The organism is Pseudoalteromonas sp. SWYJZ98 (assembly GCF_015864495.1).
GTDB classification, from domain to species: Bacteria; Pseudomonadota; Gammaproteobacteria; order Enterobacterales; family Alteromonadaceae; genus Pseudoalteromonas; species Pseudoalteromonas distincta.
Map to the genome: position 1 here is coordinate 1 of NZ_JADYXA010000014.1, position 57,671 is coordinate 57,671.

Sequence of the window (57,671 nt, forward strand, 5' to 3'; positions counted from 1 at the left end):
GGTCTTATTTAAGCTTCCAGCTAGACGAGAGGATAGAAGATATCCCCGATGGGTTAAGCCAAAACCATCTAAGTATCCCCATAAAAAGAAAGATGCCAGTCAGCTTAACTGACTGGCATTACCCAATCGGGGCTTTTTTAATTCTGAAATTAAATGCTAAACACTGTCACTTATTAAAGCAAAGCATCTGATCTAACGCTGGAATTTAATAGTGCATTCGCACTCTTTCAAATTTAAGAAAGCTTAGCTTAATCTATGGATTAACTTTATTTAAATTATATTTATTATTAGGGGTAAATAAAGAATAATAAATTACACGATATTAAGTTCATGTAGCTTTAAATAATTTGAGTAGGTATTTTTTGGAAAGTTTGTAAAAGTGGTGGCCCCTCCCAGACTCGAACTGGGGACCTAACGATTATGAGTCGTGTGCTCTAACCAACTGAGCTAAGGGGCCAACTTTATATAACTGCTAGGCAGTTAATTTTTGAAGCGTTCAGTCACAGAGCGACTAAAGCGGGTTGCAGTATAAAAACTTTTTAGGTGCTTGTCACTACCAAAAACCTTTATTTTAACAATCAACAAGCTAACTGCTTAAATAGTAATCTTTTAAGTGGGTATAAGCATAAAATACAAGATATTTCCCATGATATTCTCTGCATTAAATTATAAAAAACCTCCTCCCACATGTAGTCTTTTATATTTAACGCTCTACTTTTTAAGCAAAGCTGACATATATGTGTAGGCATACAAGGCTGTAAAAAATATGCTTGGGGCTACTGTCAGTGCCAAATTAGGTGTCTGATTAATTACATTCACCATAATTACTAAGCTCGATTGGACAGTAATCGGAATAATAGGCGCAAAAAGTACGCCTGCTATTTTTTTATTAATTAAATACGAGGCGCTAGAGTTAATTGCATTATTAAAACTTTGTCGTATTGCTACGTTTTGTGGTGTTTTAGAATGAAACATACAAATAATTGGAGTTACGAACGCAAGCGTTACATAACTAAACTTATACTTGTTGACGACCATTTCTAAAATAAAGGTAAAAAAAAGCGTTACAAATCCACTATACAAACCTTGCACTAATGCAGCTTGAAGAGTGACCGATTTAGCAATGTCTGCCGCGCTATTTGCCCAGTAGGCCCAACTAAAATAAAAAACGAATGACACAACGCCTGACATTATAAGTCGAATATTCAATTAACTACCTCAATATGCGTAAAAGCTTGGTTTAATGATAACACTAGAAGTGATGGTAATATTGTCACTAAATAATAGAGTAATTAATCGCGTATTGTAGATATATAAACAAACTAATGTTAAAGATTTCCTAACTGGCATCAATACAGAATCAGAACACTGCAGTTAGTTAGAAAGCTTAATTGAAGTAAGCAATGGTTTGGCTGAGGGAATTTTGGGAGTGAGTTACAAGAAATAATCACTTAGTTTGAGTAAATTAAAAATTAGATTTTGATAAAAAATATTTAATTTAAAAACTAATATTGTGAGCCGAACAGTACTGTGGCAATTGTATCATTAGGCCTCAGTAGTCGGCTTACACAATATATAATCTGTCATTATTTTTTCGCAATAATGTAGATTGCATGTATTAAACCTGGGAAATAACCTAGCAGTGTTAATAAAATATTTAACCAAAAATGCATACCTAAGCCAACTTGCAAAAACACACCTAATGGCGGTAATAAAACCGAAAGTATTATACGAATAATATCCATGATCAAACTCCATTTAAATTAAGCATTAGAAAGGCGTAAAGCCCAGTGTTAGTGGGCCTTAACTATACTGTATTATTCAGCAACAATAGCTAGTTTATCAACTACGTCACGAACATCTTCAGCATTTTTAGCAATTTTAACTGCTAGTTGTTTTTCAGCTTCAGACTCTACTGAACCGTTCAGAGTTACAATACCATTGTCGGTATCAACATCGATGTCTGTACCACCAACTTCTGAATCAAACAGGAAGCGAGTTGTGATTACAGTGGTGATTTTAGCGTCCGTTAGGTCGTTATCATCATCGTCCATCATGTCTTTGCTTCTATCCTTTGTGTCCATGCTTTTAACAACGGTAAGGCTGTTTTCAACATCAGATACGCCATCTAGGCTAAGTACAAGTTCTTCTGCTAGCTCTTTATCAAGCTCGCTATTAACTTTACCTGTAAGTACTACCTTGCCATTTTTTACATCAGTGTTAATGTCAAAGTTGTTTAGATTAGTGTTCATAAGTAGAACTGTTTCTGCCTTACCATCAATCCAAGCATCTTTACTTTCGTTTTCCCAGCTGTTTGCTTGGGCACCCATAGCCGTAGTACCAAGAACTAGAGCTGCGATAATAGATTTGTTAAATGTTTTCATAATCTTTCTCCTTTTGATTAAAGACACTTTAACTAATGCGAGCTTTAGGCCAACTTTATTTATATATATATTTCAATAACTTGATGTAACCCTGGGATAAGGCACTATCTATAGCTGTGTAACTATTTACAGGCTACTCGGTAAAACTTTCTCAAATAGTGAAAATAACTAGATAATTGCATTTTTGGTTAATCTATCGTTAATATAACAAAACATAAAACACCATTAAAAATTAAACCATTGATAATTAAGATTATTATATTTGGTGCGTGCTTTGCATATAAACATCAGAAGCAGTATTAATAGCAAACATAATAAGGAATGCCCCATGTCTGTAAAAGTCGAAGACCGCCCAATAGAGCAAGTACGCGAACAAGTAATTGATCAATTAATTTATAATTACAGTCATGGGGTGATTTCTGTTGATGCATTTGAGAGACGCTTAGATAACGCGATGGATGCACTTAATAACGAAGCTCTTTTAGCCTTAGTAGAAGATTTAACACTTAATACTGATCAGCAATATAAAGCAGAAAAACAATCGCAATTTACACCACATTATAGTGCACAACAAAACAGTGATGATGATTTTACATTACGCAGCATTTTAGGCTCTAACGAGCGAAGCGGTCAGTGGGTCGTGCCAAAGAATATATATTTGAGTAACTTTATGGGATCGGTGGTGCTAGATTTTACCGATGCCATTTTTGCGCATCAAAATGTAACTATTCACGTTAACTGTATTTTTGGTAGTGATGAGATTTACGTACCAGAGCATGTAAATGTAGTGTCTAAAATGTTTTGTATTTTAAGTAGCCTTGAAAATAAATCTGTGTCGCTTAACAAACGCCAAGGTCCTACTATTCACATTGAAGGAAAGGCAGTAATGGGCTCAGTCGAAGTAAAAATAAAGCGCACAATTAAAGAAAAATTTATGAGCTTTGCTAATGAGCTAAAAACACAACTTGGCGCTGGAAATAATCGTTCATAAAGCCTCGTTAAGCACCGCACTTTGCGGTGGTTAACCTATTATAAATCGTTATTTCGCTCACTCGGGATATCACTTAAATATTCTACAAATTCTACTTCAAACCCTGCGGGGTCAATAAAATAAACATTCTTTCTAAAAGGGTTCTCACTACCTTGCTTACTTAGAGTAAAACCCGCTTTATTTAAGCGCATTACTACTGCGCTTAAATTATTAGTTACATAAGCAAAGTGTGCAAAACCAACTTGATGGCCCGATAAGCTTCTGTTTTCAGCCTCACCATGATCGCTTATCGCAATATAATGCGTGTCATCCCCAAAGTGTACCCAGCGTCTTGGTTTTCCATGCCAATCGCCTCTGCCCTCACTTCTAATCGACCAATGTGGAAATACAGCGCGATAAAATGTAAGCATACTATCTATATCACTCGCGACTAAGTTTACGTGCTCTAAATACATAATGTTATCCTATCAGTTAAGTTAGGAGTACGATAAAACCTCAAGTTAACTTTAGGTAAAGTGTTATTTAAATTTAATTTATTTAAATGCAGATAATTATTTTTTAAAAATATATAAACTTTTCAATCTTGTATAAAAAACAAACACAAGTATTTGGGGTTTATTGTTTACTTTATGGCAAAAGTCGCTAAAATACGCCGGCTGAAATATATAAACGTTCTTTTACAACCCAAAGGTAATACCATGCATCCAATGTTAAACATTGCGGTTCGCGCTGCGCGCAACGCAGGCAAAATTTTACTTCGCGCAAGTGAAGATTTATCAAAAGTTGAAGTGCAACAAAAAGGCGCTAACGACTTAGTAACTAACATTGATAAAGAAGCCGAAGCCGTAATTCGTGACACTATTTTACAGTCTTACCCTACTCACTCAATTGTTGGTGAAGAACTAGGTGAGCATAAAGGCAAGGATGATGATTACCAATGGATTGTAGATCCTATCGATGGAACAACTAACTTCATCAAAGGTATCCCTCATTACGCGGTTTCTATCGCACTTAAAGTTAAAGGTCGTTTAGACCAAGCTGTTATTTATGATCCAATTCGTGGTGAGCTTTTCACTGCATCTCGCGGTCAAGGCACTCAGTTAAACAGTAAACGTCTACGCGTTAGCAAAACTACGGTTCTTGCAGGCACTGTACTTGCTACTGGTTTCCCTTTCAAAAACAAGAACCACATGGATGCATACACTGAAGCGTTTAAAGCATTATTTGTACACACTGCTGATATTCGCCGTGCAGGTTGTTCTGCTTTAGATATGGCATACGTTGCAGCTGGCCGTGTTGATGGATTTTTTGAAATTGGTTTAAAACCTTGGAACTCTGCTGCGGGCGAACTAATGGTTAAAGAAGCGGGCGGTATGGTTGTAGATTTCGCCGGTGGTAATAACTATAACCACAGCGGCAATATTATCTGTGGTTCACCAAAACTGACTCAAGCAATTATCCGCGAAATTCGTCCAGTATTAACTGAGTCGTTACTTCGCTAATTAAATGCTATTAATAGCATACTAAAAAGGAGCCTAGGCTCCTTTTTTTGTGCCTAAAAATAAGGGTTATCGAGCTTAATCTCTATTGTTTTACCTTTTTCGTAAGGTAACGAGTTTAAATCTTTTGCGAAATATTCATCAAATAAAGCATCAAACTCGCCATTTTCTTGCATTATCTCAAGCCCTTTTTTAATTGCCACTGCAAGCTCTGGCTTACTATTTGATACAAAATAATAAAACCCTGTTGGATAACTCATATATAAATTAGGTACTATCACTAGGTTACTTTGTTTATTTGCCGCTAGCTCTGAATTAACCTCGATAAATGAACGTGGGAAGTAATCAATACGCCCTGCACTTGTTAAGGCAAACATAGCCTGATAATTTGCAAACGGCCTTATATGCAGGCCATTAAACGCCATTATTTTTGTATCAGGCCAATCATGACCTTGTACCGCAGAAAGCCTACCTAACTGCTCTAAGCTAGTAACACCTTTAAATCTAGCAATGCTGTTCTTACTTGTTAATAGCGCCCTTTTACCTATGTAGCCTTTAAATAATGGGATTTTAATCGCAATAGCTAAAGACTCTCTTTCGGGGCTGCTCATACTCCAGTATAAATCTAAATTTTTTGTATCTAGTGCTATTAAAGTACGTTGTTGATGGGGATGAATTAAAACGGGGTTAATCTCTGCAGGGTATTGTGCGCTCACCAATGCTTTTTCTAATAGCTCGTTAAGGTAGTCGTCACGAGCATATTGCACACGCTGCTCCTGCGCTACATTTACGATATTTACCTCACTCGCTAAAGCGCTGCATACAAACAAACTTACTACGTTAATCAAATACTTTAATGGCAACATAATTATCACCCTAGTTATTATCGGTAGTTTTAACAGTTATTATTAATAGTTTAAATTATCGCGTTATTTAAGCTAAACAGCTTCCAGCGCCTAAATATAAGATGACGATATTATGATTAATAACCGCGCTATTAATACTTATTTTAAATACATAGTACGACGTTACACTCATGGCGTGCTCTACAAAGTTAGCACTGTTTATTCATACTTGCACAGTAAAGCTAAAACAATCGTGAGCACAAATATATTACAGGCAATAAAAAACCGCCCAATGAGCGGTTTTTTAAAGTAGTTACAAAACCATTACGGCATAGCGTCTTGGTCTGCGCCTTCTTTTTCTATCACTTCAGGTATTAAATCTTCTTTGCTTACGCCCATTGCTATAGCAACAGAGCTTGCAACATAAATCGAAGAATAAGTACCAATAAACACACCAAACAGTAATGCAGTTGCAAAACCATGAATGGTTTGTCCGCCCCATGCAAACAAGGCAATCAATACTAAAATAGTCGTGATTGATGTTACAAGTGTACGGTTAAGTGTTTGCGTAAGTGAAATATCAATAATTTCTATCGTATCGTCAATGCGTACCTTACGGAAGTTTTCACGTATACGGTCTGATACAACAATCGTATCATTGAGTGAATAACCAATTACCGCAAGAATTGCCGCTAATATAGTTAAATCAAACTCTAAACCTAATACCGAAAATAAACCCACAGTAATGATAACATCGTGTAGTAGTGCACCTACCGCACCTACTGCAAAGCGCCATTCAAAACGAAACGCAACGTAGATTAAGATACAAATAAGCGCAGTTAACATGGCAAGGCCACCCTGCTCTTTTAAGTCTTCACCTACACTTGGGCCTACAAATTCAATACGGCGCATTACTACGCTGTCGTCTGCTTTTTTAAGTGCATCGATTACTTGGTTACCAATTACTTCAGCTTTTACATCGCTACCGCGTGGTGCTAAGCGAACTAAAATTTCTTGGCTTGAACCAAATAGCTGCACTGATGCATCAGCAAAACCATTATCAGCTAGTGCATCACGTACTTTTTTAAGGTCAGCCGGTTGTGAAAAACCCACTTCTACCGCAGTACCGCCGGTAAAATCTAAACCAAAGTTTAGGCCTTTGATAAAAATTGATGCAAACGACGCTAAAATTAGTAGCGTCGAGAAACCCATAGCCACTTTTCGAAGAGACATGAAACGAAGGGTTCTACTACCCAAACTTAAAATTTGCATGTCTGCTCCTTAAATCGAAAGTTTATCAATGCGTTTACCACCAACAAATAAGTTGATTACCGCACGGGTACCAACGATGGCTGTAAACATTGAAGTTAAAATACCAATCGCAAGTGTCACTGCAAAGCCCGCAATCGGACCAGTGCCCACTGCAAACAGTATAATGGCAGCAATTAGTGTCGTGATGTTGGCATCAAATATAGTGCTAAATGCGCTATCGTAACCAAAATGAATCGCTTGTTGAGGGCTACGGCCATCGGCCAGCTCTTCACGAATACGTTCAAAAATAAGTACGTTAGCATCAACCGCCATACCTACCGTTAATACAATACCGGCAATACCTGGTAGCGTAAGTGTAGCGCCCGGAATTAAAGACATAACACCTACAATTAGTACTAAGTTAGCCGCAAGCGCAAGGTTTGCAACCATACCAAAACCTTTGTAGTACACAAGCATAAACACAAGTACAAACGCAAAGCCAAGTGCAACCGCAGTCATACCCGCTTCAATATTTTCTTGTCCTAAGCTTGGACCTACTGTGCGCTCTTCAACAATTTGAATTGGCGCTACAAGTGCACCAGCACGAAGTAGTAAACTTAAGTTATGTGCTTCTGCTGGGTTATCAATGCCAGTAATACGGAACGAGCGATCAAGACGGGCTTGAATCGTTGCTACGTTAATAACTTCTTCAACCTTAATAGGCGGAAGCGCTTTACCGTCTGCATCTTTTTTACCTGATGGCTTGTACTCAATGAATACCGTTGCCATACGCTTACCAATAGCACGCTTGGTAAAGGCATTCATTTTTGCCCCACCTTTGCTATCTAGCGTAATACTTACTTGCGGACGTTGGTATTCATCAGCGCCAGATTGCGCGCCCGTAATATGGCTACCCTCTAAAATAATACGCTTTTTAAGTACAACAGGGTAACCGTCGCGGCTCATGATCATTTCAGTACCCGCTGGGATACGACCTTGGGCTGCAGCGCTAATATCTGCGTTTTCGTCTACTTCACGAAATTCAAGTGTTGCTGTCGCGCCTAAAATTTCTTTAGCACGTGCAGTATCTTGAATACCTGGTAGTTGAACAATAATACGCTCAGCACCTTGGCGTTGTACGTTAGGCTCTGCAACACCAATTTGGTTGATACGGTTACGAATAATCGTTTCATTTTGCTTGATAGCGTAGTCACGAATTTCTTTGAGTTTTTGCTCACTCATTGTCGCAAAAAATGCTTTATCGTTACTGCTGTCATCAATGTAGACATTTAGCGGGTAGCGAGTTTCTAAGAAACTCTCTGCAGCATTTTTGTCTTCTTCGGTACGCATTTCTACACGCATACGATCGGAGCCTGCTACACGGCGAACACTACGATAACGTAGTTTTTCTTCGCGCAGGTCACTGCGAAAATCTTGTTCCATTTGCTCAAGCTGGTTATCAACCGCTGTTGCCATGTCGATTTCCATGGTGAAATGTACGCCACCACTTAAATCAAGACCTAGCTTCATAGGGTTACCACCAACCGCTTTTAACCAAGCTGGTTGAGCAGGTGCCATATTAATAGCAGAAATGTAATCATCGCTCAGCGAATCACGCAGTAAGTCATGCGCTTTAAGCTGCTCTTCAACATTTTTTAAACGAACTAAAATTTGTCCATCTTCAAGTATTGTCGATTTAGCGGTTACATTATTTGTTTTAAGGATTGCGTTTACTTTGTCTACAACACTGAGATCTACATCAGCGCCTTTAGCACCTGAAACTTGTATGGCCGGATCGCGACCATACAAGTTTGGAGAGGCATATAAAAGGCCAATGGCTACCACAGCTAAAACAAGTAAATACTTCCAAACTGGAAACTTGTTTAACACGGGGTCGTCCTTATTATTTTTATAGCGACTTCATTGTGCCTTTTGGCAATACTGCAGATACTGCAGATTTTTGTACTGTAACTTCTGCTTGCTCGTTTAAAGAGATAACGATGAAATCTTTCTCTTCAGAAATTTTCACAATTTTACCCACTAAACCGCCTTGGGTAAGTACTTCATCACCTTTAGCCATCATACTCATTAAGCTTTTGTGCTCTTTAACGCGCTTAGCTTGTGGGCGGTAGATTAAAAAGTAAAAAACCAAACCGAAAATAGCTAACATTATTAGCATTTCCCAACCACCGCCTGCCGCAGGTTGACCAGCTGCTGCGTGTGCATTTGAAATAAATAAACTCATGATACTTCCTCTTTAATTTTAAAGTTTAATTTTTTATATCTGCTAACTCTGGCACATCTTGGCCTCGGCGAGCATAAAAATCTTGTACAAATTCTTCTAATTTACCTTCGCTAATTGCATTACGTAAACCTTCCATAACACGTTGATAGTAACGTAAGTTATGAATTGTGTTTAGTCGCGCACCTAAAATTTCGTTACATTTATCAAGGTGATGCAAATAAGCTCGTGAATAGTTTTTACACGTATGGCAATCACACTCAGGGTCAAGTGGCCCTGTATCTGTTTTATGCACTGCGTTACGTATTTTTACTACACCCGTGGTAATAAATAAATGGCCGTTACGCGCATTACGTGTTGGCATAACACAGTCAAACATATCAATACCACGGCGAACCGACTCAACTAAGTCTTCTGGCTTGCCTACACCCATAAGGTAACGAGGCTTGTCTTCTGGCATTTTAAACGCACAATGATCAAGGATATTCATCATTTCGTTTTTAGGCTCACCTACTGATAGGCCGCCTAATGCATAACCGTCAAAACCAATTTCTTCAAGACCAGCTTGTGATTGTGCACGTAATTCTGGGTACATACCACCTTGGATAATACCAAATAAAGCAGATGGATTATCGCCATGCCCTTCTTTTGAGCGCTTAGCCCAACGAAGAGATAACTCCATAGAATCTTTAGCTTCTTTTTCAGTTGCTGGGTATGGCGTACACTCGTCAAAAATCATAACGATGTCTGAGCCTAAGTCGCGCTGTACTTCCATCGACTTTTCAGGCGACATCATAATTTCATCACCATTTACTGGAGATTGAAATAAAACGCCTTCTTCAGTGATTTTGCGCATTGCGCCTAAGCTAAATACTTGAAAACCGCCTGAGTCAGTTAAAATTGGGAAGTCCCAATTCATAAAGTCGTGTAAATCACCATGTTGTTTAATGATCTCAGTACCTGGGCGAAGCATTAAATGAAAGGTATTACCTAAACATATTTGCGCACCAGTGGCTTTAACTTCATCTGGCGTCATACCTTTTACAGTACCGTAAGTACCAACAGGCATAAAAGCAGGTGTTTCTATTACACCACGGTCAAAAATTAAGCGGCCGCGGCGCGCTTTTCCGTCAGTACAATCTAATTCAAATTTCATATCATCCTCAATGTCGGAAAAACAGTCCAACAAGCTATAATTTAACCGCCTGATTCTACCCTTTTTGCCTCACTAATACTATTAGCTGCGATAAATTCAGTTTTGCCAATTGCCGCAAACAAAAACCCCAGCAACTAAGCTGGGGGTTTTAATATATTCGACTGAGTATTAAACAATATTTTGTTACTTACGTGTTAAAAACATCGCGTCGCCATAACTAAAAAAGCGGTACTGCTGCTCTATTGCAGTATTGTAAGCGCCCATAATATTGTCTTGGCCGCTAAATGCGCTGACTAACATTATAAGCGTTGATTCTGGTAGGTGAAAATTTGTGACCATGGCATCAACAACATTAAATTGATAACCCGGAAAAATAAATATATCGGTATCACCAAAATACGTGTCTAACTTGCCGCCGTGAACTTTAGCAGCCGACTCTAATGAGCGAACTGAAGTTGTGCCTATCGCAATTACACGCCCACCATTTGCTTTAGTTTGCGCAACAGCTGCAACTACGTCATCAGGTACTTCTATGTATTCTGAGTGCATTACATGCTCATCAACACTATCAACTCGTACCGGCTGAAAAGTACCAGCGCCAACGTGTAGCGTAACAAAAGCCATATTTACGCCTTTATCTTTGAGTGCTGTCATTAACTTATCGTCAAAATGTAGACCTGCAGTTGGTGCTGCAACTGCACCTGGTTTTTCACCATAAACAGTTTGATAACGCTCACGGTCAGCATCGGTATCAGGTCGGTCAATATAAGGAGGCAGTGGCATATGGCCAATATCATTAAGTATATCTAACACGTTTTGGCTATGATCGAACTCAAGCTCAAATAAAGTATCGTGGCGTGCAACCATTATTGCCTTGGCTTTGCCTTCTAAAATAACTTCGTTACCGAACTTAAGCGACTTGCTTGCCCGTACATGCGCAAGTACGCGATGCTCATCTAATACCCGCTCTACAAGTACTTCAACTTTTCCGCCTGAAGCTTTTTGACCAAACATACGTGCTGGAATAACGCGTGTATTGTTAAAGACCAATAAATCGCCTTCGTTTACTAGATCAAGTATATCGCTAAACACTTTATGTTCTAAAGTTCCGCTTGGGCCATCTAAAGTGAGTAGACGGCTGCTGGTTCTGTCCGCTTTAGGAAAACGAGCTATTAATTCATCAGGTAAGTCAAAGCTAAAGTCAGCCACGCGCATAATTAGTAATCCACATCATTTAAAATCGCGCCAAGTGTATATGTATCGGATATTAAGCTCAAGAAATCAGCCAAACTTATAATGTCTGTTTGCGTGTTTGCCATTAAATTCTCTTGTTCTTATGGTTAAATGTCACTATTCTTATTCGGCTAAATTATTATAAGTTATATTAGGGGTGTTCAACTCGTGCCAAACCAGCTTAAATTGCTAATATTAAACGCAAGTAGTGCTGAACGTCGCGCGATTAAGGGCACTTTAGAGAGCTTAAATGTATTTACCTTTATTGATGCCCAAGACAGCCAACAAGCTTTAAAGCTTTTGAAACAACACCCTGTTGATATTATAATAACGGGCATTAATGTTGGTAAAATTGATGGCTGGCGCTTTTCTAGGATGATCCGCTCAGGATTATTAAAAACACCAAAAAACACACCAATCTTACTTATTCCGCCAATTTACTGTGAGCGGATTGCCGAAACAACAGCCCGAAGCTATGGGATAGATGCTGTGCTACCGTTTGAGCACAAAGATATGCTCCCTCAAGTACTTGCGAATGTTTTATCTACTCACTTAGAAAAAAGTAGCCGGCTAAACTTATTATTATTAGAGCCACTTCAAAATACGGCCGACAAAATTAGTGAACAGTTAAAGTTAAACTTTGCTATTACTCACGTTACCTCAGCTAAAGCAGCACTCAACGCTTACAACCAACAGCAGTTTTCAATTGTGCTACTCGATGCCACTACATTAAGTGCAGGGAGCTCGAGTGTACTCGTTGAAGAAATACTACAGCACAATTCTAAACAAGCTATTGTTACGATTATAGAAAGTGATGATGCTGATTACGCTGAGCAGCTTTTGCTCTCTGGTGTTACCGATTTTATTAGAGCCCCATACGACCCTTCATTTTTAAATAAAGTGTGTGACCACGCCGCACGACGTGAAGATTTTATGGTGAGTTATGCTGAGTTTGCTTACAAAGTAGAGCAGCTTAGCGTGAGCGAAGTGCGTTACAAAGAGTTATTTTCGGCTCATCAGCGTATTTTATTGCATTTGAATACGGTTGTTTTAGAGCTTGATCAGCAAGGGCATATTCGTTTTATTAACCCTGCATGGGAGACATTAAGCGGTTTTGGTGTTAAATCATCACTACAAACCCCATTAAGCGTTTATTGTAATAACGAAGATAAAGGAAGACTAAATTATACGATTAATGACATTTTACATGGTGGCGAGCAACAGCAACAAATAGAAGTAAAGCTCACCCATAAAAATGGCAATTTAATTTGGGTCGAATGCAGATTACAGCTAATCAAAAATAGTCGTAATAACGCGACCATAACCGCCACTATCGACAACATACACGAACGTAAACAAGCAGAGATCCAACTACGTCATTTAGCACACCATGACCCATTAACTGGTTTACATAACCGTTATTACTTTGATCAACAGCTTAATAAAATATGCCAAGATAAATACACGTATGATGGTATAGAGCATGCTGTTATTTATATTGACCTCGATCACTTTAAAATAATAAACGACAGCAAAGGTCACCACCAAGGTGACATAGTATTAAAAGAAGTGGCGCAATTATTTAAAGCAAATATTGGCGAAGACCATTTGGTGTGCCGAATAGGCGGCGATGAGTTTGCAGTCATACTTACCAATATGAATTTACTGGATGCACACCTTATTGCTGAAGGTGTGTGCAGCGCAATAGAAAAACATGCTTTTAAATCAGAAGATCAGATATACACAATTAGCTGCTCTATCGGTTTAACTCAAATTACGACACAAAACAATGACCCTAATGAATGTTTAAAACAAGCCGATATTGCTTTGTATATTGCCAAAAATTTAGGGCGTAACTTAGTACATTGCTATTCAAAAGAGGACGCCCAAAACAATACACTTCAAACTGGGCTTGAATGGGGTCACGAAATTCGCCAAGCACTGCAGCAAGATAATATTGAACTGCATTACCAACCTATTTGGGATTTTAAAGAGTGTAAAGTTGCTTATTTTGAAGCGCTCTTACGCTTAAAACTCAAAGGTGAACTTGTATACCCAAATCAATTTATTCCCTCTTTAGAGATGCTTAACGACACATTTTTGATGGATCAATGCGTTATACGTAATGCCGTTGCTTGTGTGTCTAAGCACCCAGAGTTAAACCAAGTTGCTATCAATTTGTCAGCACAATCATTTTTAGATGAACGCTTACTGCCATTAATTGAATCAAATCTTGAAAAGTATAACGTGCCCGCTTCGCGGATAATTTTTGAAATAACTGAATCTGCGAGTATTAATAACTTAAAAGCCACTCGTAAAATGATCGAGAAGCTTAATAGCTTAGGCTGTCATTTTTCTATCGATGATTTTGGAACTGGCTTTAGTACATTTAATTATTTAAAGCAGCTTCCGGCACAGCATGTAAAAATTGATGGCTCATTTGTAAGTGGCATGCTTAATGACCCTATAGACTTAGCGTTAGTAAAAGCAATAAATGATATTAGTCGGTCTCTCGGTAAGCTTTCTGTAGCTGAGTACGTTGAAAACGAAGAGATATTTTTTGCACTAAAAGAGATAGGTGTTGATTATGGACAAGGCTACTTTATTGCACGCCCAATACCTGTTGAAAAAGTAAAAGATGAACTTGAAAAAATTTCAAAAAATAAAACGTTTTACCAACAACAAGCTAGCCTAAAATAAACAAAATTAAACAATTTGTTACTACCAATATTACTTTTCTTGCCTATACTTTCAGTATCAAATGAAAAATGTCGTATCTTTTAATGCATTTCACTTTAAAAACATGACATTACCTTTTGGCGACGTAGTACTGATATTTGTATTAGGTTTCAAAGCTATTTGGGCTTTTAAGGAGAAAGGTATGACACAGCTAGTTATGTTATTACTGATTATACATTTTGCAATCGCGTATCAGTGTTATCGTTACGCAAATATTAAAGGCTACCCAGTTAAGGTTTTTACTGTATTAGGCTGCGTGCCTTACTTTAACTTAGTGGTATGGATTTATTTACTATTTTTACCCGAACTTGAACCTTTTGAAAGCCATCTTCAAAATCAAAAGCAGCCTTTATAGGCTGCTTTCATTCATTTCCTATTCTAATTTAGAAAAATCTAAACTACATTGACGCTTTAAAAATACCTCAAGCTGTTGACTAAATAACTTAAAGTCGCGGATCCGCCCCGTAGTTTTACGCCACAATATGCCAATATCTCTATATGCATCACTTTGTGATGGTGTAGCCACCATATTTTTATTATCTAAAATTCCGGCGTTAATCGCCATTTGTGGTAAAAAAGTCACCCCGAGCTGATGCTCAACCATACTCAATAATGTATGCAAGCTTGCTGCTTCGAATGGGTTAATACAACTAGCACGATTTAAATGACATGCACTAAGCGCATGGCCTGTCATACAGTGCTCACGCTCGAGTAAGAATACGCTAGCCTCTGGTAATAGATTAAAGTCGACTACGCCCTTTGCAGCGCTGTAATCCTTATGGTGCACTAAACTAAACTGATCTTTTGCCAATACTTGTGTATGAAATTTATCGGTTTCGTATGGCAGTGCAAGTAGCGCTAAATCAATATGCCCATGCTCAAGTTTATCCAATAGCTTATCACTTGTATCTTCTATTAAAACCAGCTCTAAATCACAAAAGGTTTCTTTACAAAAGTGATACAGAGGAGCCGCTATAAAGCTAGCAATTGTAGGTATAACACCCACTGTTAATTTACCACTCAGTGGTGTTAAAAAGCTTTTAGTGAGCTCTTTTAAACTAATTGTATCGTTAATTATTTTACGAGAGCGCTCAACAACTTCTTCACCAATACTGGTAAACATAAGGCTGCGATTTTCGCGTTCAATAAGCTGGCAACCCAAAGTTTCTTCAAGATTTTGAATAGCACTGCTTAAAGTAGATTGTCCAATAAAACAGGCACTGGCAGCTCTGCCAAAGTGCTGATGTTGATGAACAGCTAATAAATACTGTAGCTGTTTGATACTTGGAAGGTTAGTCATTTTTTCTTTCCACAAATAAAAAGACCCCAACACCTAGGGCATTGAGATCTTTTCAAGCTAAAAGTCTTTGAGTACTTTTTTGTTAAACCCCAAATGCGGTTCTTAGTACGTAGAAAATAACAATAGCAAGGGCAGCGCCAACTGGCAATGTAATTACCCAAGAAACTACGATGTTTCTGATAACACCCATGTTAAGTGCACCAATTCCACGTGCCATACCTACACCTAGTACCGCACCTACTAAGGTTTGAGTAGTAGAGATTGGCATACCAGTACCTGATGCAATAACAACGGTAGAAGCAGCGGCTAGTTCAGCAGCAAAACCACGGCTAGGTGTTAAATGCGTAATACCTTCACCAATCGTTTTGATTACTTTTTTGCCTAAAATAGCAAGACCCGCAACAATACCAAAACCACCTAAAGGTAGAATCCACCAAGCAATAGCGGCTTTCTTAGCAATTTCACCATTGTTTTCAACTATATTTACAACAGCAGCTAATGGACCAATTGCATTAGCGACGTCGTTAGAACCATGTGCAAAGGCCATACAACATGCTGTTAATACCATTAGAACAGCAAACACTTTTTCAACATTGTTGAACTGCATTTGTTTATCTGCTTTTGGATCGATATTTAAACGAGAAATAGCAATTTTACCAATAATAGCAACAACTACTGCAACTGCGATTGCAAGGGCATACCCTTCGGCTGCACCTAAATCAACACCAACATGCTTTAAGCCTTTTTTAATTGTAACCAAGGCCATTATAAAACCTGCTAAACCCATATAAAGTGGTACATAGCGTTTAGCATTTTTTAGTGGTGCATCTGTATTGAAAATAAGTTTTTGTGCACTCATAAATATTAAGTATGCAATAAAGCCTGATATGGCGGGCGTTATAATCCAACTACCAACAATACCACCTACTTTATCCCATTGAATCGCCTCAGTACCTACTGCAACTAACGCAAAACCAATGATTGCACCAATGATTGAGTGAGTCGTTGATACTGGCCAACCTAAGAACGAGGCCATTAATAACCAAGCACCCGCTGCAAATAAAGACGAAATCATACCCAGAACCATAAGCTCCGGAATATCTGCAAACGGTGCCGCATCAATAATTCCTTTACGAATTGTTGATGTAACCTCACCACCCGCTAAGTAAGCGCCTGCAAATTCAAAAATCATCGCAATAAAAATTGCTTGTTTGATTGTAAGTGCTTTTGAACCTACAGATGTACCCATGGCGTTAGCTACGTCGTTCGCGCCAATACCATAAGCCATAAAAAAGCCGACTGCTGCGGCAATTAAAATTAATACCGTGCCGTAAGATGCAATGATATCCATTGTAAAACCTTAATCTTTCGTGTTTGAACTGATTTTAAATTAACGAGCTAACATCAGCTCAAGACGTGATCCTACGCGCTCTGCAATATCTGCAAGCTCGCCAACCCATTCAATGATTTTGTATAAAAACATCACATCAATTGGATTTAACTCACCCTCTACATCACGTAGCTGGCGGCGTACTTTTATCTGCATTTCGTCCGTGTCTTGTTCTATGGCATCCAATTCAACTAACATTTTTTCTACTAAGGTGACTTCTCGACCTTTAAAACCCGTTTCTAACAATTCTTCTAACTCGTTAATTGCCTTTGATGCTTGTTTAGTCGCATCTACACAACGAGTTAAGTAAGCTAAAAAGTCAGTTTGCATAACTTTTGGTATGGTCATTTCACGACCAATTACTCGCCCAGCTATGTCTTTCGCTTTATTGGCAATTTTATCTTGTTGAGTTACTAATTCGAGAAGATCTGTACGCTCTACCGGCATGAATAAACCACGCGGTAACTGTAAACGTATATCTCTTTTCATATCATCAGCTTCACGTTCTAAATTGCGAATAGTGATGCGAAGCTCTTCTGCCTGTACCCACTCTTCTTTAAATACGTGATTAAAAAAAGGTATCAAAGCTTTACTTGCTTGATGAACCTTCTTGATGTGTTCTTCCATTGGTTTGATAGGAGATTTTGCAAATACTCCTAAAAACGCGTTTGTAGGCATAACTGACCCTTTAATCAAATTGATATGCTTTGCAGCATGAATTTTACAGTATTAACCAAGATTGTGAACGCTTTTTATTACTTCACTAAAGCTTGCAATACACAAAGCGGCACTAAGCCGCTTTAATAGAAATACGTGATGGATGAAAAATCATAGTGATTTTTCTATATCTTCTTGAGATGTATGGCGAATATCTTTGCCATTAACAAAATAAATAATGTATTCAGCAATGTTCTGACAGCGATCACCAATACGCTCTAATGAGCGAACAGACCAAACTAAGTCCATGATTTTAGGGATTGAGCGTGGATCTTCCATCATGTAAGTCATTATTTGACGTGTGATAGCTTCATATTCGCGGTCAACTTTTGCATCTTCTTTATGTACTTGAAATGCGCGTTGCACATCCATACGCGCAAATGCATCTAGTACGTCGTGTAGCATTTTTAAAACTTGACGGCCCATATTTTCAATATTTACTAATAAATCTTGCTGATCTTTAGTAAATGAGTCTAGTGCAACTTTAGCAATTCGCTCAGCTTCATCGCCAATACGTTCTAAATCAGCAATTGTTTTTGCAATTGCAATCACTAAACGTAAGTCGCTTGCTGCAGGCTGGCGACGCGCAATAATACGCGTACATTCTTCATCAATGCTTACTTCCATAGCATTCACTTTATAATCGTTCTGACGTACTTTTTGAGCAAGCTCAGCATCGTTACGACTCACCGCATCAAGCGCACTATTTAACTGCTGCTCAACTAATCCACCCATGCTTAATACATGATTACGTACATTTTCTAGCTCTTGGTTAAAACGCCCAGAAATATGTTTATTAATATTATGTTCCATAGTTACCTTCTCTCTTTATCTTGCACAACACGCTATAACGGACTAATTAACCGTAACGACCGGTAATGTAATCTTCGGTCTTTTTCTTCGTTGGTGTAGTAAATAAGGTATTTGTGTCTGAGTACTCAATCAATTCGCCCATATACATAAAGGCTGTTTGATCAGATACGCGTGCCGCTTGTTGCATGTTATGAGTAACAATAACAACGGTAAATTGGTTTTTTAAATCGTTTATTAGCTCTTCGATTACCAAAGTAGAAATTGGGTCGAGTGCTGATGTTGGTTCATCAAGTAAAAGTACCTCAGGCTCAATTGCAATTGAGCGAGCAATAACTAAACGCTGTTGCTGACCACCCGATAAGCCAAACGCGCTATCGTGTAATCTATCTTTTACTTCATCCCATAAAGCAGCACCACGAAGTGATTGCTCTACCACTTCGTCTAACTTACGCTTCTCTTTAATGCCTTGTAAGCGTAGGCCATAAACCACATTTTCATAAATTGATTTAGGAAATGGGTTAGGACGCTGAAACACCATACCTACATTACGACGAAGTGCTGCTACATCTACGCTCTTATCGTAAATGTTTTGACCGTGAAGTAATATTTCACCTTCAATACGACAAATATCAACCAAATCGTTCATGCGGTTAATACAACGTAATAGAGTTGATTTACCACAACCTGATGGTCCTATAAACGCAGTTACTTGGCCTTTTGGAATGTTCATATTTACTTTATTAAGCGCTTGCTTATCACCGTAGTAAAGATCGAGATCTTTAATCTCTAGCGCTTTTTGGTCATCCGTTAAATTTTCTAGGTCTAACTTCTGGCCTATATTAGCTTGGTTTACTTTTGGAGCGACTGTAATCATTTTTGTTACCTATAAAATCTTTACTAATTAGTGTTCAAGCGATCTGAATTTTTCACGTAAATGGTTACGTATACCAATGGCCGTTATGTTTAGGGTAATAATCACCGACACCAATAAAAAGGCCGTTGCGTATACCAGCGGGCGTGCCGCTTCAACATTAGGGCTTTGGAAGCCAACATCGTATATATGAAAGCCTAAGTGCATGAACTTTCTATCTAAGTGAAAATACGGGAAGTTGCCATCAAGTGGTAATGTAGGGGCCATTTTTACGACGCCTACTAGCATTAACGGTGCAACTTCACCTGCAGCACGCGCAACTGCCAGTATTAAACCGGTCATAATTGCAGGGCTTGCCATTGGAATAATTATGCGCCATAACGTTTCTACTTTTGTTGCGCCAAGCGCTAGTGAACCATCACGTACGGTACTTGGAATACGAGATAAACCTTCTTCAGTCGATACAATAACAACTGGCAGCGTTAGTATAGCGAGCGTTAATGCCGACCACATTACACCTGGCGTACCAAATACTGGCGTTGGCGACGATTCTGGATAAAATAGTTGGTCTAAGCTACCACCTAACATGTATACAAAAAAGCCAAGGCCAAATACACCATATACAATTGAAGGAACACCAGCCAAGTTAATCACCGCGATACGAATCATTTTAGTGATTGCATTTTTAGCGGCGTACTCGTGTAAGTAAATTGCAGCAACAACGCCAAACGGTGTCACTATTACAGCCATCAACATAACCATAAACACAGTACCAAATATAGCAGGGAAAACACCGCCCTCTGTATTTGCTTCACGTGGATCATCAGATACAAACTTACCTAGCTGTACAAAATAGTGACCTAGCTTTGCAAAAAAGCCCATGTCGTTTGGAAACCAAACATCAAGTACTTGGTACATCGGAATCGTTACAACCTCACCGCGCATATCTTTTACAGTTACGTGGTCACGCTTAGCTTGCTTGCGTAGTGCAAATAAATCTTTTTCAAGTACACCATACTGTGCACGTAATTCAGCACGCTCTTGAGCAAGCTCAGCAACACGCTCATCAGTAAGTGCATTATCGAGTAAGTAGCCCTTTTCTTTTAAACGAAGGCGTTCAAGTGCGTAGTTAATATGCCCAATGTCACCATTTTGTAAATCAAGTGCTTCGTCGTTTAAATCCACGGCACGCTCTACAAGTTCATGTAGAGCTTCAATTTTATCGCCTTCGACTGGTTTACCATCTTTAATTACACTTTCAACATAACCATAAAAATTACCGTTTTTACTACGCTCAAATACAGCAAGCGTTGCAGGCGTTGTTTTATTTTTAATGTCGGTTTCTAATATCCAACGAAAGTCTAAATCTACATACTCACGATTACCTGTTTTAATAAGTAAGCGCTCTATTTCTTCTTTTTCAAATCCGCTAACGTCAATACCTGTCGCGGCTAAACGCGTTTTTGGTACTAATTCACGGTCATAAACTTCGCCAATAACGGTTTGTTTTGAAATTGACCCTTCAAGTTCAAACTGCACAACTTCTGAAGGCCAGAAAAAACTTAATCCTTTCCAGGCTATCATTGCTAATAAGCCTAGAACTGAAATTAAACTGATGCTCACTGCACCACCGGTCATCCAAATCCAAGGAGAACCAGACTTAAACCACTGCTTTACCATGTCATGTCTCTCCGCTTACATTGAGCTATATTTTTCACGCAGTTGCTGGCGAACAAACTCAGCGACTGTGTTAAAAATGAATGTGAATATGAATAGTACAAAGGCCGCTAAGAACAATATTCTGTAATGCGAACTACCTACTTCTGATTCAGGCATTTCAACTGCAATATTTGCTGCAAGCGTACGCATACCTTGGAAGATGCTCCAATCCATAATAGGTGTATTACCCGTTGCCATAAGTACAATCATGGTTTCGCCAACGGCTCGGCCAAGTCCCATCATTACCGCAGAGAAAATACCAGGGCTTGCTGTAAGTAATACAACACGTATTAGTGTTTGCCACTGCGTTGCACCTAATGCTAATGAGCCATTTGATAAATGCTTTGGAACACTAAATACGGCGTCTTCTGCAATTGAGAATATAGTTGGAATAACTGCAAACCCCATCGCAATACCTACAACAAGCGAGTTACGTTGATCGAATGTCATACCCAGCTCATTTGTTAAGTACTGACGTACATTGCCGTCAAACATCCAAAGCTCAACAAATTCACTCATCGCAAACGAAAACCAGCCAATAAGTAAAACGACCGGAATAAGGATAATTGAATGAGATCCTTCAGGAATTCGATGACGAATTTTGGTTGGTAATTTAGTCCAAGCTAAACCTGTCGCTAACATACCTAAAGGTAATAATATGAGTAACCCAACAATTGCAGGTAAGTGCTCTTCTATCAATGGAGCTAACCAAAGACCGGCTAAAAAACCTAAAATAACGGTTGGTAATGCTTCCATTATTTCAACAGTGGGCTTAACTACCTTACGTAATTTACTCGACATAAAGTATGCCGTGTAAATTGCCGCCGAAAGCGCAATAGGCACTGCAAATAACATCGCGTAAAGGGCTGCTTTTAATGTACCAAACGAAATTGGCACTAATGAAAACTTAGATTCAAAGTCATCACTGGCTGATGTTGACTGCCATATATAACCTGGCTCTGGGTAACCTTCGTACCACACTTCTTGCCAAAGCGCTGACCAAGTGACTTCTGGATGCTCGTTATGTATTTCTAATACTGTTAGTTTGTTATCCGCCAAAATTAATGCAGCATTTGAACGTGGTGCAATTGCAAAGTTTTGTATTGCGCCTTCACTTACTTTACCTTGCCATAATTTTGCTTCGCTTGTTGTGTAGTACACCCCAAGCTCACCGTTACTGCTGGTCGTAAAAAAAGTACGACGATAGAACTCTGTAAATACATTTAATTTACTTTGCTTAGTCGTTTCAAATGAACGTATTTTTTGATATTCGCGGCCAGTGTCAGTGTTAACTTCAAACCACTGCGAAACTTCGCCGTTATCATTGGCAAGCATTAATGAGTTTGCACCTGCTAGTAATTGTGCAGATACAATATTGGCATTTTCTTCGTTAGCTGAAAGTAACTGAATTTGTTCTACATCACTTGGGTCACGTGTATCGTATACGTAAACTTGATTAGCAGAACGTACAAAAGTACGGGTTGTATCTGGAGACATTAATAGCTCATCTACACGCCCTTCAACATCTAGCTCTGTGCGCTCAACAACCCACTCAACTTCGCCAGTAAACATATTCTCTTCAGCAACAAAACTGCTAAACAGCACCCGTTTGTCTTCTGTAAGTGCGACAACGGCTGTTCTGTCTTCATAGTGGCTAAATGCAAAGCGTTTAATAGCTGAGCCTTGTTCATCTACTTCCAAAGCCATTTCCCCAAGAGGAAAGTCTAAACGAGGCGTTAATTTACGCTCGTTATTAGGAAAGGTGACCAAAAATTTAGGTGCTACGACCATTACAGTGCCATCTTTTAAACCAAACGCATAATGCCCTTGAAAAGGCGCGCTAGTTGCAAAGCTTGTTGCATCACTTGGTAGCTCGGCGTTTAATGTTTTAAGCTTTTTACCAAAGCTGCCATCTTGCACACTGTAAAAATCAACCTGCCCTTGCTGACTGAGTAAATAAGCAACTTCAGTTTGCTCTTCTACACCTAGGCCTGCTATTTGCTGCGAATTAGCGACCTGAAAGCTATCGCGTTTTTCTACTTTTGCTGATTCAAAAATTGGCTGTACTACATAAAGAAGGTAAAAAAATATTAATAGCAGTGCTACCAATACCATTATCCCACCTGCGGTTATACCAAATTTGGCAAACCGATCTTTAAATAGACGGCTTCGATCCGTATTAAAAGTCGGTTTATTCGGATTTGAAGTCATCAAAACACCCTTAAATCTTAACGTTGAATAAATTATATTTCATCAAGATGACAGTAATGTTACAGCAGTAATAATAAGCACGTTAAAACGGTTTTAAATAAAACTAGCGAAGAAAATCGCTAAATAAGTCTCATATAGATGATTTTTAAGTGAACTAAATTATAAAATAATTGGACAAAGCATTTATCGAGGTCAATACTAAAAGAGTACTTACTAAATAAGAATGACTATTAATACCGCGTATAGTCAACACAACCATATTCATTTTTATTGCTTTAAAATTAACGATTTATAGAAAGTACAACAACACACAATTTAGATTAGACAATACACTTAATGCCTATGCATTTACTTTCTTTGGGCTTAAAAAGAGAATTATTTATGAAGCAGTTGGTTATAACTATTTTAGGGAAAGATCGCCCTGGTTTAGTAGAGAGCATCTCATCAGTCGTATTACAAAATCATGGCAACTGGCTTAGTAGTAACTTAAGCCATTTATTAGGTCATTTTGCAGGTATTATTCAACTTGAAGTTGCTGAGGAGCATTTTCAATCATTACAAAGTGCTTTAAATAAGTTACCTAAGTTAGACGTTCGTATTGAAACCGGAAACACAGAGATTGAACCATCAACACTAGAGCAAATTAATCTAGTTATAACAGGTAACGACCGTCCTGGGATTGTTCAAGAACTGGCAAGTGTAATACGTCATAAAGGCGCTAATATTACTCACTTAAATTCAAGACAACAAAGTGCACCTAATTGGGGAGTGCCTATTTTTAGCGCTGTTGCTACTGTTACTTTGCCAAATGGTATGGATAAAGACGAAGTTATTGAAGCATTGGAATCAATTACAAGTGATTTAATTGTAGATACAGAAGAAGTTTAACCTCCATTTATGCGTGCCATACAACTGACACGCATACCATTTTAGTCCATCAAAATGCTCTGCAGATTATTTAACGCAGACATAAAATAAGCCGATGCAAGCATCAGCTATTTTAAATAATCACCTTAAAGCTAATAAGAGCGAGATAAACTCAGTAATCCCGCTCTTTTATAAAGCTACATATCCATATGACGATTAGTACTTTGCATCATTTGCTTTATACCTTGCTTTTCAAGCTCTAGTATTTGTTGAAGCTTTTCTTGCCCACTTTGAGTTTCAGCGCGTTCAAGTAAGTATTCATATAACTCAATCACTTTTTGATGTCGCTCTGATAAGTAAGCTTGAATAACTTTCTCATCAAATTGCTGGTCTTTACTAATGTCTTCGAAAGTAATTAGCTCAGGATTTTTAGCAAAGTATTCATAACTGTACGTATCGAGCGTATTTATTTCAGTTATCGCTTTAAACCCGACTAAATCTTCGGCGAGTTTTTTTTCGTAATTTAGGTAGTAGTCCACCAGCATTGCATTATGTTCATCGAGTAAATCCTTTACGCTATAAAAATTAGCCGCCATTTGCGTATGAAACAAAACGGTCCAATCGTATACCTCTTTAATTGTTTTAACTTGCATGTGCATTCCTTACTTAGTTGACTGTATAGGTAATACACTGCGTAAAGCGTGCCAATTAAAAAGCCATTTAAAAACAGTTGGTTAATTTAAATATGAGTAATAACTAGCTCTTTAATAGAACAACTTACAAATTATAGGTAATTTTTATAGAGCAATGCGTGGGTAGTAACCGCACTGCTCTATCGTCTTGTTGCTTTACATTATTTAAGTCCTTGTTTGCGCCACAGTAGGTAAACCGCAGGAATAACAAGTAAGGTGAGTACAATTGCACTGCCCATACCGCCAACCATAGGTGCAGCTATTCGACTCATTACTTTGCTTCCGGTGCCTGTGCCATACAGCACAGGTAGCAAGCCAATAATAATTGTCGCGACAGTCATCATAACCGGGCGTACTCGAAGCCCTGCACCTTCAATAATAGCTTGCTGTAATTGCACTAAACTAAGTGGCTTATCTGCCTGCTCTGCTTCGATGCATTTTTCTTGATAGGCTTGGTTTAAATACACCAACATAATGACCCCAATTTCTACCGCTACCCCAGCTAAGGCAATAAAACCTACACCCACTGCAACTGAAAAGTTAAAGCCCTCTAAATACATTAGCCATACGCCACCAATCATTGCCAGTGGCAACGTAGCCATAATAATAGTGACCTCAGCAAAGCTTCTAAAATTAAGATAAAGCAACACAATAATAATCGCTAATGTAAGTGGTAATACATAAGTCAGTTTGTCTTTAGCGCGCTGCATGTATTCATACTGCCCAGCCCACGTAATTGAGTAGCCAGCAGGTAGTATTAGGTCCTTATCGAGCACTTGCTGAGCGTGCTCAACGTAAGTACCAATATCAACGCCATCTATATCAATAAAACTCCAACCGTTTAAACGTGCATTTTCGCTTTTTATACCAGGCGGTCCATCTTCAATAAATACATTGGCTACATCACCAAGTGCTATACGCTGCCCTGTAGGCGTTACAATGGGTAACAACATTAGCTCTTCTGGCGAGTCTCTGTATGCTTGCGGGTAACGCAAATTAACTGGGTAGCGCTCTTGCCCTTCTACGGTTTGAGTTACGTTTGTACCACCAATTGCAGTAGATACAACTTGCTGTATGTCGCTAATATTTAAGCTATAGCGCGCGGCTTTTTCACGATTTATATCTACTTTTATATAACGTCCACCGGCTACTCGCTCTGAGTAAACCGATGCAGTGCCTTGTAGATCTTTTAAAAGCACTTCTATTTGTTGACCAATTTTTTGAATTTCACTCAACTTTGGTCCCGCAACTTTAATGCCCACGGGAGTTTTAATACCGGTTGCGAGCATATCAATACGTGTTTTAATTGGCATTACCCACGCATTCGTCAACCCCGGAAACTTAACCAAACCGTCGAGTTCTTTTTTAAGTTTTTCAAGGGTCATACCATCGCGCCATTCATCTTTTGGTTTTAACTGAATAAACGTCTCTATCATTGTAAGCGGCGCAGGATCTGTTGCAGTTTCTGCTCGCCCAACTTTACCAAATACTGTTTTAACCTCGGGTACTGTGGCAATTAGCTTGTCGGTTTGCTGTAGTATTTCGCGCGCTTTACCTACCGATAAACCAGGATACGTTGTGGGCATATACATTAAGTCGCCCTCATCAAGTGGCGGAATAAATTCACTGCCTATTTTGTTTACCGGGTAAAAGCCAATAACAGAAACAACCACCGCGAGTACCAATGTCATTTTTGGAAATTTAAGCACCCAGTTAAGTAGTGGGCGATACGCTGCGACGAGTAATCGGTTAACTGGATTTTTTTGCTCCGAAATAACTTTACCTCTAATAAAGTAACCCATTAATACCGGCACCAAGGTAATCGCAAGCCCAGCAGACGCTGCCATAGCATAGGTTTTAGTGTAAGCCAGTGGCGCAAACATACGTCCTTCTTGCGCTTCTAAAATAAATACCGGCATAAAGCTGACGGTAATAATTAATAAACTAAAAAATAATGCAGGACCCACTTCACTCGCCGATTTAGCCACAACTTCCCAGCGGTTTTCGTTGGTAAGGGGCGTTTTTTCCATATGTTTGTGCATATTTTCAATCATGACGATAGCGCCGTCGGTCATTGCACCTATCGCTATTGCAATTCCTCCTAAAGACATAATGTTGGCGTTAATCCCCTGCCAATACATAATTATAAATGCCGTTAAAATCCCAAGCGGTAACGTAATAATCGCCACCAATGATGAGCGCACATGAAACAAAAACACCACACACACCAAAGCAACTACAATCAGCTCTTCAATTAGCTTACTTGTTAGATTATCTACCGCGTTATTAATTAAGTTGGAGCGATCGTACACAGGGATTATTTCAACGCCCTCTGGTAATCCCTTTTTAAGTGATTCTAATTTTGCTTTTACCAGCTCAATAGTTTTTTGTGCATTTTCGCCATAGCGCATAATAACAATGCCGCCGGTTACTTCGCCTTCGCCATTAAGCTCTGCAATACCACGGCGCATTTGCGGCCCGACTCTAATATCGGCTACATCACGCAATTGCAGCGCAGTACCATTAGCGTTTACACCAAGCGGAATAGCTTCTAGGTCGGCAACACTTTTAATGTAGCCTGTGCTTGTTACCATGTATTCAGCTTCAGCCATTTCAACTACCGAGGCGCCCATCTCTTGGTTGCCTTGTTGAATCGCCGTTTGAATAAGGCTAAGCGGGATACCATATGCACGTAATTTATCAGGCTCTACATTGACTTGGTATTGCTTAACCATGCCACCAACAGCAGCCACTTCAGATACACCGGGCACAGTTTGTAGCTCAAACTTTAAAAACCAATCTTGTAAGCTTCGTAGCTGACTAATATCGTGTTTATTTGTTTTATCAATTAGTGCGTATAAGTAAATCCAACCTACGCCTGTTGCATCAGGGCCAAGCTCTGGCGTAGCGCTATCGGGCAATCGGTTTGCTGCTTGGCTTAGGTATTCTTGTACTCGGCTACGCGCCCAATACAAATCAGTTTTTTCGTCAAAAATAACGTAAACGTACGAGTCACCAAAAAACGAAAAACCCCTTACAGTTTGTGCACCCGGCACAGAAAGCATTGCAGTGGTGAGCGGAAATGTAACTTGGTCTTGCACTACTTGCGGCGCTTGCCCCGGGTAAGTAGTTTTTATAATGACCTGAACATCAGATAAGTCAGGTAAGGCATCCACGGGCGTATTTTTTAGTGCAAACAATCCTCCACCCAGTAAAATTAATGTAAGCAACAACACAAAAAAGCGATTGCCAACAGACCAGCGAATAATGGCAGTTATCATAATGGCTCCTAGTGAGAACTATGTTGCATAGGTTGCATAGTAGAATGATCAATCAGCTCTGCGTTTTGCGCTTTAGTAATTACAAATTCATCATTAATAATGCTAAAAGTAAAATTAATATGCTGGGCATTTTCAAACTGAGTAATATCAATATCTGGCGCTAATACAAAGTCCATTGTGGCGGGTTCTCGATTCCATTTTTCAATGGCTTCTCGACTAATATTTATAATGCGATTTTGTGTATCTATGGCATTAATAGTGCCGTTAACCGTGGCGCTTTGTGGCTGCATATCCATGTTCATATTAGAGTCTGAACCAGAATCCGAGCTCATACCTGAGCTAATACCAGAACTAGGCATTTCCATTCGCTTAAAGTCAGAGCTTTTACTCGATTCAGAGTCTATTAAAAATTGCGCTGAAGTCACTACCGTGTCACCTGTCATTACACCTGACAAAATCACCGCTTCATTACTATTAATTTGCCCAACGTCGACTTCTACCGATTTAAAACGACCCTCACCTAATGCAATAACTACACGGTTTTGATGCTGCGTGCGAATTACCGCTTCTTTAGAGACTGTAAATTGCGCCTTACTCGCTTTAGCGTGAATGCTCACTTGTGCAAACATATTTGGTTTTAACCGATGATCTGCATTTTCAAACCTAAGCCTTACACGCAGAGTCCGGTTTTTAGCATCAAGCGCGGGGTAAATGTAATCAACCTTACCTTCCCACTTTTGACCTTTTAAGTAATCAAGTGTCATTGTAACGGGCAACCCAACACTCACTTGTTCTGATTGGCGCTCGAACACTTCCGCCTCTACCCAAATTTCATCAAGCTGGGCAATACTCATCATTGATGTGCCTGGTTTAACGTAAAAGCCTTCTCGTACTGTTAGCTCATCTACCACACCACTTTGCTTTGCGTAAAAAGTAATATTTTGCATTATCTTTTTATTTTTTTGTAAGCGCTCGATAAATCCATCAGACACATTTAACGACTCTAAACGCGCCTTTGCAGCCCGAATTAACACGGTATTATTACGATTAACCGCCAATAAAAGCTCTTCCTGTGCGTTCACCAATTGTGGTGAATACAATGTATATAAAGGCTCACCGGCTTTAACTTCTGCGCCTTGTGCTTTAACATATAAACTTTCAATCCAGCCTTCTACACGCGGATGAATGTGAATAAGTTGGTCTTGGTTATATTGCACATAACCCACAGTATTTATATCGCTGTGAAGTGTTTTAAGCTCTACTTTGGCAGTTCTTACACCAAAGTTATTAACTACTGCAGGCGAAATAGTTACAGCACCAGGTCCATCCTGAGCGTTGCTAGCGTTTTCATACACAGGTACTAAATCCATTCCCATTGGCGAAAGCCCTGGCGTGTCACGCCTGTAATTACTATCCATAGGGGCTACCCAATATAAGGGCTGTTTGTCTGCGCTTTGTTGTTCATTCATTGCCGAGTTGCTAGGTAAAAACTGCATTACTAAGCCGCCTATTAACCCAAAGGCGCCTGCGCCAACTAAGGCGGCAACAAGTAACTTTAAATTAGTATTCATTGTGTAATTCTCCAGTTTGCTCGCTCATTACTTGGGGGTCTAAGCTACTTGCATAATAATTAAGGCGGGCGGTAATAATATGTTGATCTACTTGAATATTCAGTGCATCAATTTTGGCGTTAAGTTCACTAATGCGCGCGCGCATCACGTCAGAAAAATCCCCGTCGTCGCGTGTATAAGCATTTAGTGTTGCCTGAGATTGCTCTGACATTTGCGGTAATAACGTATTTTGATAAAGCGCATCGCGTTTTTGCAAACGAGCGAGTTGGCTAAACTCCTTAAAGTACATGCCTTTGAGTTTTTGAAGCGCCACCAGCTTTTGTGTTTTAGTAGCTTCTGCACTCGCAATAGCCGATTTAACCTGTTGATCTTGTCTGTTATCAGTAAACAATGGCAAATCAATACTAAACCCTACAGAGAGTAAATCAGCTCGCGACTCACCCATCGGGGTATCATCCCGGTAACCATAACCCACATTAACGCCCATCTGAGGTTTGTAGCTTTGCTTAGCGAGTGCAACTTCGGTTTGCTTTGCCGTTACGGTTTTATCTATCGCAATAATTGCGGGATGCGTCATAAGCAACTGTATTAGCTCATCAAATTCAAGGCTCGCAAAATCAACCAGCCCTGCGGTTTTAGTAAACTCAGTATTTAAAGGCTGCATAAGCATATTCATAGGTAACCACTGTGCTAAACGGTTTTTAGCACTTTCAAATTGCTGCTCAAGCATAACCAGCTTATCTTCAAGACGGGTGAGTTCTAATTGCGCACGAATAATATCTTGCTGACGTGTTTTACCTAAGGTGCTTGCGTAGCTTGCTTCGGTAATGTCAATAAGTTGAGTAAATAGCCCTTTATCTAGCTCAATTAAAGCAATACTTCGCTGAGCACGATACGCGTTTAACCACGACTCAATCACAATTGCTTTTACTTGTGCTAAGCGATCGGCGCGCTGCGAAGGGTATTGTTGAGCAGACTGTGCTAATGCTTTTTGTCTAAGCGCTAAACTATTCCCTCGGCTAAACTTTTGGCTCAAATCAACTTTAAGCTGCGTCATCCCTTCTTGATCAAACGCATAACCGTTAGTAGGTAAGTTGAGTAAGCCAACCGTTAAAACAGGATCGGGTAAGGTGCCAGCGGCAATGCTTTGCGCTATTGCTGCATCTTCTTGGTAGCCACTCGCTTTTAGCCATGGCTCATGCGTTAGCGCATAATTAAGCGCTTGCGTTAAGCTAAGCGTTTGCTCATTACTAGTTTGCTTTAGTGTTTCGGTATTTAGGTTATTTTGATTGTTTTGCGCATTAACGGCTGTGCTAAATAACACAACACTACATAATACGACTTTAATACTTACAGCGTGGTTCATCACCTGCTCCATCTAAAAATAAAAGAAAATCTTAAATTAGGAAGCAAAAAAGGTGTTTAGGAGTTACCAATAAACGGGGTTACCGCAATTTTTACATACACCTATCCTGCTATTAAGCAGACATAGGAGGGCGGTAGAGTGAACGAGGTATATTAATTTGTGTAGTAAATACACGTACATTTACTTTTTCAGATTCAAGTAAAGTAACGCTAAATAAAGTATCAACATTAAGCATTGAGTTAGCAGCGCAGCCACTCATAGGGCATTTACAGTCATTTTGTGGCGTACTTTCGTCGTCGCAACAATCCATCTGCATCATATTTTCAGACATGCTAACGACAGCTGTTGCATCACTACTTTGTGTCATTGGCATTTGGGCATGCGTTGCTGTCTTAGTTGGCATATGTGGCATTTCGCATACCATAGCTACAGACGCAACTGCCTGACCCACAAAAGTGAGCAGTAAAGTTATCATGAGTAAACTAGAGTAAAAACGTTGCAACATTATGCCTTTTAATAAACTTTAAAATGATTGTAAGGTAACCTAACGGCAACCACAAATACTTTAATTATGTAGACTGCGGTTTAGCAGGTGTTTTAATTAAGTTACTCGCGATAATTGCAAATATACAATATGCGCTAAAATACCAAAACCCTTCACCAAATTGTGCATTCATAACAAGTAGCTCGCCACTTTTACCATGGGCGTTACCTGCTAAGTAAGTCACTATTAATGCAATAACAAATACATCAACCATGCTCCACTTACTTAATGCACAAATAACCAGACCGAGCTTTTGCTTAAACCCATTCAAAGGTAGGCAACAATAAAGCAACTGTAATAATAGCTTTAAGCTTGGAATAACAATAGAAAACAACCCCACTAAAGCGGCTACAAATAAATTATTATTGCTAGCAAGCTCTTTAACTGTGCCTAAAATACTTTGTGTTTTGTTATAGGCGCTAATCTCACCTTCTAACTTATCAAGCCCTAGCATGTTCGAGAACATCATTAGCATACTGCGAGTTCGACCATCGCCCTCTTCAGCCAGCATTTCAATACCCGCTTGCGCTAGTTTTGATTTATCTATGTTGCCCTCTATTGTTAATACTGGTTTTGTAATACCAGGAAACAATAAACAAAGAGCAACCACTACACTTATAACCGACAACCAATTACGCATATTTATTCTGCTATTGCCTCAATAATGTCGTCACTGTATAAAACAGCATCCAGTAAAAAATTAAATATATGCCCAACATGTTGTTCGGGATTTATTTTAGCTAGTTGAACCATCGCCTTATCAATATTATCTACTTCAAACTCTTTTATTAGCGATAAACACTCACCTAAAGTGCCTTTTTCAAGTAGTAACGCATCAGATATTGCAGCATCTAAAGTAAACTCTTTAACTATGTCTTTTAAATCGCCATCTAAAATGGCATCAAGCACAGAAAACAAACCCACTAGATAGCCTTGCTCAGTCAGTTCTTTATTATTTTGCTCTAAAATAAGCGACATAAATTGTGCCCGAGTTAAAGCAAGCTTAGTTAACTCAGTTGGTTTTTCGACCCCCAACTCACTAATTGCTAATACACGAACAAATTGCCTTATTGTATCTTCACCTAAATAAATAACCGCTTGTGAAATAGAAGTAATAACTAAATTTGCTTTGCCTGAACGCGCGTTAGCCAGCTTTAAAACCCTGGCTGTTATGGCTACATCTCTGGCCACTCGTTGATGAACTTCTTTAAAGCAAAGTGTTTGTTTTGCTGTAAAACGCAATAGATCAAAAACAGTTAACTTTGAAGGCTCTACACCTTTATACGTAATCATTTCTGGGCGAGAAAAAAAGAACCCCTGAAATAAATCACAGCCTGCCAATTTTAATATATTAAATTGTTCATGCGTCTCTATTCGTTCAACAATTATTTTTGCATGTGGATTTGCGCGTTTTATTTTTTTAATGCGCATATTGGTTTTAATAACCGGATCATCTATCTCAATTTTTATGTAATCAACATGTGCTAATAGTGGCTCCCATTTTGGATCGCCATCGTAATCATCAAGTGCAAAAACATACCCTTCTTTTTTAAGTTCTTGCACACGCTCAGCAACCGCAGGAATATTACCCGTGCGCTCTACTATTTCAATAACACTATTTTCTGGCAATAAAAGTTTGGGAAAGTTATCGAGAATAGTTTCTGATGACAAGTTTATAAAAGCTAAATGATGCGCGGTAAGTCTATCTAAACCTACCAACATTAATGCATTAAAAAACAGGCGGCTTGTCGCATGCACATCAGAAGTGCCCACAGGAAACGCATTATTGGCTGAATCTCGATAGAGTAGTTCGTATGAGAAAACATTCTGATCTATATCAAAAATAGGTTGCCGGGCGACAAACTGAGTTATTTTTTGTACCTCATCAGGTATGTTATTTAATTTCACTTGGCTCTAAACCTATAAATAAGAGATGGCAAAACAGCCAATAATACGTGTACTTTAATGCAACTCGCATAAGATAAACATAGTAACCATTACAAAACAGCTAAAACTACACAATACTCATATAATAACTTTAATATAAAAGGTGGAGCTTTGACCAACTTTTTTCAGATATTAAAAGTTTGTCTTTTGCTATTTATATTTTCAACTTTAGCAAAGCCTAACACCACGCCCTTAAAATATAATGTGGGTGCATCTGGCAACCATTATCCATTTTATACAAACGATTCAGCCAAACCAGGCATTCCCCCCCGGAATAATCAAAAAAGCACTCAAGGCTATATAAAAAGTATTAAAGATAAGTGTATGAGTAATATACCCACACAAAATTAAGGGACTAATGGCGCAGAGCTCGTGTTTTGGAGTATAATAGCAGCAATGTTAACTCGACCAGAATCAGAAAGAGCCCCATGAGTATTGAAAAAGCCTTAATCGAACGTAGTAATAATCAATGTGAATTGTGTGCAGCCACCGAGAACTTATCTGTTTATGAAGTACCACCGGTAACTGAAACCCACTCAGATAAATGTATTTACACGTGTCAAACATGTAAAGATCAAATCGAGAATAACAGCGAAATAATGCCTACACATTGGCACTGTTTAAACGATAGCATGTGGAGCCAAACTCCTGCAGTACAAGTTGTAGCTTACAGAATGCTTTCGCGTTTAGCGCCTGATAATGGCTGGGCACAAGATGCGCTAGACATGATTTACCTTGAAGAAGACACGCTAACCTGGGCTAAAAAAGCACTTGCCGAAGATGACGATTTAAAGCATGTAGATAGTAACGGTGTAGTACTTCAAGCAGGCGATACTGTTACCCTAATTAAAGACTTAGACGTTAAAGGCAGTAGCCTTACCGCTAAACGTGGAACAGCTGTTCGTAATATTGGCCTAACCAGCAACCCTGAACATATTGAAGGGCGAGTTGACGGCCAGCGCATTGTTATTTTAACTAAGTTTGTTAAAAAATAATCGTTTGTTTTTAATTATTAAAGGCGCTAATGCGCCTTTTTTTATGTTTAAAATAAGTTAAGGAATGATTAAGTAACTAGGTAATACACTAAGGACATAATATTGAGTAAGGATAACCAACATGGAAAAGCATCAAGCAGTATCTTCGCGTAAAAAGGCAGTTGCAGGGATTGGCTTATTGGCGCTTAGCGCTTTTGCAGTAACTGGCTGCGGTGAGCAAACTAAATCGACTGAAAACACAGAAATTGCAGAAGCAATAACCAGCCTAACTATCCAAGCTAGCTACAAAGATCGCAGTATGCTTCGCCCTGGCTCGCAATTAATAGTTACGCTTTCCAATGTATCTAAAATGGATGTAAAAGCCGATATAATCACACAAGAAGTGATTGATGTAACCCAAGCCCCGCCATTTACCGTTGAGCTAATTTATGATGCCAGCAAAATTAGCGATAAACATCGCTATAGCCTAAGCGCCAGAATTATAAATAAAGACAAAGTGCTTTACACAAGTACAACAAATCATGACCCGTTTGCAGAATCACAGTTAACTACCCCCTATAAAATTGAGCTTTCAAAAGTGTCGACTCAAAAACCCGATGTAACACTCACAAATACTTACTGGAAAGCAATAACAATAAATGCTCAAACTGTGAATGTTACAACTAAAGAACCATTCATTCAGTTCAATAAAGACCACCGCGTTAATGGCTTTTTAGGCTGTAATAATTTTAGCGGAAGCTATAGCACCGAGCAGCAAACAATTACACTTAGTCAGCTAGCAAGTACAAAAAAGATGTGCTCGGATAATATGAGCCAAGAAGCGGCTATGTCTGACGTACTTAGCAAAACTTCAAAGTGGGAAATAACAGGTGAATCACTAAAACTTAAAAACAGTCGCGGTAATACGCTTGCTACTTTTAGTGCGGTTTATTTTAATTAATATTTAGCTCCCTTATATATATTACCTAACACATTCGTATTGATTTTAAATAAAATGCCCAGCAAAGCTGGGCATTTTATTATTCGTTATAAGCGCTATTTAAAGTTACTCATCAACGAGTTGTTCACTTCTGTAAAAACCACTTGGCTCACTTAACAAACTAACAAGTTCAGGCATTATTGCATCCATTGTTTGCTTTAGCTTCCATGGAGGATTAATTACAATCATGCCCGATGCTGTCATACCGTGTACGTCAGTATCCGCTTCAGTGCCTAATTCAAATAACTGAATGTTGCGCATTCCTGAATCAATTAAGCCCTGCTCCATATTATCAATGCGCTCTCTATCTACAACCGGATACCAAATCATGTAAGTACCTGTAGCAAAACGCTGATGAGCTTTAACTAAGGTTTTTACAACCGTTTCGTAGTCATCTTTAATTTCGTATGGAGGATCAATTAACACACACGCTCTGCGAGATGCTGGTGGTAACAAACCAACTAAACCTGCAAAACCATCTTCTCCACGTACACGAATAGAGCGCTTACCTTGCATGTTTTCTTCAAGTAATAATAAATCGCGCGGGTGCAATTCAAAAAACCAGCCCTTATCTTGGCGGCGCAAGTAATGCTCTGCAATTTTTGGTGAACCTGGATAAAATGCAAGTTCGTCAGTGTCGTTAAATGACTTAATTAATTCAATGTACTCATTAAGCTCAGCATGTTCACTTTTATGTTGCCAAAGTTTTTCAATACCATCTTGATACTCTTGCGTTTTTTGCGCATCAGCAGCTGCCAGTTCAAAAAAGCCAGCACCTGAATGCGTGTCTATATAATCAAGCGGTTTATCTTTAATTGTTTGATAATTTAGTACTTGTGCCAGTACTAAATGTTTAAGTACATCGGCAGGATTACCCGCATGAAATGAGTGTCTGTAACTAAGCATTATTTATTTTCGCCATACGCAATTTAATATCGTAAGTGAACCATAAGCACTAGGCTTTGGCAACTTACACCAAGATAAGAGAGTGTTAAAGTGAACCATTTCTGAATGAAAAAGCTCATATGCTGAATTATCCCTTAACACAGAAGAAAAATCAGCTAAAACCACCGTAAATGCTGGCAAATCAACACACTTTGCTTTACATTTGCATGACATTAATTACAGTTATATGAGCGCCTTTATGAACAACACTACTCTTCAACAACTCGAACAACTGATCGATTCTTTAATCGAACGTAATAATCAATTACAAACAGATGTTGCTACTTTAAAAGAACAGAACACTAAACTAAGCGATGAAAACGAATTACTACAGCTTGAAGCTTTAGAAAATGAAGAAAAGCAAAAAGATGCCAGCACTACTTTATCTGGTCTTCTTGATAAATTACAAAGCGCACAACAGGCTAGCTAATGTCTGAGCTGCAAAACCAGCGGGTCACTGTTGAGTTGCTAGGTAAAGAGCAGCAATTTGCTTGCCCCGAAGGGCAGGAAGATGCATTAATAGCAGCAGCTAAAAATCTAAATGACTTAGTTGAGCAAATGAAACAACGCTCAACCGTTAGAAACGATCAAAAAGCCCTACTAATGGCAGCATTAAACTTAAGCCACGAATTGCTAGAAGCAAAAACACAGGCTACAGTTGAACAACAGCATCAAGACCAATTGATTGATAAACTCAGTCTGCATTTGGCAAATGACCCCAAACACCAAAAATAAAAAGCGCATACTGCGCTTTTTGTTTATTATTAAAGTAATTAAACCTCAGCGTAGAGATAATAAATGAAGTTAAAACTTTCAAACATAACCTCTTCATGTAAGCACTTACTATTGGCATGCACTTTACTATCAATAGCACCTAGCACCTACGCTGCCGTAACTTGGAATACAATAAACCCTCATATTCAGTTTTTAAAGCAACAAGACAAGCTTCGCTTCTACGACTCTAACCAAGTATTAATTGAAGGCGAAAAATGTGCCCTACTGGTTGATACGAGTGCCAATTTTGCTGCAGTTGAACAACTTGCTGAAGATTTAAAAAAACGCCTTAAAACACCTTTATGCTATTTGGTTGCCACGCATTACCATGACGATCACTTGCTAGGTATGGCGGTTATGCAAAATTTTTATCCTGATGCCAAGCTCGTTGTTCATCAGCAAGTAAATAAAAATTTTAGCCTTTACCAAACAGCATATACCGACAAACTAGACACCTATGAAAAGAGCATTGAGCTGAGCTACCAACGGTTAGCGAATGTACCCAAAGAAGAGCAAGCTAAATGGCGTGATAAGTTAAAGCTTGCAAAAAAGCGACTTTTTCGCTGGCAGGAGTATCAGCTTAGCAAACCCGAAATAGTAATTAATAGTCGTAAAATTATCGACCTTGGTGGTTTTGAGGTAACGCTTGAGCCGCAGCAAGCCCATACTAACGGTGATTTAACTATTACTACTAATAATGGCAGTGTGCTGATTGGTGGCGATATCGTTGACTGGCTTCCTTACCCTGGTCACGGCGAACTTAAAAGTTGGCAAACGTTGCTTAAGCAATATATTAACGACGAAAAGCTCACTATTATTATACCTGGCCACGGCGGCACATTAACAAAAGAGCAGCTGAAACAGCCGCTATCATTTTTAACAGCCATAACGGAGCATGTTAAAAACAATAAAGATCAAAGTATTGAGCAGTTAATGCTGTCGTTTCCTGAATCAGTTATTGAGCCTTATAAACAAGAAGCGCTTAATATAAAATCGAGTAACTTTTTTTTACAAGCAGGCCTAAATCGTGTAAAAAGCGCAGAATAACTCAACACAACGGATTGTGTTAAAATAATAAAAGGAATTTACAAAAGTGATCACTATGCGCAGTTTGGTTTTATGTTGTTTGGGTATTTTGTTATTTGGTTGTCAATCAACGGAGCAAGAACCACAAGAAGCTCCACAAATATTTACTCATTTTGAGCCTGACTATACTTATGATATTGACGATGAAGTAGCTCAAACGCCTCAAGTTAATGAGCCAGTTACGCCACTTCAATTCAAAAAAACAATCGTAAAAAAGCGCCCACTAAAAACCACCGATCTGTGGATGCATATAGCCAATAATCTACACTTTACGATTTATCAAAATCGCGCTTTAAAAAAGCGTATCAGCTGGTATGCAAAGCAACCTAACTACTTACAAACGGTGAGCAAACGCGCAGTGCCTTACCTGTATCACATCGTAAAAAAAATTGAGCAAAAGCAATTACCTATGGAGCTCGCATTATTACCATTTGTAGAAAGCGATTTTAGACCAACAATAGCCTCATCACAGCAAGCTGTTGGTGTTTGGCAGTTAGTTGGCGCAACGGCGCATCACTTTGGTGTTAAGTCAGACCAATGGTATGACGGGCGCCAAGACGTACTTGCTTCAACCGATGCTGCACTTGATTACTTAAGTTACTTACACAAACGCTTTGATGGTAATTGGCTACATGCTTTGGCCGCTTATAATAGTGGTGAAGGCCGTGTTAAACGTGCAATCGAAAAAAACAAAAAACGCGGTAAAAGCACCGATTACTGGTCGCTCAGTCTGCCAAAAGAAACTGCTGACTATGTACCCAAATTACTCGCTTTAAGTTATTTAGTTAAACATCCACAAAAGGGCATTAAACGCCCAAAGCTAGCATATAAACCATTTACAACACAGATGAACATAGGCCAGCAGTTCGACTTTTCAGTCATTGCCAAGCTCTCTGGTATAGGTTCAAAGCAGTTACATGCTATTAATCAGGGATATTTAAAAAATCAAAGCTCACCTAACGGGCCGCATACTTTACTGCTGCCTATAGGGCAAGAAGCATTATTAAAAAGTCAGTTCTTCAAATCAAACTTTGCTGGAGAGTACATCGTTAAACAAAACGATACGCTTTACAGTATCGCCAGGCGTTTTAGTATGTCTGTAAAAGCTTTGAAACAACTTAATAATAAAAATAATAATTTAATAGGTGTTGGAGAAAAGTTATTAGTTGGGCAACCTAAAACTCTGCCAAGCACATTAACTGTTGATTACAAAATCAGCCCTTATTTAGAACACCAAGAGATTGCGATTCCCACCATTGAAATAGATTACGAAGTTAAGTCAGGCGATAGCCTTTGGAGTATAAGTCAGCTTTATGATGTACCTCATAGCGACTTGGCAAAATGGAACAAACTCTCTGCATCAAGTATTTTAAAGCCTGGCACTCAATTAGTACTGTTTATACCACAGGCTGAAAAGCAAAAAGCAGCACCAATAAAAAAAGATTTACTGCTAGATTTACAAAAAAAACTAAATCAGCCACGTTAAGTTTATAAACACGTATATTTCGCGTAAAATTGCGCCCTAACATAGTTATTATTTGAAGAGACAAGCATGCAAATTAGCAAAAATTCAGCAGTTGAATTTCATTACACCCTTAGCGAAGCGGGCGAGCAAATTGAAAGTAGCACAAACGAAGCGCCACTTACTTACATTCATGGCAGCGAAGGCATGCTTCCTGGTTTAGAAAAAGCACTTGAAGGCAAAGAAGCTGGCGAAAAATTTAGTGTAACTCTAGAGCCAAGTGAATCATACGGCGAGCGTGTTGATGACTTAATTCAACGTATTCCGCTTAAGCACCTACAAGGCGACGTTAAAGTATGGAAACCTGGTATGACAGCAATGGTTAGCTCTAACCAAGGTCGTCATCAGGTTACTATTGTTAAGGTTGGTCGTTTTAACGCAGATTGTGATTTAAACCACCCATTTGCTGGTAAAACGCTAACGTTTGACGTTGAAGTTATATCGGTACGTGAAGCAACAAGTGAAGAAGTTTCTCACGGACATGTGCACGCTGAAGGCGGCTGCGGTCACTCTCACTAGTTAGCAATAAAGGAAGTAAGTATGTCTAAAGTTGCAGTCGTTACAGGTGGTACAAAAGGTATTGGCTTAGCCGTAGTAAAGCGTTTGCTAAACAATGGCTATGAAGTACATAACCTTGATATAGAGCTGAGCGAAATCGGTATATTTCATCAGTGTGATGTAAGTGATGTATCGGCGGTACAAAGCTGTATCAACGCTATCTGTGAACAAAGCAAACGTATTGATGTACTTGTTTCTAATGCTGGAAAACACTTAAGCGCAAATATAGAAAGCACCGACGAGCAAACTCTCGATGCACTTTTTGCGCTTAATGTTAAAGGCGCTTATGCCGCAATACAAAGCGTATTGCCAAGCATGAAAGCGCAAAATGGCGGCGCTATTATATTAGTCGCTTCCGATCAGGCAATTATAGGTAAGCAAAACTCTTTTGCGTATAACCTAACAAAACATGCCCTTGCCTCAATGGCTAAAACAACAGCGCTTGATTACGCAGGTTTTAATATTAGAGCAAATGCGGTATGCCCTGGCACAATAGAAACCCCGCTATTTCATAACGCGATAGATGCGTACTGCGCAAAAAGTGGCGCAAACAAAGCTGAAATAGTTGCCGAGGAAGCAAGTCTGCAACCGCTTAACCGATTAGGTCAAGCCGACGAAGTTGCTGCTCTTGTGAGCTTTTTAGCAAGCGACGATGCCAGCTTTATTACTGGTAGCTTACAAAGTATTGATGGCGGCTATACAGCCCAATGAGCATGCAAATTATTGACCCTCATGTGCATTTTTTTAATCTTGCCGAGGGGCAATATACTTGGCTACAAGGCGAAAACCCACCAGCATGGCCTAACCTAGAAAAAATTAAACAACCAATAAGTGCAGAGCAACTTGTTAAAAGTACTGATTTTGAACTTGCGGGTATTGTGCACATTGAGGCTGGGTTTGATAATCAATCACCTATAAACGAGTTAAACTGGCTAAGCTCGCATTTAAAAAACCTTTCATTCAAGGCTATTAGTTACAACCAAATTGATGCGCCCGCAGAGCAATTTAATCACGCGCTAAATGCACTGGCTCATTCAAGCCTTTGTGGTATAAGAGATATAACCGAAGAAGATGATGCAGTGAGACTAAAAAGCCCTCATTGTATTAATAACCTTAATTTATTGGCTACAAATAAACTGCATTTTGAAGCTCAATTTGATATTGAAAATAGCGAAATAACCAAACAAATAGCTTACTACGCTAAGCAGCTACCGCAGCTTCAGATTATAATTAATCATGCAGGACTGCCAAGTAATTTAAATGACTGGCAACAAGGTGCTGAGTTACTTGCTCAGCACGACAACATAGCAATTAAATTCTCTGGTTTTGAATTACTACAACTTACCAGTGAGCAACAAGCAGCGTGTTTTAATATTCTTTTTAATCACTTTGGCCAGCAGCGTATTATGTTTGCAAGCAACTTTCCTGTGTGCCAAATAAATACAAGCTACAACACTCTATGGCACTGCCATAAGGCGTTATGCTCAAACGATAAGACATGGCATAACCTTAGCTATGCAAACGCTAAGCACTACTACCAAGTTTAAGTAAAACTAGTTATATTAAACTCTCTTTTTATAATAATACGGCCAATTTATGAAAATGTACTTTTTACTAATCGTTGTATTTTCTGCGTTTTTTCTCAATGGCTGCATATCTCAAAATCCAGATCCGACACCTAAGCTGCAACATGCTCTACTGGCAAAGCCAAATAAAACAGCCGTTAGCAAAGCAATTAAAACACTTGTACATATACAAGAAACTCAATTAGCTGAGAATGTATTTACTACCAGCAGCACAGTAACCCTTAGCAATGTGGATGGTAATAATATTATCGACACGCAAAGTCGCAATACACCCGATCAGTTTGAATTGATGATTAAAGGCAAGCAATGCTATATACGCCACCTTGATAGTAAAGCCACTATTGAGCTTAAAGACGTAGAATGTAGAATTAACGAGTTATAACAAGCTAAAACTTTACCAAAAAAGTAAAAGCCGGTAAGTGACTAATCACTTACCGGCTTTTTAATGCATGACCTAAGTTAGGTTAAAAGACTATTATTTTATTTCTACGCGTTGAGAACGCATAACAATCTCATCATTTAATTCAATACCCAACCCTGGCTCTTCTGACACTTCAAAGAAACCATTTTTAGGTTGTGGGTCTTGTAAACATAACTCGCGGTTCCACTTTTTAATCGCATAAGTGTGGTGCTCATGAATCAAAAAGTTAGGGATAGCCGTTTCTAAGTGCAGTGATGATGCTGTTGCAACAGGCCCGCCACATACGTGAGCTTGAATACGCACATCAAAGATATCTGCGTAATCACATACTTTTTTAGTTTCGGTAAAGCCACCACATAAACCAATATCAGGTTGCAGAACATCAATACTTTGCTCTTCTAAGTACGGGCGCACACCCCAGCGATTATACAAACGTTCACCACCAGCAATTGGCACATTAACTTTATCTGCTACTTTTGCATGCAATGAATGGTTTAGGTAGTTAACTGGCTCTTCAAAGTACATACAGTCAAATTCTTCTGCAATTTCACCCAACTGAATGGCTGTTGTCACGCCAGGTAAACTGTGGCATTCAAAAATAATATCCACTTCGTCGCCTACTGCTTCGCGAATAGCTTGCATACGCGCACGATATAGCTTCATTTCAGTACGTGATATTATTTTTGTACGGTCGTAATAAGTATTGCCGTCTTTATCGTACTGAATTGGATCTACTTTTACTGCATCGTAACCTTCGGCCATCGCCTTTAAAGCCGCTTCTGCATATTCTTGCGGTTGTACTAGCGCTTTAAATTCGCTATCCCAGTCAAACTGTAATTGTGATGCGTACGTACGTAGTTTGTCGTTAACTTTACCGCCTAATAATTGATATACAGGTAAACCAAGCGCTTTACCTTTAATATCCCAAAGCGCGGTATCAATTGCGCTCATTGCAGCATATACAACTGGTCCGCCGCCTAAACCCCAAAAGCTCTCACGTAACATACGTGACCATAGTTTTTCTGTTTGAAATGGGTCGTGGCCGATTAAAAAGGCGTCGGCCATTTCTTTAATCATAGCCGCTGCAGCACTGTGACCTAAATCGTATGCAAGGCCCGCTTCGCCAACACCACTAATACCTTCGTCAGTATGAATACGTACAAACACAGGTGTCCAAGAAGGTCTATCAGGACAGTGAATATCAAATACTTCAACGCGATTTACTTTCATTAAAATTCCTTATTAACCGCTATGGGTTATTTTGCAAAACTAGGGTCAAGTCGATACGCTTTACGTAACATCGCAGGCCACGCAAGTTGCCCGCCAGTGCTGCCACTGTGTACTACATTTGCTTGATTATAAATATTGTCGATTATAGGCTGCGGTACTTCAATAACCTCTTGCGAGCTTGATTGTAGCGCTAATTGAATTTCACACGCTCGCTGTAAATCATAAAAGCGCATAAACGCATCGCCTACCGTTGGGCCTACCGTTAAGCCACCATGATTTACCAATAACATATGGTTAGTGCTGCCTAAATCGTCTTGCAACACTTTTCGCTCGTCGTCGTTTACCGCAAGCCCTTCGTAACCATGATAAGAAAGCGATGGCAGTGAAAACATTGAATACTGGCTAAGCGGTAATAAACCATTTTTTTGTGTAGCAACAGCGATTGTTTCTTTGGTATGAAGATGAATAACACAATGAGCGTCTTCGCGTACCTCATGAATCGCACTGTGAATAGTAAAACCAGCAGGGTTAATACTAAATGGCGTATCATCAATAATGTTACCGTCTAAGTCGACCTTTACTAAATTAGAGGCAGTTACTTCATCAAAGGTTAAACCAAAGGCATTCACTAGGTAGTGATCGGTGCCAGGCAAACGTGCTGATAAATGCGTATAGATTAAATCCCCCCAACGAAAGTGCTCGACCAGTCTATAACATGCGGCTAAATCAACACGAAGTCGCCACTCTTGTGCTGATACTTTATTTTTTAAATTGAGTTGGGGTAAATCAAACATAATAAGCCTTTTAAAAACGTACATTACTAACCTGCACGAACAGATGTTTAGAAGTCTAAAGCAGTCTCTATTTTATAGCAAACACCAAACAAAACAGCCACACTATTGTGTGGCTGTTTGTAAAACTAAAATACCAATTGCATTAAAATGGTATAGCTGCGTAAATTATTTTACGTTAGCTAGGTAATCTGCAATTGCTTCAAACTCTTCATCAGTTACCGTTGCAACCATTGCTTTCATAGCCATGGTCATACCGTTATTACGTGCACCTGATTTGATGTCTTTCATTTGCGCTACTAAGTAGTCTTTGTTTTGACCGTTTAGCTTAGGATACATACCCATAATTGGTGCTTTACCTTCAGCGCCATGACAAGTTTGACAATTTTTAGCGGTATAAAGTGTGGCGCCATCGGCCGCTGCTGCATTAAACGAGAAGCTTGCGGTTAAAGTAATACCCGCGCCTAATAGTAGTGTTTTCATCTTGCTCATTGTATTTACTCTTCTTTTTTGACGGTTAGAAAAACTGTTCTATTGATTGTAGTAAACAATCAAATAAAAAGCATACGTACGAAACGACGCTAGACGATCAACTTAACCAAAAACCGCTAACTCGTTTCTGTCTCACTTTTATATACTTTAGCAAATAAAAATGAGCTTACCCTTAATAAACTATTACCACACTATATCATCTGGTACTTCAAAGTCTGCGTACGGGTCATCTTCATCTTTTGGTTTGTTTTCAGGCTCTACATGAAAAACAATATACTTTTCGTCAACTTCTGCCACTTTGCGTGCTGGTTCGTCGTCTAATACGTAAAATTGCCCTTCTAGTACACAAATAGCTAAACGACCGCCCGATAACGCTTTTTGCGTTTTCTCGTTCACGTCGATATTTTTTACTTTGTTTTGATAAGTAAAATTAAATGTGCGCTCACCACGAATAGCGTCTTGGTTGTGGTGCTCTAAAATTTGTTTAACACGCGCTTCTTGTTCGCGCTGCTTTAAGCTCACTTGGCGTGTTTGGTTAAGCTCTTCAGCTTTTTTTTGCTGCTCTAGCTTGGTTTGTTGAATATGCTTTTGCAGATCACTTGGGTTGCTAGTAGCCCCTTTCTTTTGCTTTTTTTGTTGCTTACGCTTTTCTGATTTAGCAACTTTAGCATTATGCGATGTTGTTAATCCTGCTTGAAGCAATTGGTCTTGTAATGAACCCATGGCTTTGTTCCACTAAAAACTAATATTATCGCTATTTTAATCACCAACGAGTTCAAATAACAGCGCTATCGACATTAATCTAGCAAACTAGTTAAAACAAACCATGATATAGCGCAAAGAGCATGGTTTTAATTATCAATTAAAAACAATTTTTAATACAATGCCACGTAACCAATCAGCAAATGTATAAGCCATATAATGCGTTTACCTCATCTACTCGTTTGCTCGGTATTTATATTTTTTGTGCTTTATGCACCGCAACCCCTACTTAGTCTTTTTGCGAGCGAATTTAATGTAGCACCTGCGGTAGCTGGCAGCTTAATGACTGCAACTATGTTGCCCTTAGCCATTGCCCCGCTCGTTTACGGTTTATTTTTAGCAAAAATAAATCCACTACTTATATTACGTATTGCAATGGTGCTTTTAGGCCTTAGCTGCTTACTTTTTATTTATGTACCTAGCTTTGAGCTTTTATTATTAGTCCGATTTTTACAAGGTTTAACGCTCCCTGCAGCTTTAACCGCAATGACTAGCTATATAGGTATGAGTTATAGCGCTGATACACTTCAAAAAAATATGACCCTATATATTGGTAGCAGCATAGTTGGTGGTTACTTTGGTCGTGTGCTCGCAGCTTTGTTTAGCGACTTATGGAATTGGCAGAGCTTTTATTACGTAATTGCTTTTATGCTTATTTTTTTAGCTTTAACAATCAAACATTCTCAATTTTCGAACCCAGCAACAAAGTCTCAGCTTTCACCACTGGACTACATTAAACAGCTTAAAGAAGGCGCTATACTTAAAATTTACGGTGCCGTTTTTTGTATGTTTTTTTGCTTTGCTGCACTACTTAATTACTTACCGTTTATATTGCAAAATACGTTTTTAATTACCAATACTCGTGACATAGGTTTAGTTTACAGTGGCTATTTAGTTGGTGCACTCGCCTCTATTGCTGCACCTTGGTTACTTAAAAAAGTCGCTTCGCCTTGGCATTTATTAACTGCGGTATTTAGTTTTTATAGTGTGAGTATTATTTTATTAATGAGCCACCAGCTTAGCTTATTTTTAATCGCATTTACTTTGTTTTGTGGTGCTATGTTTGTGATTCACTCAACCGCGGCGCCACTCGTTAATAAAATAAGTAAAGCCCCGCCAAGTGTAACCAATGGTGGATATGTATCGTTTTATTACAGTGGTGGTGCATTGGGGTCGTTATTACCCGGTGTGGTATACCAACATCATGGGCAAACAGCGTTTATGTTTACGCTACTTGCGGTTTGCTTATGTGGTTTATCGTTAATTATGTGGGCTTATTTCGAGGGTAAAAATACAACGCGAGGTTGATGCTTTGTGTGATTAAAAAATGCTTCTAAATCAGCTTTACTAATCAACCATGTTTGGGTGTTTTCAAACGGATGACAATGAAACAAATCACCACCCCAAATATCTTGATCGACCCATAAGCTCACTTCGTTTTGCTTATCATTTAAAAGAGCCAACATAGATACACACCCAGGAGCCACTTTTAAATACGTTGCTAAGCGCTCACTCGATGCAAACCCTAAACGCGAAAGCCCTTGTTGCTTTGATAGTGCCTTTAAATCAAGTTGCTTATTGTGCGCGGTAATAACTAAAAAGTGTCGCTTACCTTCATTATCGCGTAAAAATAGGTTTTTAAGACGAGTACCAGGACGCTCAATCATAAACTCATCAGCTGCTAAGCTAGTATGTAGCGGCGGATGCTCTATTCCATCATAGTTAATATCTAGGTGCGCTAAAAGCTCTGCTAACTTAGTTTTATCCGCATACATATTACAAACAACGCCCTCTTAATTGCACGCTTAGGTCTCGCCATAAAACTTCACTTACTTCGTGTTTATTATCGCAATACTGACGCTCTTTTAACTCTTCGTTTAATAACTCAACAGCTTGATCTTCTAACTGCAATTTTAAAACACTCGATTCTTCAAAATGCTCTTGTTCAATATACTGCTTAACCTCACCACGGCTTGGTCTCTTGTTTGGACCACGGTCTAAGTTAAAGTTTTCACGATGCTTAGCTTTTACCGAAACAACATAAGCAAAAAGTTTATTGCCTTGATCATCTTGCTTTTCGTGAAACTGTTTATTATTTATTTCAAAAGGCGGCTCATCATTCGAGGCACAACCAGCGAGTAAAACCATAAGCGCCAGAACACATTTTTTCATTGTTTTTTATCGTTTTAGTTTTGAATTAAGCCGAGTCTAACAAAAATTGACGAAAACGGTGAAAATTTACGAAAAAATACTTGACCAAATTTATAAAAAAACTTAAAGTTCGTCCCGCTTGGAACTCAGCAGTCAAGCAGTTACATTATATGTAATTTAGGAATGTGGGGCTATAGCTCAGCTGGGAGAGCGCCTGCCTTGCACGCAGGAGGTCAGCAGTTCGATCCTGCTTAGCTCCACCACTTTCCTACTCCTTTTCAAATTCGTTCTACTCTTCTATTTTTCCATTGTTTTTATTATTTTTTGATACCCTACTATTCTAATTTTTCATTCTATATAATTTTAAATTTATCCATTCAACTTGTGTCTTTACAAGTTCTTAGCTATACATAATGCCACACATTAATACTTTAGGCTTAACATGGACAACCCTAAGCGTTCAACGCTAAAAAAGCTAGCTGCTATAGGTTTAACAGCTGGTGCGATAACACATGCGCCTTATGTTTTTGCCCGAAAAAAAGTCACATTAAGAGTACTTGGTACTCATGTAACACTCCAAGAGGCTATCCGCAAGCAAGCGATGAGTGACTTAGGTATTAATATAGAATTTACTCCAGCAGGCAGCGCTGCTGTTTTGCAAAAGGCATCAATGGACCCTAGCTCCTTTGATTTATACGAACAGTGGTCAAACAGCATTAATGTGCTTTGGGATGCAGGTTCTATTCAGCCAATAGAAAAAAAGCGACTCACCTACTTTAACGAGATAAATCCACTCACTAAAACGGGAAAACTAACCGAAACTGCAAGTATTGGTGCAGGTGATGCCCCCTATAAATTATTAAATGTTCAACCCGATGGCACATTAAGCGCTCAAGAAAGCGATCATATTAGCTTTTTGCCTTATGTGCATAATGTTGACTCTTTTGGTTACAACACCGACTTTATTAAGCCCGGTATAGCATACGAAACAGAAAGCTGGAGTTGGCTGCTTGATGACGAGAACCGAGGTAAAGTAGCCATTGTAAATGCGCCTACCATTGGATTATTTGACCTAGCCCTAGCAGCACAAAGCAAAGGGCTTATAAAGTTTAACGATATAGGTGCAATGACCCGCCCAGAACTTGATAGATTGTTTAGTATATTACTCGACTTTAAACGCCAAGGTCATTTTAGTGGCTATTGGAACTCGGTCCCTGAATCGATTGAGTTTATGAAAAGTAAGCGTGCCCATATAGAAAGTATGTTTTCGCCTGCCGTCTCTGCGTTAAACAGTCAAAATATTAATGTTCGTTTTGCCGCGCCAAAAGAAGGCTACCGAGGATGGCATGGTGTTATGTGTTTATCGTCACAAACACAAAGTAGCGTAAAAGATGCAGCTTACGACTATATGAATTGGTGGCTTTCAGGCTGGCCTGGTGCATTTATTGCTCGCCAAGGTTATTACATTAGTAACCCACAACGCTCTAAACTACTTCTATCTCAGGCCGAATGGGATTACTGGTACGGTGGAAAAGCAACAAACATAGATTTATTAAATACAAATGGCGACGTAGCAGTAAAAGCGGGTAAGCAACGCAACGGCGGTAGTTACCATAAACGCTTTAGCAATGTAGCAGTATGGAACACCGTTATGCCAACCTATGACTACAGTCTACAAAAATGGTATGAGTTGATTAGCCGATAATGATAATAAATTCAATTAAATCAAAAATAATATTAGCTTTGTGTCCGCTGATTGGATTACTTCTTTTACAAAGCTATTTGTTTAACTATTCGCAAACGACCTTACTAAACTTGCAAAAGTCGCAGCGTAACGCGCTTATTCAAAGTGAAGCTGTAACTAACTTAGAAAACGATATTATTTCCCTGCAAGGGCATGCAGTTTCATTTATTGACAATGCAAATGAAAATACGATTACCAAATTTAATTTTTACTTAAATAAGGCAAATCTAAATCTCGAGCAGCTAAAAACAAACACTCAAAACCAGACCCCTGAGTATCAAAACTCACTAATACGCCTTGGCGAGTATTTAAATAATTACCAAGATACATTTGGCCAAGTTGTCGTAAACAGACAAAAACGCGAACACCTTTACATTACTCAGTTCAAACAACCTATTGATGACTTACAAGTAACAATTAGTGATTTAGAAGGGTCTTCAAACAATGATAATAAAGTTATTTTTAACGATGTTTTACTCACAATAAGTAATTTAAAACATGCAATTATAAGCTACCTCTATAAACCTAATTTTGATGAAGCACAAAATGTAAAACAAAACTTAAATCACTTACATAAAAAACTAACGAGCACCTCTGTAATAAATGAATCCCTCTCCAATAAAACAACAAGCTTAAACCAAGCTTATAACCAACTTGTATTACTCACCCGTAGCTACACTTTTTCTGTAAATGTAGTGCTTACAGGCATAGAAAACGAATTGCTGTATTTAACTAATGAAATTAAAAACATAGAAAAAAATAAACTAATCAAAACAGAAGAGCTACTAAGTAGCCACTTAACAAAAAATACAGAACAGGCAAATATATTTGCCGTTTTAATTATGTTAATCATTTTATTTTTAAGCTATTTTATTTTTAGATCGGTTATAAAACCAATTACTCAGCTCACTTTATTACTTAAAGACATGAATAGCGAAAAGCCAGTAACTATTTCAAATAACAGCCAAAATCAAACTGAAATAGCATCGGTAATAAAAGCAGCTAACGCTTTATATTTAAAAAATAAGCAAACCAAAGAGCTACTCAATGAAACCCGCGTATTAAATTCCCAAATGGAAGCAATGAATGCCGACCTGACGAGTGCCATGGAGCAAACCGATAAAGCCAATAAAACAAAAATAGATTTTGTAGCCAATATGAGTCATGAACTTCGCACCCCAATGAATGGTATATTAGGTATGTTGCAACTTTTACAAAGCAGCGAGCTTCCCTCAAGGCAAAAACACTACGCAGATAAAGCTTTTTCAAGTGCTCAAAATTTATTGCAGATTTTAAACAATATTCTGGATTTTTCTAAGCTAGAATCGGAAAAAGTTCAGTTAGAGCAAATCCCTTTTACCTTACATACTATAGTTTCTAACGTTCAAAATTTATTCTCAACAAATGCCAAGCAAAAAGGTTTGTTATTAAACTTTACTTTACACGTTGATGCAGGGCTTGAACTTATTGGCGACCCAATGCACTTAAGCCAAATAATAAATAACTGTGTAGGTAACGCAATTAAGTTTACTGAGCATGGTGAAATATCATTAATTATAGAAGCGACATCTCAACACGAAAAAACAATAAACCTTCGCTTTAGTATAAAAGACACGGGTATTGGGATGACTGAAGAGCAATCAAAAATTATATTCCAGTCTTTCTCGCAAGGTGATTCAAGCACAACAAGAAAGTATGGTGGGACCGGTTTAGGACTCACTATAAGCAAACAATTAACTAAATTGCTGGGCGGAGATATACAAGTAAGGAGCACGATTAATCAAGGTAGCGAGTTTTTCTTTACTCTACCCTTTACTTTATCTGAGCAACAAAAGCTTAAAAAACACGCCTTATTAATTAGCCCTGATAATGAGCAAATTAAAAAATTAATGGACTTACTAAGTGATATAAATATAACGACAGAAACAACACAAGAACCATTAAGAGCCATTGCAAAAATGTCTCAGCCTAGTAGCCCATTTAGTATTGTAATAATGTCGATAGAAAAAAAAGAGCTCAACGATAACTTTATTTTACAACAACTGTACGCTCAAAATAAAACCGCTAATGAAAAATTAACACTTATTTTATTAATTACCGATGAAGAGTCTCCTGAGTCAATTGCAAAAAATGAAAATATAGACATTATAATTATTGGTAATAAAAATAGTGAAGTTGAAATTTTAAGAAAGCTTTCACCAAATAATTTTAAAGAAAAGCAATTAAAGCCTCACCCTAAATTCTCGGGTTTTAATGCATTAGTTGTTGACGATAATAAAATTAACCAAGAAATAGCCTCAGCCCTTTTAACAAGATTAGATATGACTGTGATCATTGCTGATAATGGACGTGATGCATTAGATAAAATAGAGACAAATGACATCGATATTATTTTTATGGATGTTCAAATGCCAGTTATGGATGGGCTAGAAGCAACTGGCATATTAAGAGAGCGAGGCTACAAAACTCCTATAATTGCTATTACGGCAGCCGCAGATCCTAATGATAAAAAAGCAGCGTTTAGAGCGGGTATGGACGACTTTTTAGTAAAACCGATTATTTTTGATGCGCTTTACGAAAGTATAGAGAAACATCTGCAAAGTAATGAACCTCTGAGCACTATAAATCTGCTTTTAGCAAAAGAAAACCTAGAAAATAATGACGTATTATTAACTAAATTATTTACTCAGTTTGTCAACGATTACAATGACTTTTCGATTAAAGCTGATATATTAATTAAAAATGGAGAGTTAGAAAGCTTAATTCGACTAGTACATACACTTAAGGGCCTTGCCGGCACATTAGGTTTGGAGCTACTGCAACAAAGCGCGCAAAGTGTTGAGAAAAGCTTAATAAATGAGAAAAGTATTAACTTATCTCACTTTAATGAACAATTAACACTTACACTTTTTGCCGTAAAACAATTCTTGGTAGCTGATAGCTTTAAAAAAGAACATATACAGCGACATGAACTAGAAAACGAAGACTCGGTTATCGATAAAATATACTCATTAGCATTAACGGCTCGCCCCGTACCTAGCAGTTTGGTTAGACAGCTAGAAATGAATCAATATGATAGAAGCCACTCTCTATTTAAGCTCAAAGAAGCAATTGATCATTTTAACTACGCATTAGTAATAGAGTTGATTGATAAATATAGAAACGATAATAAAAATTAGGCATAACCACTAACCTGAACTAGATTTAACATAGCAAAGAACGCAAAGAAGGATAGATAGTGCATTCAAATTATCTCGCAAACAGTAAGGGATTAACTACAGAGAGAAAGCATAAACCTTTAATTCTTATTGTTGATGACGAACCTAGTAATTTACACGTATTAGTTGAAGGACTTTTAACTGACTACGACGTACGTATTTCAACTAGTGGTGAGCAGGCTTTGATCTTTATTGAGTCAACTCGGCCTGACTTGATTTTATTAGACATAATGATGCCTGGCATGGACGGCTACGAAGTATGTAATATACTCAAAGCGAAACAAAATACCAAAGGCATCCCCGTCATATTTGTAACTGCGCTTACCGAAGAAGAGTCTGAAGAAAAAGGCTTTGCTATGGGCGCAATTGACTACATACACAAACCTTACAAGCTAGCGCTCGTTAGAGCACGCATTCGCACTCATATTACCGCTCAAGGAATGCTAGATAGGCTTATAGAAAAAAACTTCGACCTGCACGACAAATTACTCGAAATAGAGTTACTGGCGAAAGAATTAAGCCAACGTGAAGAAGAATTAAAAGAACTTTCATCAAAACAAAAGTTATTTTATCAAGCCCTAACGGGAACCGCCGATGGTGTTGTTATTACCGATAGTAATGGCAAAATTATTGCGGTGAATCCTTCATTTTGTCGTATAACCGGTTACTGTGAATCAGACTCACTACAAATGCAATTACACGATATAAAACAAAACAACCATCCGAGTATTAGCTTTGACCAAGTATGGGAACATGCAAATCAAGCAGGCTATTGGAGTGGAGAACTTGTAACTAGACGAAAAAATGGCGAGCTTTACCCTGAGCTACTAACTCTCAGTATGGTAAAAGGCGAGCAAGATACTAACGTGCACTATATTGGCGTATTTAGTGATATTTCGAGCGTTAAAGTAACCCAAGAAAGAATTCATTACCTTACATGGCATGATGAACTTACAGGTTTACCCAACCGAAATGGGTTTTTAAAGCAGTTAGAGCAACAACTTCAACTTTGTAGTACCGAAAATAGTTATGCCTATATTTATATTATTGATATAGACAGCTTCCACTCAATTAATGATGGATTAGGCTTACTCGCTGGCGATAATATTTTAAAAGAATTAACTAAACGAATTCATTCTAAGGTGAGTAAAAAAGATGTTATTGCTCGCTTAGGCAGTGATGAGTTTGCAGTGCTGTGTACAGTTGAAAAAGGTGTGGGCAGAGCTAGAGCTCAAGCAATGGCTGAAAATAAAGCCCAAGAGCTACTTGCAAGTGTAAACCATCCATTTGTCTTTGCTGAACAAGACGTTAGCTTAACAGTAAGTATTGGCACCTATATCTTTCCACGAGAAGTTCAATGGGAAAGTGCTATTGAGACTATTCGTAACTGTGAAGCGGCCTGTTACAAAGCAAAAGAGAAAGGCGGCAATAGAGTTACCTTTTTTGATACTTCATTTGGCGAGCAAGCAAAACGCCGTTTTGAAATAGAACAAGATTTACGTAAAGCTATTTCTAATAATGAGCTATCGCTATATTTACAATCCCAATTTGATCGAAGCCAAACCCTTAAAGGCGCAGAGGTTTTATTAAGATGGGAGCACCCTCAAAAAGGCTTTATTAGTCCTAGTGAGTTTATATCTATAGCCGAAGAGTCAGACATAATTTATGATTTAGATTGCTGGGTAACTTCAAATGCACTTGAAATGCTAACGCAACTTAGTAAAACTCACCCTGAGTTAAACTTATCAATTAATATAAGTGGCAGGCACTTTCATGAAGCGCGTTTTTTAAACTTTATTAGCCAACAGATAAAGCAACATAACATTAATCCTCAACAACTCACTATTGAGATAATTGAAGGTACGTTACTTAATCATATGGAAGCGGCTATTGAAGCTGTTCACTTTCTCAAGAAGCTAGGTATTAGAGTATCAATTGATGACTTTGGTACTGGATATTCGAGCTTAACCTACCTAAAACAATTACCAATACAAGAACTTAAAATTGATCGTTCTTTTGTGTTAGAGGCACCTATCGATAACAACGATAAACTAATTATTGATATGATTGTAAGCTTAGGTCGTTTATTTGAACTCGAGATAGTTGCTGAAGGCGTAGAGAACCAGTCCCACTTTGATTTACTACAGGAGTATCCTGAGGTTATTCTGCAAGGCTATTATTTGCATAGACCGGAACCTGCAAGAGATTGGTTTAAAAAGTTAAAGTAACTGTAGCGTGATTTATAAACTAAAAAGCCGAGCATGAATATGCTCGGCTTTTTATGGACTTAATTTTTGCGGTTACTCGCGAACTTGGCCAACTCCATTAACTAAATACTTTTCGGTCGTTAGTGACTCGAGGCCCATAGGACCGTATGCATGTAGCTTGGAAGTAGCTATACCAATCTCTGCGCCTAGACCCAATTGTGAGCCATCAGAAAAACGAGATGATGCGTTAACCATCACTACAGAAGCATCAACACTGCGTTGGAATAACTCTGCAGCAGCTTTATTTTTAGTACAAATTACTTCTGTATGGTTTGAACCAAACTGTGCAATGTGTTCAACCGCTGCCGTAAAGTTTGGTACAACGCGAATAGCGATTTCTAGGTCTAGATATTCTTCACCAAATTCGTTATCGGCTAACACAGTTGCATTATCAAAATATTTAGCTGCAAAGCTGTCAGCATTTATTTTTACACCTTCTTGGCGTAATACAACTGCACACAGATTTAAAAACTCATCTGCCACATCTTGATGCACAACTAAACCTTCTAGTGCATTACAAACACCAGTACGCTGCGTTTTACCGTTAAGCAGTAAGTTAAGCGCAATTTCTAGGTCGGCATCTTTATCTACATATAGATGACAAACGCCTTTGTAATGCTGAATTACTGGGATCGTGCTGTTTTCAGTAACAAAGTTAATTAAACCCTCGCCGCCGCGTGGAATGATTAAATCAATGCTTTCACGTTGCTGCATTAGTTCCATTAGTAGCGCACGGTCTGGATCTGGAATCACTGAAATAAGTGATACCGGTAAGTTGTGCTTCTCAAGTACGCTGTGCATTACACTTGCGATAGCTTGTGAACTTCTAAGTGCTTCTTTGCCGCCACGTAAAATTACGCCATTACCTGATTTAAAGCATAATGCACCAGCGTCTGCTGTCACATTCGGGCGTGCTTCGTAAATCATACATACAACGCCAAGAGGTACTCGCATTTTGCGAATTTTAATACCATTTGGGCGCTCAGTAATATCACGCAGCTGACCAACAGGATCATCAAGGCTTACGATTACTTCAATACCTTCTGCCATTGCTTCAATACGCTCATCGTTTAACGTTAAGCGGTCGATCATTGAGGCTGCTAAGTTATTGTCGCGTGCTGCGCTTAAATCACTTTCATTTTCTTTTATTATAAATGCTTTTTGCTCTCTTAGTGCCGCTGCCATTTCAACTAATACTTGGTTTTTAGTCTCGGTATCGAGTAAAGCAAGTGTATGTGCAGCTTTAGCTGCCTGACGTGAAATGTCCGTAATTAAACTCATGACTTCTCCAATAATGCGATATGTTTTTCAGATATAACTGGTCCAATTGAATCCTGCATTTTTTCGCTGAATTCACTCTGTTCGTTGTCTGCAATAAAGTTTAACAAACAGCTACTATAATTTGCGGTCGCTTTAGCTAAACGCGTACCGTCTTCACTACGTACTAAAATGGTATCACCCACGGCAAATTCTCCGTGAACTTCCATGATTTCGTCACCACGAATACACCCACTTTCACCTTCAAGAGATTCATCAAACGAGCCATCAACAACAACTTCGCCTTGCTCATTTGCTGTGTGTGTCATCCAATGCACAGAGTCCTGCATCGGTTTTTCGTACGGTAAAAATACACTACCTGGGTTTTCTCCAGCTAGCAGTTTTGTAAATGTTTCTTCTTTAAAGCCATTTATAATATAAGTCGCTATACCATGAGATGTTGCTTTTTCTGCCGCTTCTATTTTGGTTTTCATGCCACCAGTACCTACTGCACTTGTAGCACATCCTGCCATAGCATAAATAGATTCATCAATTGATTTTATTTCAGGCAGTAACACCGCATCATCATGTAAGTTAGGGTTTTTATCATATAGCCCATCAACGTCTGAGAATATTAATAAAGCATCGGCATCGGCAGCTGCTGCGACCATTGCTGATAAGTTATCGTTGTCACCTACTCGTAAATCATCAGTGGTTACGGCATCGTTTTCATTAATGATAGGAAGTACACCATGTTCAAGTAAAGTGAACACGGTTTCACGAATGCTCTGATAACGCTCGCGGTCACGTAAATCGCCATGAGTTAGTAATAGCTGCGCAGATGGAAAGTCAAAAAATCGGTCCCACATGGCAATCATTTCTGTTTGACCTGCTGCCGCCATTGCTTTTTTCATTACCACAGAACGTGGTTTGTCTGATGGGAATAAGTGCGCGCCAGCCGCTACAGAACCCGATGATACTAAAATCACCTCGATTCCACGGGCACGACAACGAACAATGAACTGTGCGATGGTTAATATGTAACGCGAACGGCAGCCATCTTGATCTGGTGCAATTAATGCACTACCTACTTTAAGTACGATACGTCGCCAATTTAACTTTTGCATAAATGCTCAACTTTCCATTTTATCTGCGCTCACCTTAATTAGACGAGCTAAAACTAAGTAGCTAGGTTTAAAACATAGCTTCGAATATGTCTTTCATTTAGGCAACACTTTTTTACACACACGCGAAAACCATATCT

General features: G+C 38.7%; 53 protein-coding genes and 2 tRNA genes. 21 read left to right on the forward strand and 34 right to left on the reverse strand.

The annotated features are described in order from the left end of the window. Nucleotides 1-191: hypothetical protein (locus I6F10_RS20220; RefSeq protein ID WP_231619932.1), on the forward strand; the 191-nt coding region annotated here is incomplete at its 5' end. A gap of 189 nt (nucleotides 192-380) precedes the next feature. Here I6F10_RS20220 and I6F10_RS10395 read toward each other — a convergent pair. The 4 genes from I6F10_RS10395 to I6F10_RS10410 form a co-directional block, all read right to left on the reverse strand. Continuing rightward, nucleotides 381-457: transfer RNA gene (locus I6F10_RS10395), tRNA-Ile, on the reverse strand. Nucleotides 458-711: 254 nt separating this feature from the next. Beyond that, nucleotides 712-1,209, reverse strand: a complete 498-nt coding sequence (locus I6F10_RS10400; RefSeq protein WP_231619928.1) for a hypothetical protein — start codon at nucleotides 1,207-1,209, stop codon at nucleotides 712-714. Between the two features lie 377 nt (nucleotides 1,210-1,586). Beyond that, on the reverse strand, nucleotides 1,587-1,745 hold the full coding sequence (locus I6F10_RS10405; protein ID WP_002957822.1) for a YqaE/Pmp3 family membrane protein: 159 nt from the start codon (nucleotides 1,743-1,745) through the stop codon (nucleotides 1,587-1,589). Nucleotides 1,746-1,817: 72 nt separating this feature from the next. Further along, nucleotides 1,818-2,384: a BON domain-containing protein gene (locus I6F10_RS10410; protein ID WP_101162740.1), complete on the reverse strand. Its 567-nt coding sequence runs from the start codon at nucleotides 2,382-2,384 to the stop codon at nucleotides 1,818-1,820. Nucleotides 2,385-2,712: 328 nt separating this feature from the next. Here I6F10_RS10410 and I6F10_RS10415 point away from each other — a divergent pair, with 328 nt between their 5' ends. Further along, a complete protein-coding gene (locus I6F10_RS10415; protein WP_182194426.1) occupies nucleotides 2,713-3,375 on the forward strand; it encodes a LiaF domain-containing protein in 663 nt (220 codons plus the stop codon). A gap of 38 nt (nucleotides 3,376-3,413) precedes the next feature. Here I6F10_RS10415 and I6F10_RS10420 read toward each other — a convergent pair whose 3' ends face one another. Next, nucleotides 3,414-3,830 carry a VOC family protein gene (locus I6F10_RS10420; RefSeq protein ID WP_197098795.1) on the reverse strand — a complete coding sequence of 139 codons (417 nt, stop codon included), beginning with the start codon at nucleotides 3,828-3,830 and terminating at the stop codon, nucleotides 3,414-3,416. Between the two features lie 243 nt (nucleotides 3,831-4,073). On the opposite strand from I6F10_RS10420, the gene suhB reads away from it, so the two are divergent. Then, complete coding sequence (gene suhB / locus I6F10_RS10425) at nucleotides 4,074-4,877, forward strand: inositol-1-monophosphatase (protein WP_002957826.1); 804 nt, start codon at nucleotides 4,074-4,076, stop codon at nucleotides 4,875-4,877. 53 nt (nucleotides 4,878-4,930) lie between these two features. On the opposite strand, the gene I6F10_RS10430 is transcribed toward suhB, so the two are convergent. From I6F10_RS10430 to queA, 6 genes are all read right to left on the reverse strand, one after another. Continuing rightward, nucleotides 4,931-5,740 (reverse strand): substrate-binding periplasmic protein, encoded by an 810-nt coding sequence (locus I6F10_RS10430; RefSeq protein WP_182194431.1) that lies wholly within the window; start codon nucleotides 5,738-5,740, stop codon nucleotides 4,931-4,933. 303 nt (nucleotides 5,741-6,043) lie between these two features. Beyond that, the gene (gene secF, locus I6F10_RS10435) at nucleotides 6,044-6,991 is read right to left on the reverse strand and encodes a protein translocase subunit SecF (RefSeq protein WP_002957828.1); all 948 of its coding nucleotides are present in this window, start codon (nucleotides 6,989-6,991) and stop codon (nucleotides 6,044-6,046) included. A 9-nt stretch (nucleotides 6,992-7,000) separates the two neighbouring features. Next, the gene (gene secD / locus I6F10_RS10440) at nucleotides 7,001-8,860 is read right to left on the reverse strand and encodes a protein translocase subunit SecD (RefSeq protein ID WP_002957829.1); all 1,860 of its coding nucleotides are present in this window, start codon (nucleotides 8,858-8,860) and stop codon (nucleotides 7,001-7,003) included. A 19-nt stretch (nucleotides 8,861-8,879) separates the two neighbouring features. Continuing rightward, entirely contained in the window at nucleotides 8,880-9,215 is a 336-nt protein-coding gene (gene yajC, locus I6F10_RS10445; RefSeq protein ID WP_002957830.1) for a preprotein translocase subunit YajC, read from the reverse strand. A 25-nt stretch (nucleotides 9,216-9,240) separates the two neighbouring features. Beyond that, entirely contained in the window at nucleotides 9,241-10,368 is a 1,128-nt protein-coding gene (gene tgt, locus I6F10_RS10450) for a tRNA guanosine(34) transglycosylase Tgt (protein WP_002957831.1), read from the reverse strand. A 183-nt stretch (nucleotides 10,369-10,551) separates the two neighbouring features. After that, nucleotides 10,552-11,583, reverse strand: coding sequence for a tRNA preQ1(34) S-adenosylmethionine ribosyltransferase-isomerase QueA (queA, locus tag I6F10_RS10455; RefSeq protein WP_182194433.1), 1,032 nt, complete (start codon nucleotides 11,581-11,583; stop codon nucleotides 10,552-10,554). A 186-nt stretch (nucleotides 11,584-11,769) separates the two neighbouring features. Between queA and I6F10_RS10460 the strand changes: the two genes are divergently transcribed. Beyond that, the gene (locus I6F10_RS10460) at nucleotides 11,770-14,301 is read left to right on the forward strand and encodes a two-component system response regulator (protein WP_197098796.1); all 2,532 of its coding nucleotides are present in this window, start codon (nucleotides 11,770-11,772) and stop codon (nucleotides 14,299-14,301) included. A 181-nt stretch (nucleotides 14,302-14,482) separates the two neighbouring features. Then, on the forward strand, nucleotides 14,483-14,695 hold the full coding sequence (locus tag I6F10_RS10465) for a hypothetical protein (protein WP_002957835.1): 213 nt from the start codon (nucleotides 14,483-14,485) through the stop codon (nucleotides 14,693-14,695). Between the two features lie 18 nt (nucleotides 14,696-14,713). On the opposite strand, the gene I6F10_RS10470 is transcribed toward I6F10_RS10465, so the two are convergent. The 7 genes from I6F10_RS10470 to I6F10_RS10500 form a co-directional block, all read right to left on the reverse strand. Further along, nucleotides 14,714-15,640 carry a hydrogen peroxide-inducible genes activator gene (locus I6F10_RS10470; RefSeq protein WP_024600190.1) on the reverse strand — a complete coding sequence of 309 codons (927 nt, stop codon included), beginning with the start codon at nucleotides 15,638-15,640 and terminating at the stop codon, nucleotides 14,714-14,716. Between the two features lie 82 nt (nucleotides 15,641-15,722). Beyond that, nucleotides 15,723-16,991, reverse strand: a complete 1,269-nt coding sequence (locus tag I6F10_RS10475; RefSeq protein WP_007586466.1) for an inorganic phosphate transporter — start codon at nucleotides 16,989-16,991, stop codon at nucleotides 15,723-15,725. Nucleotides 16,992-17,030: 39 nt separating this feature from the next. Beyond that, nucleotides 17,031-17,708, reverse strand: a complete 678-nt coding sequence (locus I6F10_RS10480; protein WP_024600191.1) for a TIGR00153 family protein — start codon at nucleotides 17,706-17,708, stop codon at nucleotides 17,031-17,033. 150 nt (nucleotides 17,709-17,858) lie between these two features. Next, nucleotides 17,859-18,560, reverse strand: a complete 702-nt coding sequence (gene phoU, locus I6F10_RS10485) for a phosphate signaling complex protein PhoU (RefSeq protein WP_007586465.1) — start codon at nucleotides 18,558-18,560, stop codon at nucleotides 17,859-17,861. Between the two features lie 46 nt (nucleotides 18,561-18,606). Beyond that, a complete protein-coding gene (gene pstB / locus I6F10_RS10490; RefSeq protein WP_007586464.1) occupies nucleotides 18,607-19,434 on the reverse strand; it encodes a phosphate ABC transporter ATP-binding protein PstB in 828 nt (275 codons plus the stop codon). Between the two features lie 27 nt (nucleotides 19,435-19,461). Then, nucleotides 19,462-21,111 carry a phosphate ABC transporter permease PstA gene (pstA, locus tag I6F10_RS10495; RefSeq protein ID WP_165743413.1) on the reverse strand — a complete coding sequence of 550 codons (1,650 nt, stop codon included), beginning with the start codon at nucleotides 21,109-21,111 and terminating at the stop codon, nucleotides 19,462-19,464. A gap of 15 nt (nucleotides 21,112-21,126) precedes the next feature. Further along, entirely contained in the window at nucleotides 21,127-23,361 is a 2,235-nt protein-coding gene (locus I6F10_RS10500) for an ABC transporter permease subunit (protein ID WP_165743416.1), read from the reverse strand. 381 nt (nucleotides 23,362-23,742) lie between these two features. On the opposite strand from I6F10_RS10500, the gene I6F10_RS10505 reads away from it, so the two are divergent. After that, a complete protein-coding gene (locus tag I6F10_RS10505; RefSeq protein ID WP_007586460.1) occupies nucleotides 23,743-24,249 on the forward strand; it encodes a glycine cleavage system protein R in 507 nt (168 codons plus the stop codon). A gap of 176 nt (nucleotides 24,250-24,425) precedes the next feature. On the opposite strand, the gene I6F10_RS10510 is transcribed toward I6F10_RS10505, so the two are convergent. The 7 genes from I6F10_RS10510 to I6F10_RS10540 all read right to left on the reverse strand — a co-directional run bounded on the left by I6F10_RS10510 (nucleotide 24,426) and on the right by I6F10_RS10540 (nucleotide 33,590). Further along, a complete protein-coding gene (locus I6F10_RS10510; protein ID WP_197098797.1) occupies nucleotides 24,426-24,881 on the reverse strand; it encodes a hypothetical protein in 456 nt (151 codons plus the stop codon). 200 nt (nucleotides 24,882-25,081) lie between these two features. Beyond that, a complete protein-coding gene (locus tag I6F10_RS10515) occupies nucleotides 25,082-28,201 on the reverse strand; it encodes an efflux RND transporter permease subunit (RefSeq protein WP_165743422.1) in 3,120 nt (1,039 codons plus the stop codon). An 8-nt stretch (nucleotides 28,202-28,209) separates the two neighbouring features. Then, nucleotides 28,210-29,772 (reverse strand): efflux RND transporter periplasmic adaptor subunit, encoded by a 1,563-nt coding sequence (locus tag I6F10_RS10520; RefSeq protein ID WP_165743424.1) that lies wholly within the window; start codon nucleotides 29,770-29,772, stop codon nucleotides 28,210-28,212. Beyond that, on the reverse strand, nucleotides 29,762-31,138 hold the full coding sequence (locus tag I6F10_RS10525; protein WP_165743426.1) for a TolC family protein: 1,377 nt from the start codon (nucleotides 31,136-31,138) through the stop codon (nucleotides 29,762-29,764). The genes I6F10_RS10520 and I6F10_RS10525 overlap by 11 nt, the downstream gene beginning before the upstream one ends. 112 nt (nucleotides 31,139-31,250) lie before the next feature. Beyond that, nucleotides 31,251-31,613, reverse strand: a complete 363-nt coding sequence (locus tag I6F10_RS10530; protein WP_225913250.1) for a hypothetical protein — start codon at nucleotides 31,611-31,613, stop codon at nucleotides 31,251-31,253. A gap of 94 nt (nucleotides 31,614-31,707) precedes the next feature. After that, nucleotides 31,708-32,322: a paraquat-inducible protein A gene (locus I6F10_RS10535; RefSeq protein ID WP_007586454.1), complete on the reverse strand. Its 615-nt coding sequence runs from the start codon at nucleotides 32,320-32,322 to the stop codon at nucleotides 31,708-31,710. A 2-nt stretch (nucleotides 32,323-32,324) separates the two neighbouring features. Further along, complete coding sequence (locus I6F10_RS10540; protein WP_182194439.1) at nucleotides 32,325-33,590, reverse strand: EAL and HDOD domain-containing protein; 1,266 nt, start codon at nucleotides 33,588-33,590, stop codon at nucleotides 32,325-32,327. Nucleotides 33,591-34,057: 467 nt separating this feature from the next. On the opposite strand from I6F10_RS10540, the gene I6F10_RS10545 reads away from it, so the two are divergent. Both I6F10_RS10545 and I6F10_RS10550 read left to right on the forward strand, forming a co-directional pair. Further along, nucleotides 34,058-34,624, forward strand: a complete 567-nt coding sequence (locus I6F10_RS10545) for a PhnA domain-containing protein (RefSeq protein ID WP_024592489.1) — start codon at nucleotides 34,058-34,060, stop codon at nucleotides 34,622-34,624. Nucleotides 34,625-34,745: 121 nt separating this feature from the next. After that, nucleotides 34,746-35,564 carry an META domain-containing protein gene (locus I6F10_RS10550; protein ID WP_101164326.1) on the forward strand — a complete coding sequence of 273 codons (819 nt, stop codon included), beginning with the start codon at nucleotides 34,746-34,748 and terminating at the stop codon, nucleotides 35,562-35,564. Nucleotides 35,565-35,669: 105 nt separating this feature from the next. Here the strand turns inward: I6F10_RS10550 and I6F10_RS10555 are convergent, their stop codons facing one another. Beyond that, on the reverse strand, nucleotides 35,670-36,509 hold the full coding sequence (locus I6F10_RS10555; protein WP_182194443.1) for a 23S rRNA (adenine(2030)-N(6))-methyltransferase RlmJ: 840 nt from the start codon (nucleotides 36,507-36,509) through the stop codon (nucleotides 35,670-35,672). A 238-nt stretch (nucleotides 36,510-36,747) separates the two neighbouring features. Here I6F10_RS10555 and zapB point away from each other — a divergent pair, with 238 nt between their 5' ends. From zapB to I6F10_RS10595, 8 genes are all read left to right on the forward strand, one after another. Further along, complete coding sequence (gene zapB / locus I6F10_RS10560; RefSeq protein ID WP_002957855.1) at nucleotides 36,748-36,978, forward strand: cell division protein ZapB; 231 nt, start codon at nucleotides 36,748-36,750, stop codon at nucleotides 36,976-36,978. Next, on the forward strand, nucleotides 36,978-37,283 hold the full coding sequence (locus I6F10_RS10565) for a cell division protein ZapA (RefSeq protein ID WP_024605605.1): 306 nt from the start codon (nucleotides 36,978-36,980) through the stop codon (nucleotides 37,281-37,283). The genes zapB and I6F10_RS10565 overlap by 1 nt, the downstream gene beginning before the upstream one ends. Before the next feature lie 63 nt (nucleotides 37,284-37,346). Further along, entirely contained in the window at nucleotides 37,347-38,369 is a 1,023-nt protein-coding gene (locus I6F10_RS10570; RefSeq protein ID WP_165743440.1) for an MBL fold metallo-hydrolase, read from the forward strand. A 55-nt stretch (nucleotides 38,370-38,424) separates the two neighbouring features. After that, a complete protein-coding gene (locus I6F10_RS10575) occupies nucleotides 38,425-39,894 on the forward strand; it encodes a LysM peptidoglycan-binding domain-containing protein (protein WP_197098798.1) in 1,470 nt (489 codons plus the stop codon). 66 nt (nucleotides 39,895-39,960) lie between these two features. Beyond that, nucleotides 39,961-40,449 (forward strand): FKBP-type peptidyl-prolyl cis-trans isomerase, encoded by a 489-nt coding sequence (locus I6F10_RS10580; RefSeq protein WP_007586440.1) that lies wholly within the window; start codon nucleotides 39,961-39,963, stop codon nucleotides 40,447-40,449. A 21-nt stretch (nucleotides 40,450-40,470) separates the two neighbouring features. Continuing rightward, nucleotides 40,471-41,199: an SDR family NAD(P)-dependent oxidoreductase gene (locus tag I6F10_RS10585; protein ID WP_010554366.1), complete on the forward strand. Its 729-nt coding sequence runs from the start codon at nucleotides 40,471-40,473 to the stop codon at nucleotides 41,197-41,199. Continuing rightward, nucleotides 41,196-42,035 (forward strand): amidohydrolase family protein, encoded by an 840-nt coding sequence (locus I6F10_RS10590; protein WP_024605609.1) that lies wholly within the window; start codon nucleotides 41,196-41,198, stop codon nucleotides 42,033-42,035. The genes I6F10_RS10585 and I6F10_RS10590 overlap by 4 nt, the downstream gene beginning before the upstream one ends. 49 nt (nucleotides 42,036-42,084) lie before the next feature. Beyond that, nucleotides 42,085-42,456 (forward strand): hypothetical protein, encoded by a 372-nt coding sequence (locus tag I6F10_RS10595; RefSeq protein WP_024595815.1) that lies wholly within the window; start codon nucleotides 42,085-42,087, stop codon nucleotides 42,454-42,456. A gap of 93 nt (nucleotides 42,457-42,549) precedes the next feature. On the opposite strand, the gene I6F10_RS10600 is transcribed toward I6F10_RS10595, so the two are convergent. From I6F10_RS10600 to I6F10_RS10615, 4 genes are all read right to left on the reverse strand, one after another. Next, on the reverse strand, nucleotides 42,550-43,725 hold the full coding sequence (locus I6F10_RS10600) for a mandelate racemase/muconate lactonizing enzyme family protein (protein ID WP_197098799.1): 1,176 nt from the start codon (nucleotides 43,723-43,725) through the stop codon (nucleotides 42,550-42,552). 26 nt (nucleotides 43,726-43,751) lie between these two features. Then, nucleotides 43,752-44,519 (reverse strand): class II aldolase/adducin family protein, encoded by a 768-nt coding sequence (locus I6F10_RS10605; protein ID WP_024605611.1) that lies wholly within the window; start codon nucleotides 44,517-44,519, stop codon nucleotides 43,752-43,754. A 165-nt stretch (nucleotides 44,520-44,684) separates the two neighbouring features. Further along, nucleotides 44,685-45,008: a c-type cytochrome gene (locus I6F10_RS10610; protein WP_024605612.1), complete on the reverse strand. Its 324-nt coding sequence runs from the start codon at nucleotides 45,006-45,008 to the stop codon at nucleotides 44,685-44,687. 183 nt (nucleotides 45,009-45,191) lie between these two features. Further along, entirely contained in the window at nucleotides 45,192-45,731 is a 540-nt protein-coding gene (locus I6F10_RS10615) for a DUF2058 domain-containing protein (RefSeq protein ID WP_002957867.1), read from the reverse strand. Nucleotides 45,732-45,929: 198 nt separating this feature from the next. Here I6F10_RS10615 and I6F10_RS10620 point away from each other — a divergent pair, with 198 nt between their 5' ends. Then, on the forward strand, nucleotides 45,930-47,078 hold the full coding sequence (locus I6F10_RS10620; RefSeq protein ID WP_024605613.1) for an MFS transporter: 1,149 nt from the start codon (nucleotides 45,930-45,932) through the stop codon (nucleotides 47,076-47,078). Here the strand turns inward: I6F10_RS10620 and I6F10_RS10625 are convergent. Both I6F10_RS10625 and I6F10_RS10630 read right to left on the reverse strand, forming a co-directional pair. Then, nucleotides 47,045-47,545: a prolyl-tRNA synthetase associated domain-containing protein gene (locus tag I6F10_RS10625; protein WP_024605614.1), complete on the reverse strand. Its 501-nt coding sequence runs from the start codon at nucleotides 47,543-47,545 to the stop codon at nucleotides 47,045-47,047. The genes I6F10_RS10620 and I6F10_RS10625 overlap by 34 nt on opposite strands. A 1-nt stretch (nucleotide 47,546) precedes the next feature. Then, complete coding sequence (locus I6F10_RS10630) at nucleotides 47,547-47,942, reverse strand: hypothetical protein (protein ID WP_024600215.1); 396 nt, start codon at nucleotides 47,940-47,942, stop codon at nucleotides 47,547-47,549. 166 nt (nucleotides 47,943-48,108) lie between these two features. On the opposite strand from I6F10_RS10630, the gene I6F10_RS10635 reads away from it, so the two are divergent. The 4 genes from I6F10_RS10635 (at nucleotide 48,109) to I6F10_RS10650 (ending at nucleotide 55,111) form a co-directional block, all read left to right on the forward strand. Continuing rightward, a tRNA-Ala gene (locus I6F10_RS10635) sits at nucleotides 48,109-48,184 on the forward strand. Nucleotides 48,185-48,363: 179 nt separating this feature from the next. Next, the gene (locus I6F10_RS10640) at nucleotides 48,364-49,626 is read left to right on the forward strand and encodes an ABC transporter substrate-binding protein (RefSeq protein ID WP_024605615.1); all 1,263 of its coding nucleotides are present in this window, start codon (nucleotides 48,364-48,366) and stop codon (nucleotides 49,624-49,626) included. Further along, entirely contained in the window at nucleotides 49,626-52,844 is a 3,219-nt protein-coding gene (locus I6F10_RS10645) for a hybrid sensor histidine kinase/response regulator (protein WP_197098800.1), read from the forward strand. The genes I6F10_RS10640 and I6F10_RS10645 overlap by 1 nt, the downstream gene beginning before the upstream one ends. Nucleotides 52,845-52,903: 59 nt before the next feature. Then, nucleotides 52,904-55,111, forward strand: a complete 2,208-nt coding sequence (locus tag I6F10_RS10650; protein WP_165743455.1) for a two-component system response regulator — start codon at nucleotides 52,904-52,906, stop codon at nucleotides 55,109-55,111. Nucleotides 55,112-55,183: 72 nt separating this feature from the next. Here the strand turns inward: I6F10_RS10650 and I6F10_RS10655 are convergent, their stop codons facing one another. After that, nucleotides 55,184-56,431: a glutamate-5-semialdehyde dehydrogenase gene (locus I6F10_RS10655; protein WP_165743457.1), complete on the reverse strand. Its 1,248-nt coding sequence runs from the start codon at nucleotides 56,429-56,431 to the stop codon at nucleotides 55,184-55,186. After that, on the reverse strand, nucleotides 56,428-57,534 hold the full coding sequence (gene proB / locus I6F10_RS10660; RefSeq protein ID WP_024600220.1) for a glutamate 5-kinase: 1,107 nt from the start codon (nucleotides 57,532-57,534) through the stop codon (nucleotides 56,428-56,430). The genes I6F10_RS10655 and proB overlap by 4 nt, the downstream gene beginning before the upstream one ends. Between the last annotated feature and the right edge of the window lie 137 nt (nucleotides 57,535-57,671).

Bases quoted from the DNA above. Each gene is read 5' to 3' on its own strand.
- I6F10_RS10520 (WP_165743424.1), bottom strand. From the start codon at position 29,772: ATGAATACTAATTTAAAGTTACTTGTTGCCGCCTTAGTTGGCGCAGGC.
- queA (WP_182194433.1), bottom strand. From the start codon at position 11,583: ATGCGCGTGGCTGACTTTAGCTTTGACTTACCTGATGAATTAATAGCT.
- I6F10_RS10610 (WP_024605612.1), bottom strand. From the start codon at position 45,008: ATGAGCAAGATGAAAACACTACTATTAGGCGCGGGTATTACTTTAACC.
- I6F10_RS10475 (WP_007586466.1), bottom strand. From the start codon at position 16,991: ATGGATATCATTGCATCTTACGGCACGGTATTAATTTTAATTGCCGCA.
- I6F10_RS10415 (WP_182194426.1), top strand. From the start codon at position 2,713: ATGTCTGTAAAAGTCGAAGACCGCCCAATAGAGCAAGTACGCGAACAA.
- I6F10_RS10555 (WP_182194443.1), bottom strand. From the start codon at position 36,509: ATGCTTAGTTACAGACACTCATTTCATGCGGGTAATCCTGCCGATGTA.
- I6F10_RS10470 (WP_024600190.1), bottom strand. From the start codon at position 15,640: ATGACTAACCTTCCAAGTATCAAACAGCTACAGTATTTATTAGCTGTT.
- proB (WP_024600220.1), bottom strand. From the start codon at position 57,534: ATGCAAAAGTTAAATTGGCGACGTATCGTACTTAAAGTAGGTAGTGCA.
- I6F10_RS10645 (WP_197098800.1), top strand. From the start codon at position 49,626: ATGATAATAAATTCAATTAAATCAAAAATAATATTAGCTTTGTGTCCG.
- secF (WP_002957828.1), bottom strand. From the start codon at position 6,991: ATGCAAATTTTAAGTTTGGGTAGTAGAACCCTTCGTTTCATGTCTCTT.
- I6F10_RS10565 (WP_024605605.1), top strand. From the start codon at position 36,978: ATGTCTGAGCTGCAAAACCAGCGGGTCACTGTTGAGTTGCTAGGTAAA.
- I6F10_RS10510 (WP_197098797.1), bottom strand. From the start codon at position 24,881: ATGCAAGTTAAAACAATTAAAGAGGTATACGATTGGACCGTTTTGTTT.
- pstA (WP_165743413.1), bottom strand. From the start codon at position 21,111: ATGGTAAAGCAGTGGTTTAAGTCTGGTTCTCCTTGGATTTGGATGACC.
- I6F10_RS10535 (WP_007586454.1), bottom strand. From the start codon at position 32,322: ATGCGTAATTGGTTGTCGGTTATAAGTGTAGTGGTTGCTCTTTGTTTA.
- I6F10_RS10625 (WP_024605614.1), bottom strand. From the start codon at position 47,545: ATGTATGCGGATAAAACTAAGTTAGCAGAGCTTTTAGCGCACCTAGAT.
- I6F10_RS10430 (WP_182194431.1), bottom strand. From the start codon at position 5,740: ATGTTGCCATTAAAGTATTTGATTAACGTAGTAAGTTTGTTTGTATGC.
- I6F10_RS10545 (WP_024592489.1), top strand. From the start codon at position 34,058: ATGAGTATTGAAAAAGCCTTAATCGAACGTAGTAATAATCAATGTGAA.
- I6F10_RS10630 (WP_024600215.1), bottom strand. From the start codon at position 47,942: ATGAAAAAATGTGTTCTGGCGCTTATGGTTTTACTCGCTGGTTGTGCC.
- tgt (WP_002957831.1), bottom strand. From the start codon at position 10,368: ATGAAATTTGAATTAGATTGTACTGACGGAAAAGCGCGCCGCGGCCGC.
- I6F10_RS10410 (WP_101162740.1), bottom strand. From the start codon at position 2,384: ATGAAAACATTTAACAAATCTATTATCGCAGCTCTAGTTCTTGGTACT.
- I6F10_RS10505 (WP_007586460.1), top strand. From the start codon at position 23,743: ATGAAGCAGTTGGTTATAACTATTTTAGGGAAAGATCGCCCTGGTTTA.
- I6F10_RS10570 (WP_165743440.1), top strand. From the start codon at position 37,347: ATGAAGTTAAAACTTTCAAACATAACCTCTTCATGTAAGCACTTACTA.
- pstB (WP_007586464.1), bottom strand. From the start codon at position 19,434: ATGATTACAGTCGCTCCAAAAGTAAACCAAGCTAATATAGGCCAGAAG.
- I6F10_RS10590 (WP_024605609.1), top strand. From the start codon at position 41,196: ATGAGCATGCAAATTATTGACCCTCATGTGCATTTTTTTAATCTTGCC.
- I6F10_RS10480 (WP_024600191.1), bottom strand. From the start codon at position 17,708: ATGCCTACAAACGCGTTTTTAGGAGTATTTGCAAAATCTCCTATCAAA.
- suhB (WP_002957826.1), top strand. From the start codon at position 4,074: ATGCATCCAATGTTAAACATTGCGGTTCGCGCTGCGCGCAACGCAGGC.
- I6F10_RS10585 (WP_010554366.1), top strand. From the start codon at position 40,471: ATGTCTAAAGTTGCAGTCGTTACAGGTGGTACAAAAGGTATTGGCTTA.
- I6F10_RS10655 (WP_165743457.1), bottom strand. From the start codon at position 56,431: ATGAGTTTAATTACGGACATTTCACGTCAGGCAGCTAAAGCTGCACAT.
- I6F10_RS10420 (WP_197098795.1), bottom strand. From the start codon at position 3,830: ATGTATTTAGAGCACGTAAACTTAGTCGCGAGTGATATAGATAGTATG.
- I6F10_RS10530 (WP_225913250.1), bottom strand. From the start codon at position 31,613: ATGATAACTTTACTGCTCACTTTTGTGGGTCAGGCAGTTGCGTCTGTA.
- I6F10_RS10640 (WP_024605615.1), top strand. From the start codon at position 48,364: ATGGACAACCCTAAGCGTTCAACGCTAAAAAAGCTAGCTGCTATAGGT.
- I6F10_RS10615 (WP_002957867.1), bottom strand. From the start codon at position 45,731: ATGGGTTCATTACAAGACCAATTGCTTCAAGCAGGATTAACAACATCG.
- I6F10_RS10605 (WP_024605611.1), bottom strand. From the start codon at position 44,519: ATGTTTGATTTACCCCAACTCAATTTAAAAAATAAAGTATCAGCACAA.
- I6F10_RS10595 (WP_024595815.1), top strand. From the start codon at position 42,085: ATGAAAATGTACTTTTTACTAATCGTTGTATTTTCTGCGTTTTTTCTC.
- I6F10_RS10580 (WP_007586440.1), top strand. From the start codon at position 39,961: ATGCAAATTAGCAAAAATTCAGCAGTTGAATTTCATTACACCCTTAGC.
- yajC (WP_002957830.1), bottom strand. From the start codon at position 9,215: ATGAGTTTATTTATTTCAAATGCACACGCAGCAGCTGGTCAACCTGCG.
- I6F10_RS10500 (WP_165743416.1), bottom strand. From the start codon at position 23,361: ATGACTTCAAATCCGAATAAACCGACTTTTAATACGGATCGAAGCCGT.
- I6F10_RS10405 (WP_002957822.1), bottom strand. From the start codon at position 1,745: ATGGATATTATTCGTATAATACTTTCGGTTTTATTACCGCCATTAGGT.
- phoU (WP_007586465.1), bottom strand. From the start codon at position 18,560: ATGGAACATAATATTAATAAACATATTTCTGGGCGTTTTAACCAAGAG.
- I6F10_RS10550 (WP_101164326.1), top strand. From the start codon at position 34,746: ATGGAAAAGCATCAAGCAGTATCTTCGCGTAAAAAGGCAGTTGCAGGG.
- zapB (WP_002957855.1), top strand. From the start codon at position 36,748: ATGAACAACACTACTCTTCAACAACTCGAACAACTGATCGATTCTTTA.
- I6F10_RS10600 (WP_197098799.1), bottom strand. From the start codon at position 43,725: ATGAAAGTAAATCGCGTTGAAGTATTTGATATTCACTGTCCTGATAGA.
- I6F10_RS10515 (WP_165743422.1), bottom strand. From the start codon at position 28,201: ATGATAACTGCCATTATTCGCTGGTCTGTTGGCAATCGCTTTTTTGTG.
- I6F10_RS10620 (WP_024605613.1), top strand. From the start codon at position 45,930: ATGCGTTTACCTCATCTACTCGTTTGCTCGGTATTTATATTTTTTGTG.
- I6F10_RS10575 (WP_197098798.1), top strand. From the start codon at position 38,425: ATGCGCAGTTTGGTTTTATGTTGTTTGGGTATTTTGTTATTTGGTTGT.
- I6F10_RS10525 (WP_165743426.1), bottom strand. From the start codon at position 31,138: ATGAACCACGCTGTAAGTATTAAAGTCGTATTATGTAGTGTTGTGTTA.
- I6F10_RS10465 (WP_002957835.1), top strand. From the start codon at position 14,483: ATGACACAGCTAGTTATGTTATTACTGATTATACATTTTGCAATCGCG.